Raw genomic sequence first — 57,671 nt, 5'->3', positions numbered from 1 at the left:
ATACGGCTTCAATCGAGTATGTGGATAAGGCCTTTGAATGGGCAGAGGCATCAGATATTAAAATCCTTATCACTATTGTGCTGGCTCCCGGTGCCGAGAAAACCGGTAACGCGCTTCGTATGAAGACAGACTTTACTCCTGCTCGTCGTAAGGCATTGCTTGAAATTGTGGGCATGCTTGCTGCGCGCTATGTTGGTCGTAGCTCCTTTTTGGGCATTGAGCCTTTAGATGAGGTGGTGACCATGCGCCGCCGTGGCTTAAACGTGGAGCCAGGTATGCCTTTATCGCATCTTCGTAATCTTTATCGTGATGCGTATGCAGAAATTCGTAGATGTGCTGGTAATGGGCCCGTTATTGTTTTTTCTGATGCCGGACGTCATAGCAACTGGAAGCATTTTATGGCATCCAGTCGTTACGAGAATGTTTGGCTAGATACCCATCTGTATCGTCCAACCTCCATGCCTCTCTCGGCAGGTGGAACAAATGCCCAGCAGCTTTTGAGCGCTAGCAGGGAGGCACTTGCGCAAGCACGTACGAGCGGCTTGCCCGTTATGGTAGGTGAGTGGTCCGCCGCTCTTTCTATGCCAGGTAAAACAACTACTATTGAGGGGCGCATTGCGCGTGAGCGCCTCTTTGTTGCCCAGCAAATGAGCTTGTTATCTGTTTGTCCTGCATGGTTTTTCCAAACATGGAAGACATCCAATAGATTGCCCGGTTGGGATGCGCGCATTGCACTATCCAACTTTGAGCGTGACATGCTTCGTTAGGGTTGCGGCATGACAGGTCAATCCATGCTTCAAGCAGAGCACAACAAGCAGCAGCCTCATCACTCTGACAGAGGTATCTTATCTATTGTAGGGACGCCCATTGGCAATTTGTCGGACGCCTCGCCGCGTGTCATTCAGACGCTTAAAGATGCCGATGTAGTACTGTGTGAAGATACGCGTGTTACCGCCAAGCTTATGAGCCGCTTTGATATTCATGTGCCGCTGGAACGGTGCGATGATAACGTCATGGTTTCTCGTACGCAGTCGGTTCTTGAGCGTTTGTATGCAGGTCAACGCATCGCTTTTGTTTCTGATGCCGGCATGCCTGGTGTCTCTGATCCGGGTCAGTATTTGGTAGATGCTGCCCTGGATGCTCAGCTTAAAGTTGAAGTAATTCCAGGTCCCTCTGCTGTTATTTGTGCTTTGGTAGCCTCGGGCTTTGCCATGGACCACTTCTTTTTTGAAGGGTTTCTCGCTCGGAAAGCACGTGAACAATCCAGGCGTCTTACCGCATTGTCATCTATTCCGGGTGCTTTGGTGCTGTATGAATCTCCGCATCGTGTGGCAGCTACCCTTGCGGTTATTGCAGAGGTGTTTCCCCAGCGTCAGGTAGCTTTAGTACGCGAGCTTACTAAGGTGCACGAAGAGGTGGTTCGTGCTCCAGCGCCTGAGCTTGCTCAATGTATTGCTCGGCGAGAAAATCTGCGTGGGGAGTGCGTTATTGTGATTGCACAACCCTCGGCACAAGAGCTTTCTCAGCTGCAAGCAGAGTCTGCAGGAGCCTCAGATGCTCCTGTCACGCTCCAAGAGGCACTTGCACAAGGTGTGGAAGCAGGCCAGACAAAATCCGCGCTTGCAAAGAGCCTTTCCAAACAATTTGGTGTTCCACGTTCTGAAGCGTATGACCTCATCGTGCAGTACAATCAGAACTTGCAATAATTACCTTGCGTCTATCCATGCCAAATCCGTCATTAGGAGACTTACGTTATGGCAGATAAAAAGCCTTTTTACATCACTACGCCCATCTACTATGTAAATGCTGCGCCTCATCTAGGGACTGCATACTGCACGCTTCTTGCAGATGTGCAAGCGCGCTATCGTCGTGCAATGGGGTATGACGTTAAGTTTTTGACGGGTATGGACGAGCATGGTCAAAAGGTTGCAGAAGCGGCGGCTAACCATGGCCTGTCGCCTCAGGAATGGTGTGACAGCCAAGTTCCCCTGTTTCAGGGTTTATGGGAACAGTTAGAGGTTTCCAATGATGACTTTATCCGTACTACGGATAGCCGTCAGTTCAAAGCAGTTCAGCATCTTTGGAATAAGATGCAGGAGTCGGGCTATCTGTATAAAGGTAGCTATGATGGTTGGTATTGTGTTCCTGATGAGACCTATTTTACCGAGAATCAAGTCCGTAAATCTGATGAAGAACACAACACCATAGGCCAGCATCTTTGTCCAGATTGTGGTCGTCCCTTGGAGCGAGTGCAGGAGGAGTCCTACTTCTTTAAGCTCTCTGCATTTCAAAAGCCTTTACTTGCGTTGTTTGAGGAGCATCCTGATTTTATACAGCCCGCATTTCGCATGAACGAGGTTCGTAGTTTTGTAGAGGGTGGTCTGCAGGACCTTTCCGTTTCTCGCACGAGTTTTGACTGGGGTATTCCTGTTCCCTTTGATACCAAACATGTTACCTACGTCTGGTTTGACGCGCTGCTTAACTACATGACTGCGGTTGGTTATGGCACAAAGGACGATGAAGCTCATGCTCAGTTGGCACGCTTTTGGCCTGCTCAATACCATCTGGTAGGCAAGGATATTATTCGTTTTCATTGCGTCATTTGGCCTGCTATGCTCATGGCAATTGGTGTCTCTTTGCCAGAGCATGTATTTGCCCACGGTTTTCTTACCGTGCGCAACCCTCAGACTGGTGCGGCAGAAAAGATGTCCAAGAGCCGTGGCAATGCCATTGCTCCTTCCGATGTGATTGACCTGTTGGGTATTGAGGGGTATCGCTACTACTTCATGACTGATGTTTCTCATGGTGAAGACTGTGCCATTAGCTTTGAGCGTATGGAGCAGGTATATAACGCTGACTTGGCAAATAGCTGGGGTAATTTGGTGTCTCGCACCCTTAACATGAGCGCAAAATATTTTGGTGGCGCTACTCCCAATCTTGATGGATGGCTGGACCATACAGGTACGTTGCGCACAACAGCAACTGGTTTGGTGGATCAGTACTGCGCTTGTATGGAACAGCTGGATTACGTTGGGGCAAAGGACGTTGTCATGAAGCTTATTCATGCAGCTAATCACTTTATTGAAGATAGTGCTCCCTGGAATGTTGCTAAGGATGCAGCGCGTGCAGAGGAACTGCGCAACATCATTGCTGATCTTTTGGAAGCTATTCGTATAAGCGCCCTGCTGTTTACGCCGTTTATGCCTACTACCTCGGCAGAGGTTCTGCGTCGCATGAGTCTTGAAGACCAGATTGCGTGTGACAATCTTTCTCAAGCATGTGTGTGGGGTGGTATTGCAGCTCATGTTGCAGTAACCAAGGGTGATGCGCTCTTCCCTCGGCTTGCTGCCAAAAAGGAGTAGCTTGTGTATTCGCCTCTTGCAACACCAAGTGCAACACGTGCTGTTTTGGAAGAGTTTGGCCTTGCCACAAAGAAGCGCCTTGGTCAGAACTTTCTTGTAAATGACCACGTCATTGGCCACATTTGTGAACTGGCGGAGCTGGATGCAAGCTCAAGCATTGTACTTGAGGTTGGCCCTGGCATTGGTACGCTTACCGCAGCGCTGCTTCCTCGTGCTCAAGCTGTGTGTTCCATAGAGGCAGATCCAGAGCTTCCGCAGGTATATGCGTCCACACTTGCACAGCATCAAGAGAGGTTTGCCTTGGTACAAGGTGATGCTCTTAAGGTAGAGCAACCCATGCTTGCAGAAGCCTTGGCACCCATACTGGGCAACCAGGCAAATGCTTTATCCATCATGCCCAATATATTTGTGGCAAACTTGCCGTATCAAGTTGCTGCAACGGTGCTGCTTAAGTTTTTCCAGCAGATTCCTACTCTTGCTCGTGCTGTGGTTATGGTGCAAGCGGAAGTAGCAGATCGCATAGCTGCTGTTCCTGGCACCAAAGCCTATGGTGCCTATACAGCAAAACTGTCATTGTATGGCGCAGTTACAGGTAGATTTGAGGTTGGCCCTAGTAACTTCTTTCCACCACCTCATGTTACTTCTGCGGTTGTGCGTATAGACCGCACGCCAGCACTCCACCCAGAAACGCAAGCACCGCTTACGCAAAAAGAACTTGAACAAGTAGCTCAGGTTATTGATGGTGCCTTTGCACAACGCCGTAAGACTTTGCGCAATTCATTGAGCTCATCGGGTTTCTTAAAGGATGACATTGATGCGGCTTGTGCAGCTTGTGGCATTAATCCTGCAGCTCGTGCGGAAACGCTTTCTACCACTGACTTTATTGCTTTTGCTTTTGCGCTGGCACAGTATCAGCACAGCGCGTAAAGGAGCTTTATGACAACGCAGATTCAAGAACGCTGGGCTTCTCAAAAAGAGGTCTTGCATACTGCTATTCGTACGCAGGGTGTTGCAGCTGCTTTAGGCATTCAAGAGGGAACGCTATTCTTTGACAAGAAGCAGCATCCTGCTCCTGCTGCTTGTCCTTTGGCTCCTGTGGCAGATACGCATGGACATATAACAAGCTATCGAGAAACCACTGCTGCTGCAGCACTTGCACGTGCCGCTTTGGCAGGAGTACGCCTGTTGGTTGTTCCGCTAGACCACGTGGATGAAATCCCACGCAAGTTTGTTACGGTAGCGGATTGCAGCGCTTGGATTGATGCGCAGATAGAAGAGGCACATGAGCTTTTGGACCTATGTGCGCAAGAAGGCCTTGTTATCCCAGAGGTGAAAGGGTATGAAAACACGCCACCCTTGTTGGAGAGCATCTATATGGTTGCGGGTGCTCATCCGTACTCTGCGCAGGCATATATGGATGCACCAAAACAAGCACGCTCCAAACTTGAGGCGTTTCTCAGCAGTCCCCGCTGCGTGGGTGTGGGAGAGATTGGTATTGATTTTGGCCCTTACAACAAGCTTTCTGCCCAACTTCAAAAACAGGTTTTGCTTGATCAATTGTGTATCGCCCACGAGTACGAACGTTGTGTAGAGCTGCATGTACGTAATGCTCATGAGCCACATACGAGTGCTGCACATGAGCTTGTATTGGAAGCATTGGAAGAGGTGGGCGTACCCAAACAAGGTGTTGAGCTGCATTGCTATACGGATGGACCTGACGTGTTGCAGCCCTTTATTGCCAAGGGTGTGTATGCGGCGTTTGGTGGCGCATGTACCTTTAAGCGCTCGAATGATATTCGTGAGGCCCTTGCAATGATGCCCTTGCACCTCATACTATCCGAGACAGACTCTCCGTATATGGCACCTGTTCCTTTGCGTGGGCAGGAATGTGAGACGTCCATGATTATGCATACGGTGGATTGCATTGCTCAGGTTAAGCAGGATACGTGCAAGGCAACGCGTGAGCAAACATACCAGGCTTTGTGGGATAACGCTCATAGATTTTTTGCGGTGCCATAAAAGCTAGGGTATTTTAATAAGAATTACCATGAGCAATCGATAAGGACAACGGCTTATGACTTATTTTGTAAAACCGCATCGCCGTTTTATGCTCACGCTTTGTACACTTGTCTTTGTGCTGTTGCAAGCTTTGAGTTTTGGCGTTGTTGTTGTATATACGATAGCTGTAATACTAGCTACAAGAAGCGTGCCTGATATCGGCGATAGTGTCGATACGATTTCTATGTTACTTGTTGGCGTGTCGTCTTTTGCGAGTGTGCTTCTTCTCATGTTACTGGGGGGCAAGCGTGCTGTTGCTTTTTGCAAAGAGGATATCCTCTACACCCTGAGCAAAAGTAAGTACTTTATTGTTTTGGCCCTTCTTCAGCTGCTGCTCTCTCTTATCGCTGTCTTTACTGGAGAACAGACAATCATTAGCACCTGGCCTGCTTCTGTAGCACGTACATTCATCTTTTGTGTCTTTGTGGGTATTTCCGAAGAAGCAACGTATCGCGGCATTGTGTTAGGTGGGCTTCTTGCGCGTTTTGGCAAAACGCGTAAAGGGTTTTATGCGGGCATTTTTATTGCGGCACTCATCTTTGGCATTATGCACGTAACACCTAATACGCAGCTTACCGCCATTAATGTTGCCCAGCTTGTGCTTAAGGTAATACAAACGGGTATCTTAGGTTTGTTTTTCTCGGCATTGGCAATCCGTCGTGTTAGTTTTTGGGGTTCTGCATTCATTCACTTTTTATGGGATTTCATCTTGTTGTCCGGTGGGGCCTTGGTGAGCAAGTCGGTTGAAATAAGTTATGTTGCCAGCGGTGAAGAGGGCGTAATGGTTGCCATATATTATCTGGTTATCATCGTGCTGCAAATCCCGCTCGTTGTGAGCGCATTCCGTATATTTAAGAGCACCTCAACACCGTATTGTGGCTGGCTTTCTGATGTAGTAACGCTCGATCAGAATGGCAATGAGTTGGTAATAACCAGCCCAGAACTTGTAGCTGCAGTTAATAGTGCTGAACAGGCAACAGAAGCAGTGCTTGCTCAGTTCGATTCTTCTCTGCCGCAGGTGGCAGGTATGGCTCGCTCTGTTGGAACTGGTGCACCCGCGCCTTCTCAGGCACGTTCGGTCCCTGTGCCGCCAACAGGGTTTTATGATCTTTCAAGCCTTGAAGACCCTGCGCCTCGTGCTCAAAACACATCAGACGCTACGTCTGCTGTACCTACTGACCCACCCATCCAACAGCAGGATAACCGCCCACCTAGACCTATGGGTTTGTAAAGTATATACGCACCGCAAATACGTATACTAAGCATACGACTCCTTTGCATAGTAGCAGGGAGTCGTATGTCGTTTATAGCAACTCAAGCACCAGTTCAAACATCAGGGCAACGAGCATCGCTTTTCTCGTCATGTATGGCAGCCACGAGTGAGCTTCTGTGGCCAACTCGCTGTATTGGCTGCAATGCTCAAGGCGAACTTCTTTGCGCGCATTGTCGAGAAACCCTTGCGTGGATAAATCAGAGATGGGCGTGTTTAGATTGTGGCGCGCCTTTTGGCTGGCTTACTTGTTCTTCGTGTAATCATAATTGGGAAGCGCTGGACGGCGTGGTTTGTGCTACTTCATTTATGGGAACGTGTGCGCATATGGTAACTGCGCTTAAGGATGAGCACGAGACACGGCTAGCGGCCGTTATGGCTGCAGCAATGGCAACTGCGTTGGATGAAGCGCAGGGGTGGAAACATATCAATCTAGCAGCGCTTGATGCGGTGATGTTTGTGCCGGCTACCCATACAGCCTTTGTGCGGCGTGGCTTTGATCATATGGAGCTTGTCGCCCGCGCATTGAGTTCTTTTATAGATATTCCGCTGGTAGATGTGTTAGTTCGTCATGAGGCAGACGACCAAAGAAAGCTTAACAAAACTCAGCGTGCCGCAAACCTTGCAGGTACCATAGAGCTTATTGGTGATGTACGTGCCGCCAATGTGTTGCTTGTGGATGATGTTGTAACTACCGGCTCAAGTATGTGTGCGTGTGCGCAGGCACTCAAATCTGCAGGAATTAATCAGGTTATTGGATGCGGCTTTTCAAGAGTATGGTAGCTGCTGGTATAATGTGCTGGTCTTTCACCAGGCTGTGGTTGCGGGTGCCATAGGGCACCTTAGTCCAAGGCAGACGAGGTCAAAAGGATCCACGTAAGTTTGGGTGTGCGCACTCAAGCGAGCATGGCTCGTCCTAGAAGTAAGTCGTACCGTCCGTACTATGTAAGAGGCATACCGTCTCGCGGGCGAGAGAGTTAGTAGTAACCATGCTGTGGCATGCGCGCAAACGCTCCAGTATGCGAGTGTGGGGTCAAATACCAGGTCAGCTGGTGGGAGACAACTGATTAAACGAATACGTAAGGATTTTTGCAATGTATACAAAGCTGCGCTCCGTGTTTGCTGCATCGCTTGTTGCTCTCTGTGCAACTGGTTTAACTGGTTGTTCCATTCCTCTTGTAGGTCAGGTTACGCAAACATCCGTAACCGATGCCTACCAAGCGCAGGTTAGTGCATTGACTCCTCGCGTGTCAGATACGTCTTTGGTAACTCCAAAAACGCTTACTGTTGGATTAACTGCAGCAAGCACCACGGCTCCCTATGCTACTGCTACGGGGGATGCGGCATATCAAGGTATTGATATTGATTTGGCATCTGCGTTGGCTGAGCACTTGGGCCTGCAAGTCAAATTTGTGAGTGTTGCTAGCACAGATGCGCTTGGTCAAGATTGCGATATTGTCATGAACGTAGGTGCCCATGATACCTCTTCAGATGTGAGTGTAGTGGGTGCGTATACCGCTTCTGCAACGGGTTTCTTTACCAAGGGTGAGGGTACTGTAGCAAAAGCAACAGACATCTCTGGTAAAAAAGTTGGTGTACAAAGTGGCTCGGCTACTCAAACCATGCTTGAGGAATCTTCTCTTAAAGTGATAACACAAGAGTATCAGAGCCTTAACGAGGCTTTTGAAGGTCTCCAAAAGGATGAAGTAGCGTACGTTTTGTGCGATGTTCGTCCAGGCTCAGCATTAGCTCACAAGTATTCCAATGTAGCGTTTGCAGGCACTATTGATAGCCCCTCCTTCATGGGCGTTGCGGTTCTTAGCTCTAACACTGAGCTTATGGGTGCCTTGGATACAGCTTACAAAACGGTTGCCGATAAGGGCTTGCAAAAGCTCATACATACGCGTTGGGTTGGCAGCATGCCTTCGCTTTCTGACCAAACCAAAATCAGCGATATTTTTCTTAACGTAAATAAAACAACTACCAGCACAAATACAAATACTTCACCTACGGATACCATTACAAACTCTGGTGAGAATAACGGTTCAAGTGCTGGTTCCAATGCGGCAATTCTGTAGCATGTTGGTTTAACAAAAATAGCGCCTTGTGCCGTTTTAGGAACTTGCTTTTGCGCTCGCGCGGGTATGTCTTGTTTTAGTCGTGCCAGAAGATTTTCTCGCGAATGTACTCGTCCAGTAAAGGTACGGCAAAGCGCACCAGCCCATAGCCTGCCGGCTCAATGACGCGTTCGCGTATTAAGCTGGCGCGGTATTTGCTTGCCCAGCTTTGTGTATGCTTGCAGCGTTTGACGATGTCTGCCATTTGAGATGGCTTTTGTCCGTCGTGTGCCATTGCCTCAATAAATAGGCGTTGAGGGCTGCGTAAGCTGTAGTAAAGCGGTGCGTCAACAGCCTCAAAAAACTCTGACACTGCATCTTTATAACCAAGTTCAACATCGCTGAATGTAATTGCTGAGGCTTTGCGCCGTGCTGCTGCGCGCCACATGTAGTATCCCACTAGCTGAACCATGTAGGGATGTCCCATGCTTTTTTGAGCTGCATACTCGGCAACCTCATATGCAATTTCCAAACCAGATGCTTTGATGGTTTGGCGATACGCATCGCGCACCTCTGGTTGCGGCACCATGCCAAGTGTTCGCTGCTGAGCACGGCGTAAAAACGTTATGCTGTTCTCTTCAAGTAGGTCGTCCACCATGCTGGGTAGAGCAGCAAACACAAGGGCGAGGCCCCGCTGTTTATCGTCAGGAAGGCCCGTTGCTTCTTGGTCGCCAAGAATCTGCTGATAGAGTACGGCAAGTGTTGCAAGTTCCTCGATAGAGGATGCCTGTGCCTCATCAATCGTGATAAGCAATCCTTTGCCCGAAGCCATGGAGGCAAGTCGGGTGTTTACCAACTCACGTAACGTTTCGCCTTTGGCTCGTGCCGCCTCAACCGAGAGGCGACCAAAACTCGGACCAATCTCCATTGCGGTGACACGTGGTTTGCTGCTCCTGAGCGCTTCCGCTAAGCGGTTACAGAGGCCAGGTGAGGCCGTATCAGAAATCACCTTCCATCCTCGTTCCAGTGCAATATGCTGCAGTTCACGAAGGAGCACCGTCTTGCCACAACCACGGTTGCCAGTGAGCAGCATCAGCCGGCCGGGTGCACCAGCGCCGTTATCGAGCCCTTCTTCAAAATCTTCAATCATGGCATCGCGGCCAATTAGCACAGGAGGTCGTTTGCCAGCAGTAGGTTTAAAAGGATTGGGTACCATAAGAGCTTTTCCTAACAAGACGGTGTAAAAACTGCGCTATAAAAACGGTACGTGTGTCAATGTATACTAACGTATACTAAATTGTACCAAATATGCCTGTCGCATACCGATAGGGTCCGTAGGCGTATTTATGCCAAAATAGGTGAAACATCAACACATATTTAGGGTACGTCTCAAGTAAGAAGATGCTTACATCCGAGTAAGCATTTTTTACAAGCAAGGAGGTACATTATGGTCGATATCAAGGTATCTGGGCGTAAGACCACGGTTACTGATGCTTTACATGAAGCAGTAGTAGAAAAGATTGGTGATGCCCTTAAGGTTTTTGATATTTCTCCAATGTCTTGTGACGTTGTTTTGCGTGTAGATAAAAATCCTTCTAATCCCAATTCCCAATCGGTAGAAGTAACAGTTTTTGTTCGTGATAACGTCGTGCGCGTGGTAGCTTCATCTACCGATATGTATGTTGCAGTTGATGAGGCTGCAAATAAGGTTGCCCGTCAACTTCGCAAGTATAAGACGCGCGTCATTGATCGTCGTCAGCGCACTGCTGCTCCTAATGTAGAGCCTCAGGTTTCTGATTTATCGGAGCTGCTGGAACCTGAGGATGATGAGCTAGTTCGCGAGAAGGTCATTGATTTGTCTCCTATGACTGAAGAAGAGGCATTGGTGCAAACTGACCTTATCGGTCATGATTTCTATGTTTTTGAGAATGCAACTACAGGTCTTATCAACGTGGTGTATCGTCGTCATAATGGCGGATACGGCATTATTAAGCCTAAGATTGAGGATGTAAATGAGTAGTTCTTCCGAGGCATCGTCCGGCTCCATTATGGACTTGGCGGGTGATGATATTGAGCGTTTCCATGCGCATAGGACCTGTCACATCATTGTAGATTCGTGTGCAGACTTTGATCCTGATGTAGTCAACCAATTGGGTGTAGAGGTTATTGAGTTTCCCTACGTTATAGATGGTGTCGAGCACTTTGACGGTAGCTGGAAGTCTATGACGGCCCATGAGTTTTATGACCGCATGCGTAAAGGAGCTCGCGCAACAACTTCGGCCGTAACGCCTGGACGCTACTTGGAAGTGTTTACTAAGGCAGCTCAAAATGGTCTGCCAACGCTGTATATGGGACTAACTGGTGGTCTGTCGTCCAGCATTGATGCTGCGCGGCAGGCCGCCGCTATGGTTAAAGAGAACTATCCAGACTTTGAGCTATACGTGTTGGATAACTTGTGTCCATCTGCTGCAGCAGAGCTCTTGTCTATTGAGGTAGTGCGTCTGGCAGGCAATGGTCTTTCTGCTCGTGAGTTGTATGACTGGGCTTGTGACGCTCGCTATTTTATTCAAGGCTATTTTACGCTGGATAGTTTTAGTGCCTTGGCTGCTGGTGGTCGTATTCCTCCGGCTGCAGCTCAGGTGGGTGGCAAGCTGGATATTAAGCCTGAGCTTTCTTATGACCTCAACGGTTCTTTGACGCTACGCGGCATGTGTCGTGGTCGTAAAAAAGCCTTGCGCGCCATCATTAAGGATTTTAAAGAAAACTACTCACATGATTCTTCACTCCCCATTGCTATTGCTACCTCGGATTCCGAGAAGGACGGCGATTGGCTCGAGAAGGAAATCCGCAAGGAGCCTGGCTGCGAAGATGTAGTAATTATTCGTAGTCAAATTGGCCCTGTTATTGGTTCTCATGTGGGGCCAGGCATGGTGGCACTTGTTTTTTGGGGTGGGGATCGCCGCGAGAAGATCTCACTGACAGATCGTATTGCGCGCAAGATTAAGAACTCAAAGTAACGTTGGTTGGTAGATACTCGCAACCAGTCATTGTGGAGTAAGCATTGCTCATACTGTTGGCGGAGTAGCTACGAGCATGCATTGGTAGAGAAGAGCAGGTATATGGCACATTCAAAGATTGAGCATGTTGCTTTTATTGGTACTGGAATTATGGGCGCGCCTATTGCAGGTCATATTCTGGATGCAGGGTATAGCCTGACTGTGTATAACCGTAGTAAGGACAAAGCACAAGGTCTGATCGACCGTGGTGCTACGTGGGCATCTTCTTTTGCAGAAGCTGCTGCTAAGGCGGATGTAGTCTTTACCATGCTTGGGTATCCCACTGACGTAGAAGATGTGTATCTAGCAAATGATGGTTTGCTCAAAGTTGCTCAACAAGGCGCATGGTTGGTGGATCTTACCACCTCTGCTCCTGGCTTGGCTCGCGATATTCATGATGCAGCAGAAGTGTTAGGTATGCATGCTTTTGACTGTCCTGTTACTGGTGGCCAGGCTGGTGCAGAAGCTGGTACGCTTACTGCTATTGCAGGTATTTCTGAGGCAGATGCTGCTTTTGTAGCACCCGTTCTAAAAACCTTTACCAATAAGATTTTTTATTTTGGCGGTGCTGGCAAGGGTCAAGCTGCAAAGCTATGTAATCAGGTGTCCCTTGCTTCGTGCATGGTTGGTATGGCAGATGCTTTGGCACTGGCTCAGCAGAGCGGCTTAGATGCATCTCAAGTGCTACAAATGGTTGGCAGCGGCATGGGTTCTTCTCGTGCGCTTACTGAGCTTGGTCCTAAGGCCGCCAAGGGTGATTATCGTCCTGGGTTCTTTAATGAGCACATGCGTAAAGATCTTTCTTTGGCTTTGGCAGAAGGTCAGGATATGGACCTTGCTCTTCCTGGGGTAGAGACTGCCTACACCTTGTATGATCTTCTTTGTCAGATTAACGGTGCTCGTTTGGGCACACAGGCACTTGCCTTACTGTATGCAGAAGAAGCACAAGCCGCTGCCGCTGGCTTGGATTGGTCTGTCTTAGATATAGTGGATGAAGATAATCCCCATGAGGAATGTGGCTGTGGTCATGCCCATGAGCATAATCACGATGCAGGTCATGAATGTGGCTGTAATCACGAGCATGCACAGGGGACACACTGTCATCACCACCATCACTAGGAGTTTGTAACGTGGGCGATTCTTTACAGCAGGCCGCAGGTAGCAATATCAGTTTTGGTGTTGCCATAGTTGCCTTAGTGCTCTTTGTTTTTGGCACGGTTTTAGGTGAGCACCTTGCTGAGTCATATGGCTACAAGCTGGTTACTCGCCGGGATTACCTCTTGGCAAACATTGCATGGTTTGTGGCGGGCATTGCGCTGTCTGGTATTGTATGGGCAACGGGATGGACTACCTTGGCTGCTTTTACTTTTGGCATGATTGCTGGAGGTATGGCTGGTTTTAAGATTGCCTTTGGGGAGTCCATCGGTCCCTGGAAATTTGTGGACAAGTTTTTTAATACTAATAAGCGTCATGTAGCTGCAGCACAGGATGCTCATGCGGATGCTCGCAGAAAAGCACGGCGTGAGTGGAAAGAGGGTAAGGGCCCCGAGCCTGAACTTATGAGCGTGCAGCAACCTACTCATAGCAATGCTCATGACGCTCAAACCTCTAAGAAAGGATAAGCCTTTTTGTGAATGATGTAACTCAAAGCTCTATGGCTGTGTTTATTGATTATGAAAACCTAGCGCTTGGTACAGGTAAACGTAAGCGTAACGGCCATCAGGAACCCGGTCCTGCTCCCGAGGTTAAGCGTATTTTCGAGCGCTTGGTTGATAAGGGCAGGATTGTGGTGAAGCGCGCCTACTGTGATTGGCAGCGCTTTGATACTGCCATAACACCCTTGCATGAACTCGGCATTGAACTTATCGAGATTCCTGATCGTGCGTATACCGGCAAAAACTCTGCAGATATTCGTTTGGCTGTGGATGCCGTAGAGATGTGCCTAAACCGTGAGCATATTGACACGTTTGCTATTTTATCGGGCGACTCGGACTTTTCTCCATTGGTGTCTAAACTTAAAGAGTTTGGCAAGCAGGTAATTGGCGTAGGTATGAAGGCTTCTACCAGCTCATTATTGGCAGAAAACTGCGATGAGTTCATATACTACGAGGATATTATGAGTGCAGGGCGCATTCCTGATTTTACCGCTAAGGTTCCTGCCGAGAAACACGAGTGCTATCAGCTGTTATTTGAGACTATTGATGCCGTGCAGTCAGAAAGTGATTCTGCTATTTTTGCATCGCAACTTAAGAGCACTATGCGTCGTAAGCGCCCGCAATTCTCGGAGCGCAGTTATGGATATCGTAGTTTTACCAAACTTCTTAATGAGGCAAGCTCTTATGGTTTTATTAAAATTCATACCGACCAAAAGAGTGGGACAGCTGTCATAGACGGTTTTTGCGAGTAGGACGCGTGCACGTAGGGCAGCCTACCCATGGTGATGCTGGATATAAGCTTGTAAGGGGATTTGTATGTCTAATGTTTCGTCCGAGCAGATTGAGCAGCTTGTTGCTACGCTTTCTGGTTCTGTGCGCCGCGAGCGTCAGGAAGCAGCTCATGCATTGGCTACAGCTACAAGGCAGGATAGCTCTGCTGTGTCTAGGCACGTGGACGTGCTCGTAGAAGCCTTACACGTTCCAGAGGCGCAAACCCGCTGGGAGGTGTTGGATGCCTTATCCATCCTATGTGCTCAGAATCCTGATGAGGTAGCCGGTGCTTTTGCTGGTGCCGAGGAGTCTTTATTTGACGAAGCATCTTCTACCGTGCGTCTTTCCGCTTTTCGTATGCTTACGCGTGTGGGTGCAACTTCTGCAGAGCGCTCTCAGAAAGCATGGCCCTTGTTGGATGAGGCCATTCAGTGTTTTCATGGAGACGCAGAGTATCGTGACATGTTGACCTGCTTGCTTGAGTTTGCTCAGGGAGAGCTTGCAGATGATGTGCGCAGCGCTCTTATAGACCGCGTGTCATTTGATGCACAATCTGCTCGTGGCTACATCCAGTCCTTCTCGGAAAATATTATTGATGCTGCAAAGCGAACGCCCGCAAAAGCTGCTAAAACTACCAAGTCTGCAGCTGCCTCAGGTAAATCTACCGGCAAAAATGCAAAATCTCCTAAGGCTGATACAAAGAAAAAGACAGGTAAGCTTAAGCCTAAAGAGGATTAAATAGAGGTTATTCTCGATAGATAGATGTTCATTGGAGCTACACAACACAGTGTAGCTATCGTGTTAGGCTTATGCACTGAGTAACATCTCTATGCACGAGTTCTAATGAAAGGTATGTGTATGACAGAGCTTGAAAAGAAGACTCCTGCACTTGCAAAGAAATCTGTTTCTATGCCAGTGTGCGTCATTGCAATTGTAATTGCTCTTGTACTTGGTGGCGTAGTTGGTCACTTTGCTTTTGGTTCTATCGGTTCTGCCAGTGGTAAGACTACGTTGACCGAGAAGGACTTGGATACCACCGTAGGTACCATGACCTATGAGGGTAAGACTGAGAAGATTACTGCTCGTGATGCAATTGAGGCAACTACCTCCCTTACTGCTGCCAAGAATGATAAGGGCGAGTATAATGCTCCTTCCGCAGATAGCGTGCTTTCTGTTGCTCGTAATAAGGTGCTTGCACAGGCGGTAGAAAAAGAGGGCATCAAGGTTACCGATGATGATGTCAAGGCTTTTGCAGAGTCCACTTTGAAAAGCAGTGACTTTAAGACCTTGGCAACTCAGTATTCTATGACCGAGGATCAGGTAAAGAAGCTTGTTAAGCAATCTGCAGGCGTAAAGAAGCTTCGCGCGAAGGTTATAGGTGCAAACAATCTCACCGCCCCTACTGCTCCCACTGCTCCTAAGGATGGCAATACGGCAACTGCTTCTGCAGAGTATGCTAAGTACATCATTGATTTGTTGGGCGACGAATGGGATGCCAACAAGGGCGATTGGGCCAAGACAGATGGCGCATACTACGCTGCTCTTAAAAACGAGAAGTTCAGTGCAGATTCTGCAACCTACGCGCAGGCACAAGCTGCTTACTATGTTGCTTACCAGAAGTACTCTACCGAGTCTTCCAACATTAATGCTAAGTGGACCAAGTATGTAAACGAGCGTCTTTCTAAGGCTTCCATCCAGGTAAATTCGCTCGCTTCCTAAGTGCAGGTTTTATCATACTAAGCGTTTTGCGCGGCACGCATTATGTGCACAACAGAGACGGGAACCTTGGTTTCCGTCTCTTTTTTATGTCCTGCTCATATTGTCTGTAGTACCATTTGAGCATCAAAAGGCATTTGTGTATCAAAGGGCGAGAAGTTCAAGGAGCAGGACATGCGTGCGCTTATTAGCAAGTGTTTATTGGGCGTGGCTTGCCGGTATGATGGGGGAGCAAAGTACTGTAACGCGGTAGTAGACTTTGCTAACAAGCTCGATAAACTTACCGTCTGTCCAGAGATTGCTGCACAGTTACCCGTGCCACGTCCTCCAGCAGAACAACAAGGAACTTGCGTGGTATACAAGGATGGTACCGATGTTACCCAAGAGTTTGTAGATGGCGCACAGCAGGAACTTTTACGCACAAAGGATTTTGAGCCTACCATTGCTGTCCTTAAAGCAAAAAGTCCCTCTTGCGGAGTAGATAGGGTCTTTGACGGAAGTTTTACGGGCAATTTGGTTTTAGGTGATGGAATATTTACTCAACTACTAAAACGGGAGGGGATGTGCGTGGTTACAGAAGAAATGCTGGAAGATGTTAAGCCTTCGGTCGAGCACCCAGTTGCCATTGTTTTAGGTACGGGCCTTGGCCATCTGGCGAGTTTGGTAGCACCTGTTCGTCGTATTGATTATCACGATATTGACGGCTTTCCTATGTCGGCAGAGCCAGTAAGTGGCCATAAGTTTGAGGCAACTGTTGGCACTGTGGATGGTGTGCCCGTTGTGGTTTATCCTGGCAGAATCCATCTATATCAGGGATATAGTGCAGCTGAGGTTGTATCGCTCGTACGTCATGCACACCGTTTGGGCTGCAAGGATATTATCTTTGCTTGTGCTACAGGCGTGATTGATGGTAATGCTACTCCCGGTTTGGGCGTTTTGACAGACCACATCAATCTTACTGGTGCAAATCCTCTTGCCGATAAGGACATGTTGCGTGACCTCGATACCCCTTTTGTAGGTGTGCAAGACGCGTATTCTTTCTATTTGCGTTCCTTGGCTCAAGGCGTTGCAAAAGATTTGGGTATCAAGCTGCAAGAAGGTGTTTACGCAGGTACGCTTGGTCCTAGTTTTGAAACTGCAGCAGAAGTAGCCATGCTGCGTAGTTTTGGCGTAAGCTACGTGGGCATGTCTACTGTGTGTGAGGTTATTATGGCTCATGCACTGGGCATGAACGTGCTTGGCCTCACCCTTGCTACCAATGACGCAGGTGACCCCACCGTTAATCATGAGACCATTCGTATTCAAGCCGAGAAACACGCGGATGATTTTGAACGTTTGGTACGCGGTGTGCTTCACTTGTTGTAGTTTGTGATAAGACCTTGCATGAAAAGCGATTTATACGTATAGTTATCAGTCGCACGCCAGCTTAGCTCAGTTGGTAGAGCACCGCTCTCGTAAAGCGGGGGTCACCAGTTCAAGTCTGGTAGCTGGCTCCATGAAGAATAGCAGTTCAAAGCCTATTTTTGGCTTTGTGCTGCTTTTTCTTTACGTAGATTTTTGCCTTTTAGTCTACGGTTAGTCTACGGCACTGCATAAAAACTTGTTTTTTTGGTACCGTTGACAATGAGAAGGGTACTCACTGAACGAGTACCCTTGGCGGTGAAAGGGTCTCCACTAAACGTAGACCCTTCTGCGCGGTTAAAAGGTGGTGTCGCTTCAAACTACACCCTTGTAATGTGGCTTACATACATAAAAATGGGGTCGCGTTTCACGACCCCATTTGTTCATGTATGCACCATCCAGATACAACAGCAAAGAAATAATATCAAACTGTATCCAACACAGCGTTCACAGCGTCAATATACGAGCTTATTTCATTAAGTCCCTTAGCTACCAGCACCCTGTGCATGTCACTCTCATTTTTCAACCTACAAACAATAGACTGCGCATCATCTAGCAATAGGCGGCATGTATCTACAATACTGTTAATACGTGTATTAACGTCTATAAGTTCTAATTCATTATTCGTTCTCATTGTTACCACCGTTTGAAAAGTTTTCAATAATTTCGCTTAGTTCGTTAATTGCCTTGTTAATCTGCTTTGTTACGCCATCCATTACAGTTCCATGCTTGCAAACCATGTAAATACCTGCTGCGCATCCGCTAGAAGTGAAAGAGGGCTTTACCTGCAACATCTTTTCATCAACTTTCATCACAAAGATGGTTAACTTATTACTTACAAAAAGTGCGCGCAAATAATCAAGCTGGCAGGGGGATTGTGCACTATCGATTAAGGCATCAAGGATAGAATGTGGCGTGCTCTTTCCTGTAGCTGCAATAATTTGCGTCGCACTTGTGATTAGTTGGTCGTTTACGTCTGCCTGGTTGTTCCAAGTGTTTATACACGTCTCAAAATCAGAACTTGACTTGCTAACCTTATCATCAAGCCCGTTTATTGCATGTTGAAATGCTGCTTTTGCCCTATTGGTGATGTTGTCAGATTCACCAAAATTGTTAGTTGCCCTTGCTTTGTCTGCTGCCTTTAGCTCTGCTTTTAAAGCATTTTCAGCGTTAACATAGATTTTTAGGGCATCTGATAGCGCAATGGCTTTGGTTACTACATCCTTCTTTGTTACTTGCATCTTTTCTCCTTTTTATATGACAAGTTTGTAAACATTAACGGTTTAACCTTATTGGTTTGAGCTCGTCTAGTATCCGTCAAATGTTAGTCTTTGGTTGCTTACTTCTAAGTCAATAACGTGTGCTTTTACGTTGCTTTTTGAGTGTGTCCAACCGCTTAATGCGTCTGCTATCCTAGAAGCAAGCCTGTGAGCTTCGTGCGGGTCTTCATGGTTGTATTTCTTGACCCAGCTAGCGCCTGAATATGGGCATGTAATGACGGTAGGTAGTTTCTCACTTTGCCTGCCGTCTAATACTCTTGATATAGTATCCCAGCTGGTAGAAGTGTGTCTTTCCAGTCCTAAATCATCGACGATAAGCAAATCAGCATTAAGCCATTGCCTGCGTACTTCGTGTTTAGTTAGTTTACTGTCCCTGCCGCTATAGTTGCCGCTGCCGTCTACAATTTCCGTCATATCGCGTGCGGTAACAAAAACAAAGTTTGTAGCTTTTTCCTTTGCTTTGTCAACTTTCTGAGCCGCTAGGATAGTTGCAATAGCGGCGCTGCATGTCTTGCCTGCCCCCGTGCCGCCTGTTATCCATAGCCACGGCGTACCTATACCGTTAAACTCAACCCCCCAGCTAGTAACCTTTTCAGATACGGGATTAGTCAACTTCGGGACTGCATCGACTACCACGCGCGGGAAACGCGCACTAACCAAAATCTCGCTAGGTTCTCTGATTGTTGCTGTTTGGTTGTCTAGGAATAGTTCACAATACTTTTTAGGGGCGTACTGTGGCTCATGGTCGTACATGTATGCAAGGTTTTCTGGATATACAACAGTAGTATTTACCTCGCGGTATCTTAGCTCATTGCAAATGTAAGGACTATTGATTTTATCCCCATATACATTTTTAAGAATATACTCTGCTTTTTCCTGCAATTTATGAATACTCATTTTTTTCACCTCCGCTCTATGGTCGGTCAGTTTTTCGTTCCGTAAATGTCATGAATGCGTCTGCCATATCACTGTTGTTGGTGGTGTTAGGTACAGGCTTTTGGTTATTGGTTAATGGATGCGCGGTTATTTGTGGTACACAGGATGTACCTAAGGATGTACCTAAGGATGTACCTAAATCATTATTACTATTACCTTTTAACTGCTTATACTGTGCTAAAACATAGTTTCTAGAGCGTTCTATAGAATATTTCAACGGTATCCAGTACGGGCGTGCTTTGAGTGGCAGTACAGGTTCTGTTCCAGTGCTGTAGAAGTCCGCTACAGCACCTGTAAGAGCGTTGTACAGGCGCTGTGATAGTTCTTTACGTGCTTGTAAAAGTATTTCTAATTGCTCTGTGTGAATTGTCAAATAGGTAATACCTTCGGTTGCTCCGAGACTTTCTAAGTATTCATTTCGTTCAAGTTTTTTCTTGCGTGGCATGGTTAACCTACAAGGTTTTTACCATCGGCAGAAAAGCCCATAACCTTAAGAGCGGCGTTGGTGTCAATACGCCAAGTCTTGCCAAGCTTAACGGCAGGGATAGCGCCGTTGCGGCATAGGCGCATAACATAACCCTTGCTAAGTCCTAGCATTGCTGCAAAATCGCTTGTGTTTGCGAACATTGGCGCTTTATCATCCGTGTTGTAGCGTTTCATATATCCTCCCTAGATACAATGAAGTTCATTTCATACTATAACTATATACAACATGGCATAGCAATACAAATAATAAAGTATAGCTGCACTAGAGATTTTCAAGAATTGCTTATTACTGTTAAAATTAGGCTGTTTTAATCAGGTTAAATAGACTAGATGGTGTTATATGACTACCAACAATGATGAAAAATATATATTGCCTTATGGTAAGTTAATCCGTGTAATGGTTGATTTAGCAGGTAAAACAGCGCGACAAGTATCGCGCGAAATAGGTCGTAGCGATAGTTATATAACATCTGTAATTTATAACAGTGCACCGCCAAATACTGAACTATTGGTTGAAATTGCCCGCGCCTGTGGCTTTGAACTAACCCTTACAGGCCATGGCCATACATTCGAGATACCTACGGCAGATGAGCTAAAACAGCTTTATGACGGCTCTAGGTTGGCTATAACAACAATCACAGACCCAGATGGGACTAAATCTATAGAGGTTGAGTGGAAAAAGCTAGAAGACATAAAAAAAGAAATTGCAGAACGTAAAAAGCACGCAACGGATCGCGACAAGCGTCTACAAGAACTCAAATCAAAAAAAAGATAACCGAGACAAATAGGGTGTGTTTAGTAAACACGCCCCTTGAATTGAGATTTAAAGAGTAGGCATACCGTGCCCACCCTTGGGATGAGGTAACGATTAGTTAGTCCATCTCTTAAAAGGGGACGCACCAGGTGCGTCCCCTTTTACACAACCTTTAGTTCTGTGCGGGTTGCCCCCAGTTCAAGTAGGGGAGCAGCGTTTTTAGCTGCGTCCTTTACCGCCTCAGGGTCAGCCGCTGCGTAAACTCTTAGCGTCATTGCTGCGTCTGCATGGCCAAGAAGTGCGCTAGCTGCTTTCACGTCCGCGCCTGCCTTAATTAACCCTGTGGCGTATGTGTGGCGTAGCCCGTGAAATGTAACAATATCTCCTGTTATTCCCGTAATTGGCTCGTATCCTTCTTCATAGCCTTCTTGTAGCCGTCTGCGCTTGTCTGTAGGGTCTTTAGGATGTTTTCCTTTAGCAAGCTTGCCCCATAGGCGTTCAAGGCTGTGGGGAGTGTAAAAACTACCATCTACATAACCTATAACATAGCATTGTTCAAAGTGTTTTTTGCTGCCGTGGTTAACCTTATTATATTCGTTTTGTTGTGCTTTCTTCCATTCTGTAAGCTCTTTTATTAGCGTTTTTGTTAGCGGTATATACCTATCACCAGCGTTGCTCTTAGTACGTTTCACGTATGAGGTAGCGCCCTGCACCGAGGAACCGCGATTACCTATAGCGGTATGCACGTGAATTAACTCTGCCTTAAAGTCAACATCACACCATTTAAGCCCGCAAACCTCACTAGCGCGTAATCCGCAATGTAGGGCAATTCTAGCCCCTATTTTTAATCGAACGTTATTAGCATCATTTAGTAGTGAGTTCACCCGTCTAACACCTATAGAATCAAGCGCGTTTGGTATTGGTGACCCTATGCGCGGCAAATCTTCACGCCGTATCTTTTCTGTACAAGGATTTGTATGCAAGTCGTTGTTCTCTACGGCTCTGTCACAGATGTTAGAAAGTAGGTTAAAAGCCTTTCTAACAGTTCTAGGGGCTTTGTTTTGTGAGATTAGTCCTTGCACCCATAAGCGAACGTCTTTAGGGCTTAAATCTCGCATGGATACCCGAGAAAGTCCGTTTTCAAATACGGGCATATAGGTTAAATAGCCCCTTAAAGTTGAATCTTCTATTGTGCCCTTACGCCCTTCAAGGTCGTTTTTTACATAATCAGGCACAGACTGGGCACCGTCCATGATGGCACCGCCAAGTGCAATCCTAGCACGATTTAAAGCCGCCGTCGCTGCTCTTTTATTGCGTGTCATTGCTGCATCTGCTGGCACTTTTTGTCCTTTTTCATCCGTGAGGATGACTAGGCGCGTTTTCCACTTACTACCCAGCTGGTAACGGAACTGTGCGGCGTAAAAACGCCCGTCGGTCTTATTGGCTCTAGTTGTTAGTGAACCTTTGGAGTACGAAACCCTCATTGTTTCCCCCGTAATTCGTAGACTAGTCTACGGTTAGTCTACGGCACTGTAACGTAATTGCAGTATCGTACAAATACGCTTACGATTGTATAACAACGTATAACAACTATACAAGCAGGGGAAATACTATTTATTAGTTCCGTATAGATATGTATAAAATCATATATGTATAAACGCCTACACTCTCGTAAAGCGGGGGTCACCAGTTCAAGTCTGGTAGCTGGCTCCATGTTTGTGCAGGTAGATGGCTTATGGTCATCTACCTTTTTTGTTTTGACAAGAAGTTGCCAATAAATGGGCAATAAATCTATTCAGCATAACCAGCAAAATGGCATGAGTTTAATTATGATTCTTTGTAAGCAACTAACATAGAAGAGCCAATCCATGCTAGGCAGCTTATTCCAGTAACACCTAAGGCTAGGTATGTAAGACCGATAGCAAAGATGGCTGCATTTTGCGCATTTTCAATTTTTCTATCTTCATCAAACGATGTGTAGTGCGATGTACTAATAGAAGATTCATATATCGTTTCACGTGCTGCTTTTTCTACTCCGCCTTGTGCTACCAGAGCAAATATCAGACAAAGAACCGCCGCAACAAGTGAGCCAATAAAGACTTTTTTCGCTGTTTCAGCGTATTGTTTAATTGGGGATATTTGTGGCTCTTGCTGTGTGGGTGTGGTGCTTGGGGTACTTTCTTCCATTTTTCTCTCCTTTATTACAATAGTGCTTATTCTGACGACATATCTATCTTACCTCTATGTATATCAAAGAAACTTTAGTGACTACTGTGGAACTATTGCACAAAAAACCTGTAATACCAGCAGAGTTTTGAACTATTGAATAGCGCATTTAACAAGAGCGTGCTGTTTTGGGTATAACAGCAGTACTGTATAGTAAGCGCGCTTATGCCACCTCTGCGGATAAGCGCTTTAGATTGGAGATACTATGGCCACGCCTGACCTGCAACTTTATATCAAAACCGCTTGTCCTTTCTGCCACAAAGTTACCTCTTTTATGGAAGCTCACAACATCGTACTTCCTGTGCATAATATTTCTGAATCAGATGAAGACCGTGATTTTCTCATAGAGCATGGTGGTAAGCGTCAGGTTCCTTGCCTGTTTATTGATGGTGAGGCTTTGTATGAGTCTAGTGACATCATTGCGTACCTTAGTAAGACAGGTAACGTGGCTGATGCTACAGAAGCTGCCGACACGCCCCAAGAGGACGTAAGTGCTATACCTGAGGGTGGGAGCTGCACTATTGGTGGTGGCTGTAGCTTTTAAGGAATAGCAACAAAACGCATACCACGTTGTCAATAAATCCATTGAGTTGCTCGAGCTGCCAAGTAGGGGCTTGTCTCAACAATGGAGATAGCAAGTAGTTCTTCTCAATCTTACAAAAATTGAACTTTCTTGAACTTTTAACCACATGGTAGTGGTATTCTCACTTCAAAGTTGAACTTATGTACACAAACTTGAACTTTTTGGTAATCATAGCCTATGAGTTTGTATCATAAGTTGAACTTGTGCTTAGTTTGAACTTGTGTTTGAAGCATTGGTGCAAGTACATGAACAACGTTGGAGTGACATGCAAACAACTTTTGCAACGCGCCTTAAACAGGCCATGGTAAACAAATCGCTCAAACAAGTGGACCTTATTCGCATTGCTGCAGATAAAGGCATTAAACTTGGAAAGAGCCAACTTTCTCAATATGTAAGTGGCAAAACATCTCCCCGTCAAGAAACGCTTGAGTTTTTGGCACGTGAGCTTGAGGTAAGTTCAAGTTGGCTTGAGCATGGTACACCCATGGGTATCACTTCGCTGGCCTCTCAGCCTGCTGCTGTAGTAAAAGCTAGTGCTAGCTCATCAAATGCACCTACGTACAGCAATTCACAAAAGACCCTGCAGCAACCCAGCTCTTCGGAGGCGCCAATCATGCGTGAATACAAAAAGTCTAGCAAGCTCGATAATGTCTTGTACGACGTTCGTGGTCCGGTAGTAGATGAAGCAAATCGTATGGAGGACCAGGGTATTCACGTCCTCAAGCTCAATATTGGCAACCCTGCCCCCTTTGGCTTTCGCGCGCCTGATGAGGTTGTGGCAGATATGCGTGACCAGCTTACGGATACAGAAGGCTACTCTGCAAGTCGTGGGCTTTTCTCGGCACGTAAAGCCATCATGCAGTATAACCAGCTCAAGCATATTCCCAATGTGCAGATGGAAGATATTTATACAGGCAATGGTGTTTCTGAACTTATTAACCTGACTATGTCTGCGCTGCTCGATACTGGCGATGAGATTCTTATCCCAAGCCCTGATTATCCTTTGTGGACTGCCTGCGCCACGCTTGCTGGTGGTACTGTTGTGCACTATGTCTGTGATGAGCAGGCGCAGTGGTATCCAGATTTGGATGACATTCGTTCCAAGATTACGCCTCGTACCAAGGCTCTTGTTATCATTAACCCCAATAATCCTACGGGTGCCTTGTATCCTCGTGAGTTGCTTGAAGAGCTTGTTCAGATTGCTCGTGAGCACCAGCTTATTATCTTGTCGGATGAGATATACGATCGTCTTGTTATGGATGGGGAAGAGCACGTCTCCATTGCAGCTCTTGCTCCTGATTTGTTTTGCATTACCTATAACGGCCTTTCCAAGTCTCACATGGTAGCTGGTTATCGCATTGGGTGGATGACGCTTTCGGGTAACAAACGCATGGCACATGACCTTATGCTGGGTATTAACATGCTGTCCAACATGCGTTTATGCTCTAATGTTCCTGCTCAGTCCATCGTGCAAACTGCCCTTGGTGGGCACCAAAGTGTTAATGACTATTTGGTGCCTGGCGGTCGTGTGTACGAGCAGCGCGAATATGTATATAACGCACTTAAAGAAATCCCTGGCGTTAGTGTAGTTAAGCCCAAGGCGGCGTTCTACACCTTCCCAAGGCTTGACCCTAAGCGTTTTAACATCACTGATGATGAGCAATTTGCGCTTGATTTACTTCGCGAGAAAAAAGTCCTCATCGTGCACGGTAAAGGGTTTAACTGGGAGACCCCTGGCTATTTTCGTATTGTATATTTGCCTCGCTTGCAAACTCTGGAAGATGCTATGGGTAAACTTGCTGATTTTCTTAGTTACTACCACCAGTAAGCAACACGTTACATGCGATAATACAAAAAGTGTCAAGAAGTGAGCTGTGCTCTTGTTAAGTAGGTTTTCTTACCGTACACTTGCACAGCGGCTCTTTTTGCCTGCCGCTGTCCAACCCTTGGAGAGGTAGTATATGATTGATTTTGGGCAATTTATTGGCATGCTCCAGACCAATCCCTTTTTGGCACTTGTTATGTTTTTGGTATTGGGCACCATTTTTGTTAACGGTGCAACTGATGCCGCAAACGCAATTGCCGAGCCTGTTGGAACCCGCGCAATCAATGTAGACTCTGCAATTACCATGAGTGTTGTGTGCAACTTCGTGGGTCTTATCGGCATGTCGTTTATCTCTACTGCTGTTGCAAATACCATGAGCGGTATGGTGGATTTTGGTGGAGATACGCACGCGGCATTAATTGCGCTCGCTGCTGCAACAGTGGGTATTGTAACGTGGGCATCTATCGCTTGGGTGTTTGGTATTCCTACATCGGAAAGCCATGCGCTCATTGCTGGTTTAACAGGTGCTGCTCTGGCAGTTCATGGTGGTTTTGGCGGAGTAAACGGCCACGAGTGGATCAAGGTTGTATACGGCCTTTTGCTCTCTACTCTGTTGGGCTTTTTTTCTGGCTGGGCACTTTCCAAGATTATTCCCCCCATATGTCGCAATATGGATCGCATAAAAGCAAACGAATGGTTCCGTAAGATGCAGGTAGTTGGTGCTGCCGGCATGGCAACCATGCATGGCGCACAGGATGGACAAAAGTTCATGTCCACCGCTATGCTTGCTGTGCTTTTCTCGCAAGGCATGAGTCCTGATGGCGCAAAGTTCCCACTTTGGCTCATGGTTTTGTGCGCTGCCATTATGGCAATTGGTACCGCAATTGGCGGTAAGCGTATTATTAAAAAAGTTGGTATGGACATGGTAAAGCTTGAGCAATACCAAGGCTTTGCAGCGTCCTTAAGCGCAACAGGCGCGTTGCTTTTGGCCACGCTTACCGGCTTGCCTGTTTCTACTACGCATACATCATCTGCCGCTATGATGGGCGCAGGTGCAGCAAAAAATCCTCGCTCGGTTAATTGGGGCGTTGCAAAGGAAATGGTCTTTGCATGGCTCTTTACATTTCCCGGATGCGGTTTAATTGGCTTTGCCCTTGCTAAGGTATTCCTCATTTTGTTCTAAGGAGAACACATGCCTCGCATGAAGAAAGAAGATCAGTTTTACACCATGCTCAAGGACCTTGCTCAGACCTTATCTGATGCTGCAACTGAGTACGTAGCCATCTTTGAGGATTACCCTGAGTCAGAGTCTCATATGCCTCAGATGAAGGTATACGAGAACCAGTGTGACCAAAAGGTTTCTCATATTCTTAAGGCGCTGTACTCTTCCTTTATTACGCCCTTTGAGCGAGAGGACATTTCTGCTTTAGCTTTTGCCATGGACGATATTATCGATAGCATGAATGCTGCAACTCAGCGCTTTGATTTGTTTAGCATTGGCGATATGCGCAAAGAAGCACCGCAAATGGCTCGTCTTACCAAGCGTGCGGTAGATGAGGTTAAAACCATGATTGACCATTTGCCTAACTACAAGACTGATGCGCTGGTAATGGAGATGTCTATTGCAATTGGTAGCGTAGAAGATGAAGGCGATGTCATTTATCAAAACGCTATGCGCCGCTTGTTTACTGATGAAGAGGCAGGTAGGTACACGCTGGCTTGGGTGAGAATGTTTGAGACTATGGAGAAGTGCATGGATGCGTGCGATCACACCGCTGGCGTTGTTCGCTCCATTGTTATGAAGAGTGCCTAAGCTTGAACCCTCATGCCCAACTGGTAGATTGTCGTAAAAGTAAGTGACATGCTCTGGGCTTGAGTCACATAAAGTCTGAGCCACACAAGGCGTTCAAACTAAACTGTAAAACCCGACTGCTTAGAGTAAGCGGTCGGGTTTTTGTTTAGGCAATTCTGCTGTAAGTGGCTAAGTTTTTTTGCTTAGACAGCTTGCTTAGGCAGCCATACTCTCGTTAACCAAACGAATATCATCGTAGCGTTTAAGACCCATAAGTTGGGCGCTCTTAGACTCTACAAACTCAGGATGATACCGTTCATAGACGGAAAGCACGACGGTCCAAGCTGGAATAAACGCTGCATATAGTGCAAATAAGATGCTGGTAGAAGGAGCGCCAACAAAGGCAAGGATGCCAATGGCGGAGGTTGACCAAGGAACTAAAGCAGGAATGACGGCACTGCTATTCTCAATATCAAGGGCAAGCGCACTACCAGAACCCTCGCAGCCATCGCAGAGTTGAGCAGTAAGCATAATGCAAACTACCTGATCGCAGGCAATGATGGCAGTAATAATTGAGGTGAGTAACACACCAATAAAGGGCGTGGTACGCTCGGCAATCTTCTTAACCATGCAGCGCAGATTATCCAGAAGGCCCGTTCCGTTAAAGATGCCAGAGTAGGTGGAAGCAACACTTACAATGCATGCTAAGTGGAACATGCTTAAGATGCCACCGCCATTAACCATGGGAGCAATGCTTTGATTGGTGGTTTTAAAACCAAACAGCAGCAGACTCGGAATCTCTAGAATACTCATGCGCTGTATGAGTACGCAAATGACAAGTGCGCTCAAAAGACTTATTACCATGGTTTTCTTGACATTTACGTGGGCAAACGAGAAAACCAACACAATGGCAATGGGAATCAATACAACAGGAGACAAGGTAAAGATAGAGCTAAATGCTTGGCTAAAGTCAGGTGTTACAGAAGAGCCGCTGCCGTTCATACCCAGTATCGTAAAGGCAATGCAGCTCAAAACAAGGGGGATAGTGGCAGTACGCATCATACGGCCAATATTTTCTTGCACATTTGTACGAGTAAGATTGCCCACTAAGGCAGCTGAAGAACTCATAGGAGAGCAGCGGTCACCAAAGAAGCAGCCACTTAAAATGGCGCCACCCAAAATGGAGGGGTTGGCACCCATAATCTCGCCAATGGTAAAGCACGCAACACCAGCGGTTGCAGCAGCGCCAAAAGAACTACCGCACAAAAAGCTCATGCCGCAGCAAATCAAAAATGAGGTCACCACAATGGTGGAAGGTTTAACCAACACAGCAGACCAGCTAGTAATAAAGGGAATGGTTCCAGCGGCGCGCCATGTAGCGGTAAGCATGCCAATGATGGCAAACAAAATTAGTACATGGGAAACGGTCTTTACGCCAGACAAAGCCATATGCGCAAGCTCACCTGCGGAATATCCGCGCCAGAGACCATAGCCCACAAATAAAGCGAGGCCAATAAAAAGTGAGGTAAGAAGGGGGGTGCCAATAATGATTCCAGAAATCAAAATAGACGCGAATGCGATAAGAACTATGGTTTCTACCATAAAGCTGTTGCATCTCCCAAGTGCTCGTTTTTTCTCTGCATTAGATAAGATACGAGCGGCGATATAATGAGTCCAACTGTTAATATTGATATGAGTTACAAAATGCACTTGTAACCCGTAGTCAACGGGAAATGAATGCATAAAATACTACAAATCAATATTTGAACGGTTGGATATAGTCCATAAACGGTTTGCAAAAGGGTGGCACGTATGAATTTCCAAAGTATGAATTACTTTGTAGCTATTGCTGAAGAGCAGAGCTTCACAAAGGCTGCAAAGCGTTTGCACATCACCCAACAGACGCTGTCTGCTCACATTGCTGCGCTCGAGAAAGAACTACGTGTCAAGCTCATCAATCGTAGGGTTCCTCTTTCCCTTACAGCTTCTGGCCAAGAGTTTTTGAACTTTGCTCGTCGTTTTAGAAATCAGGAGCGCGATCTGCGCCATGTCTTTGATGACATTGCAGGAGATAAGCGCGGTATGTTAGGCGTAGGTATTGCCTCCACGCGTGGTCACATTATTATGCCTGATGCTATTACGCGCTATCGCAACAAGTATCCAGACATTCGCGTACGCATATATGAGGGCGAGAATACCGAGCTTTTGGAGCTTGTAAAAGAGGGTCGCATAGACATGGCAGTAAGTACCATCAGTACTATGCAACCCCAGTTGGTCGTACGAGACCTCTATGAAGAGAATATCGCACTGGTAGTATCGGACCAGTTGCTGCGCTCATTATATGGTTACGATACCGAGGCAAAAATAGCAGAGGTAGAGCGCACTGGTAGTTTAAAGACTCTTAAAGATTTGCCGTATTTGCTCTTGGGCGAGAAAGACGTACCAGGAAAGATTGCTCGTTTAGAGTTTGAACTTGCTGGTTTTAGGCCTAACGTTGCGGTGTATTCCACCAATTCAGAAACGTTATTTGCTTTAGCCCAGCGTGGTGTAGGTGCAGCATTTTGCCCTAAAGAAATGGTCAACGTAAAGTTGCGCTCCAATCCTAATCCAGATTTGCGCACCATTGAGCTGTCTAATCGTGCACGCTTTAAAGTTTCTGCCGCATGGCTCAAAACAGATCATGTATGGAGCGTTATCGAGAGCTTTTATAAGACGCTCGTGGAACTCACAAACGACCGTCGTAAAAACGACCTTTAGGGGTATACTTCATCCTCAATCAACAGGGAAGGCATAAGAACATTTGCTCGCATGTTTGTGGCCGTGTTACAAGTTGCTTATGAAGGCGCAGGAGAGGGGCTATGATGGCTCAGAAAGTTCAGGGTACTGAGGATTTGTATGGCGGCTATATGCGCGCCTGGCAACACATGCAGGCAGTTGCACATGAGCTGTTTGATACCTATGGGTTTGACATGATAGAGACCCCCGCGCTCGAGCAGATAGATACCTTCGTACATGGCATTGGTGAATCCACAGATGTTGTCCGCAAGGAAATGTTCCGTGTTGTATCGGGAGCTTTGTTTGAAAGGCTGCTGGAAGAGGGTACCGAGAAGGGCCTCAAGCCACGTCAGCGCCTTGCCATGCGTCCTGAAGGGACCGCTGGTGTTGTGCGTGCTGTGGTAGAGAATAACCTTGTGCCTCAGGGTTCTACTCCAGCAAAACTGTGGTATGCAGAGTCTATGTTCCGCGGCGAGCGTCCCCAGAAGGGTCGTTTGCGTCAGTTCCACCAAATCGGCCTTGAGTGGTTAGGTGCTCCTGATCCTGCAGCAGATGCAGAGTGCATTATTATCCTTATGGAGTTGTATCGTCGTTTGGGCTTTGATATGTCTAAGCTGCGTCTTTATATCAATTCCATGGGGGATTCCGCTTGTCGTCCCGCATATCGCAAAAAGGTCAAGCAGTTCATTTATGACCACAAAGATGAGATGTGTGAGGATTGCCTAGAGCGCGCCGAGATTAATCCACTTCGCAGCTTTGACTGCAAGAATGAGCACTGCCAGCAGATTATGCAGTCCGCCCCCTTGGTAACAGATAGTCTATGCGAGGAGTGTGCTCAGCATTATGCACAGGTAAAGGCCTACCTGGACGCTGCTGGTATTGAGTATGTAGAAGATCCTACGCTGGTGCGTGGTCTGGACTACTACACCCGCACGGTCTTTGAGGTAGAAGTGCTTGATGCGGGCGTTGGCGCTATTGGTGGCGGTGGGCGCTACGATGGTTTAGTGGAGCTTGAGGGCGGTAAACCCACCCCTGGCATTGGCTTTGCTGTTGGGTTTGAGCGTATCGCCTTAGCTTTGGCAACACAAGGCGTGGATATGGAAGGCGCCGAGCCTACCTGTGTATACGTTGCCTGCGCAGCACCCGAGCAACGCTCTGCCGTTTTTGAGGCAACACTTACTTTGCGCGATGCTGGCTTGCGTGTGGAGGCAGACTATCAAGGTCGTTCACTTAAAAGCCAGTTCAAGCAAGCCGATAAACTCAATGCGCTTGTCTGCGTGATTATTGGCGCAGATGAGGTTGCCAATAATACCTACACGCTGCGCGACATGAATACGCATGAGCAAGTATCTATTGCCCAGGCTGACCTCGTAGATGAGGTTATTGAGCTTATGTATGGCGCTGAGTTTGAGGATGATGTAGAGCTTTAAAACGCCTTTACGCTTACGCAGCAGGTTATATCCGTCTAACTGTAACAAGCCTTGCTATGATGTAATTTCATATGACTCATGGATCTAAAGGGGAGGAGAGATACATGAGTAATACCATGCGAGGTGTGTATACAAATCTGACGGAAATTCGCCGTAAGGTCTTTAAGGAAGTTGCGGCGATTGCATACGGTAATACGGCCGATGATGCTGCTAAGTTGGAAGAGCTACCCTATAAAATCATTCCTGGCGAAATTGCTACATATAGAGAGAGCGTGTTTTTAGAGCGTGCCATTGTTGCGGAGCGCATTCGTTTGGTGTTGGGTTTGCCCTTACAAGGTGTTGATAAGCCCGCTCCACTTACAGCTGGTATCGAAGATGCACTGAAGCCAGAAACATACTATGAGCCACCTCTTATTAACATCATCAAGTTTGCGTGTAATGCGTGCGCGGATAATGTGTATCGCGTAACCGATGGCTGCCAAGGTTGCTTGGCTCATCCTTGCCGAGAGATTTGTCCCAAAGGTGCTATTAGCTTTGTGGATAAAAAAGCCTACATTGACCAGGAAAAATGCATCAAGTGCGGCCGCTGTTTCGAGGTATGCCCCTACCATGCCATTGCTCATCATGAGCGTCCGTGTAGTGCAGCCTGTGGTATGCATGCTATTTCTTCCGATAAGAACGGTCATGCAGATATTGACTATGACAAGTGTGTATCCTGCGGTCAGTGCTTAGTTAACTGTCCGTTTGGTGCTATTGCCGATAAAAGCCAGATCTTCCAGGTTATTCAAGCTATGCACTGTGGTGAGGAAGTGATTGCTGCCGTGGCACCCTCCTTTGTGGGCCAGTTTGGCGGCAAAGGCAATGTAGGCAAACTACGTGAAGCATTTAAACAGTTGGGCTTTAGCGGGGTGGAAGAAGTTGCACTGGGTGCAGATTTGTGTTCCGTAGAAGAAGCCCATATGTTTTTGGAAGAAGTGCCTGACAAGCATGCTTTTATGGCAACTTCATGCTGCCCTGCTTGGTCTGTTATGGCAAAAAAAGAATTTCCTGAGCATGCAAGTAATGTAAGTATGGCGCTTACCCCAATGACGCTTACCGCACGTATGATTCGTCGCGAGCATCCCCATGCAAAGATTGTTTTTATTGGCCCTTGTTCTGCCAAGAAGCTCGAAGCTATGAGAAAATCCGTGCGCTCAGAAGTTGATTTTGTTCTGACCTTTGAAGAGGTAGCAGGCATGATGGAGGCCAAACAAATTGATTACACCAGTCTAGAAGATGACAACAAGTCTGACTTTAATGTGGCTTCTCATGATGGTCGTGCCTTTGCTGTTTCTGGAGGTGTGGCAACAGCGGTTAAGAACGTTATTCTCTCCGAGCATCCAGAAAGAGAAGTTAATGTTCAAACAGCGGATGGCTTAGAAGCGTGTCGCTCACTTATGAAGGCGGCCATCAAGGGTACGTATGATGGGTATTTGCTTGAAGGTATGGCTTGTCCTGGTGGTTGCGTTGCTGGTGCAGGCACCATTAATGCCATTAAGAAATCTACTGCTTTAGTAAGTGCATATTCACGTAAATCTCCTCATAAGATTGCTTCTGAGTCTGGGTTAGAGCACTACTTGTCAGAGCTTGAGCGTGATAATGACTACATCACGATGGGTCAAAATGAGGTTGCAGAATCTGATGAGGCAACGCGTCCTGTTTAATAGCAGCTACGCGCATAAAAAATTGAAAGTCAATAAAAGCAGCTGTCCTCAATAAAGGGCAGCTGCGAGGACAATGATAAGTATACAGTCGTAAATACGTCCTTATTTTTGCACATATTTACAAAAATAAGGACGTAAAAATGTTAATTGCAGTAATGCAAAGTTTATAAAAGAAATGTCATCCTTCGCTAACAATTGCAGTGATGCCTCTATCTATCAAATATAATAGTGTTTAATTTATTAGAGATAGGTCGTTAGTTCTACAACGGCGGTGTTATATGAAAAAGGTATGGTTTCTCGCTAGTTTTTTCATCATCGTGCTCTTAGGTATTACCTCTGTAATTTGTGCCAAGGGTGTTGCAGAAAGTCTTTTCTCGCGACACATAGATGCATGGCTGTCTGATCAACCAAAAATATTTACCTCACAGCTTACTAACGAGCAAAAAGAAAATCTTATCTCTGCACTTAAAGAACGTGTGGATGAACAAAGATTTATGGTAGTAAGTCAAACACATAAACCCCTGCAATCTGGTGCAATACTGTATACGTCTAGTGTGCTTTGTCCATCGGATGGGGGCAACGTGTCCATTAATCCGTTGGTTTTTCTCGATACTCCTGTAATAGATCAGGCGCTTTTACAATCTGTGGCTTCTGCCAAGCCAGATAGCTATGCTGGATATGGAAACGACGTGTCTTCTCGGGTGGCGGATCTTCCGAGTATCAGATCAGGGTTGTACCTTCGTGTAGATAAGCTTAATGCAGCAGATAAACTCGATGATGCTTGTTCGTTTGTTGGCTTGAGCGATAGTGAATTTAAAAATCTCGTAAACGACCTATCGTCTGATATTGGTGTGAGCGCCGAGAAACTAACTACCAAGATGTCAGGCTCATCTTCAGTGTTTGGATTATTGTATCTGTTTTGCGCTGGCGCCTTTGATGTGCTTTCTTTGATACTTTGCTTGCTTTTGGTAACCCATACGCTGCTCGAACTTAAAACACTGGCTATTCATATGATGCTTGGGTGGAGCAAGACCGACTTTGTATGTGAGTTACTCTCTAAGCAGGCATTGCAGATTCTTGTTCTTATGCCGATTGCTGCGTTTGGTGCATTTGCTATTTTTGATGGGTTTACAGTACACGCTGCTTTTGTGGGCTTTGCGTTAGCATCTGTGCTGCCAGCGGTACTCGCGTCTCTTATTTCTATGGTACTTGCGGCTATGCCGCTGTTGTGGATAAAGCCAGTAGACGCTATTCATGGTCGTTACTCACGCCAAGGCTTTTATGCATTAACGTTATCGGTTTATGTCATATGTCTTGTCTCCATTTTTGCGGGCTGTCTGTATATTGATCAGCCACTTGCTTTGTATACCAATCTTGCTCGCACTCGTGCTGCTTGGAATACGTATGAAGGGTGGCGTGTGATACAAGATTTTGGACTTGGTGAAGATCACTTTACAGGCAATCCAATGAAGTTTTCTGAAGACCTATATGCGTGGTATGCCAAGCATGAGCATGATGAGGGAGTATACCTAGCAAAGTCAAGGTATTACAACGAGACAGCAATCCAAACAAATACTAGCGGTGAGGCTTCGCTTAAGCCCTTCTGGTACCTTGCGGCATCTCCGTCCTATCTTAAGAAGATAGGTATGCCTGTTTCTGATGAACTCATCCAAAAAGCAGAGATGGGAACACGTGTCTATCTTTTGCCAAAATCGTTGAATACTTCTGAAATAAAGATGATGCAAAACCTTCTGATTGCTTCTCGGAAGTCTTTTGATTCAAGCATTGTGACAGCGTTTATGAAAAATCCTACATATGAGTTTGCGAGCTATGATGATAGCAAAGAGCTCTTTACTTGGAATACTAATTCAGAGTTACCAGCTGCATCAAACGGATTTGTTATAGCCATAGTGACTGCAAATAATATGGTGCCCTTTGAATCTGAGAGCCTTGTCGCTTCGGGTTTAGAAAACTCATATATAAAGCTTGATGAGCAAGCAGCGTCAAGACTACTCAATGAGAAGGGTAGTGCGCCGCTCGGAGGATCTGTAAGTGCTCGTTTTGCAACCGTAGGAAATTATATTGATGGCATACAAAAGATGCTCAAGGATCTCTTTGTGCTTTTCTCGGTTGTTCTAGCGGTCTTGTTGGCAACTGCCGTCATCATGATTGCGTGTTTGGTTGACGTGGTTAATCGGGTAAACGCCCGGGAAATGTCAGTGAAGTACACCTTGGGATTTGGGACATGGGAGCTGTATAGGCGAGAAGTTTTGTTTGTAACTCTTACCACATTGGCAGGTATCTGCGTAAGTTTATTCTTTAGGTGTAATGCAGGCATACTCATTGGCAGCGTTTTGCTTGTTATTTCAAACCTTGTTATTGGCATCGCCTCACGCGTAATGTCTGCGGCTGTTGTACTAGAAACCGTCTCTAAGGAGTAGTGATGCACGCATATATTCAGACTGAGTCTCTCTCTAAGTCCTATGGAAAGCATCATGTGCTTTCTGGACTCAATCTTTCCATAGGTAAGGGAGAAACAGTTGCAATTACTGGGCCATCTGGATGTGGCAAGACTACGTTATTAAATATGTTAGGTCTGCTTGAGAAGCCCGACTCAGGTACTATTTTTCTATCAGGTAAAAGTTATCCTAAGATAAGTTCCAAACAAGCAATGCTTTTGCGTCGCAATGAAATCAGTTACCTGTTTCAGTCCTTTGCACTTATCGATTCAAGGACGGTGCGTGATAACCTCATGCTGGCGCTTTACTATACAAAGCTTGGTAAAGCCGAGAAGCTCGCTCGTAGTAAGCGGGCACTCGAAAGATTTGCTCTTGGAGACAAGTTGGATGCTATGGTCAATGAGCTCTCTGGTGGCGAGAAACAACGTGTAGCAATAAGTCGTGCAATGCTCAAGCCTGGCGGACTCATTCTTGCTGATGAGCCAACGGGTTCTTTGGATGCAAACATGGCAGCTATTGTTATGGACTCGCTGGTTTTGGCTGCACGTGATACAAAAAAGACACTCGTAGTGGTAACGCATGATATGAACATGGCTGCAAAGTGTGATCGCATCTTAACTATGGTTGAAGGAAAGCTCGGCTGTATGTAAGTTTGGGGTGTAATGGCAAAAAGAGACCACTTCTCTTACGTGCCATGGCTCATAGCCTAAAAGTAAGATGCCCTTGTCTAAGCACAAGGGCATCTTTTTGTGCGAGAAGTGCGCTGTGTATGAAGTTAGTCGCATACGTGCGAAAGTCGAGGTGCGCTATTCCTTCTCGCCCTTAATCGAAGCGTAAAACTTGGCAGAATCGAATACATCCTTAATGGTATTGCCGCCAACAAAGGGGATAACAAGAAATTCATCTACGGTAGGTACAAGGTCACTGCAATCAATATAGTGATTCTTCTCATTGCGTTTACTGGTATCTTGAGCCCTCCATGCCTGGAAGTTTGCATCGGTAAGGTAATACATCGCACCGCCAACCTTCATGTAAATGGAGTGTTTGGCATGGAGGTAATCTACCAGTGCATCGTAATCCAAATCCAGAGTCTCGCTTGCCCTCTTTCCCATGGTTGGTCCTTTCCTAGTAGGGACAACTTCCATTACCCAAATCCTACCGCTCTATACGTGTATCTTTCACGGCTCTATGACCTTCTCGGGAAACGGGATTTTAGTTAGGTGGAAGGTAGTGCAATGCGTAAAGGTTTCGTTTCTTTTTTGCTATATACATGTAGACCCTCGTATGCTGATACCATAGGAAAAATGTGCGCAACCAACGCAGTCTACGCTTGTTGCGCCGTCTGAAGGCACAGGTCACCTGGACCGACACGGGGTGATCCAGACGAAAGGAATAGTATGCATTCTATGCACACACATGATTGTGGTCAGCTTCGCGTATCTGATATTGGAGCTACCGTAACGCTTACTGGTTGGGTATGGCGTCGTCGTGACCACGGTGGTCTTATTTTTATTGATTTGCGTGATCGTGCAGGCGTAACCCAGATTTCTTTTGACCCAGATCACTCTGGCGGCTTGGCATTTCATCAGGCCGAGAAGGTCCGTTCCGAGTGGCCCATTAAGGTGGTTGGTACTGTTCGGAGTCGTCCTGAGGGTATGAACAATCCTAAGCTGCAAACAGGTGATATTGAGGTCTTGGTTTCAGAAATCGTGGTACTCAACACCTCAAAGACACCTCCATTTCCTATTGAAGATCGCATAGACAGCTCTGAGGATGTTCGCTTGCGTTATCGTTATTTAGATTTGCGCCGTCCCCATATGATGAGCAACTTGCAACTGCGTTCGGACTTTACCTTCGCTTTGCGCCAAGCCTTGCATAATCAGGCTTTTATGGAGGTAGAGACTCCCGCGCTGTTTAAGTCAACTCCCGAGGGCGCTCGTGACTTCTTGGTTCCTAGTCGCGTACAGCCTGGTCATTTTTATGCGTTGCCTCAATCTCCTCAACTACTCAAACAGATGCTTATGGTTGGTGGCATTGAGCGCTATTACCAGGTAGCAAAGTGCTTCCGCGATGAGGATTTGCGTGCAGATCGTCAGCCTGAGTTTACGCAGGTAGATATTGAGATGAGCTTTGTATCTGAGGATGATGTTATGTCGTCCTTGGAAGAGGTATTGTCCAGCGCATTTGCTCAGGTAGGCGTTGACATGCCTACGCCTTTACGTCGTATTTCTTACTGGGACGCTATGGACACCTATGGTGTAGATAAACCCGATACACGTTTTGGTATGACGCTGCATGATGTGAGCGATGTGTTTGCTCATTCTCAATTTAAACTGTTTGGTAGTGCGGCCACAACGGAAGGCCAGTACGTAAAGGCAATTAATGCTAAGGGTGCTGGCAAGTGGCCTCGTGCTCAGATTGATAAGCTCGCGGATGTTGCTGCTGGTTTTGGCGCCAAGGGTTTGGCATACATTGCGTTTCGTGAAGATGGTTCTGTTACCAGCCCAATTGTTAAGTTTTTCTCGGATGAAGAGATGACAAACCTGCGTACCACTATGGATGTAGAGCCGGGCGACTTAGTTATGTTTGCTGTAGGTAATCGTCTGGATACGGATGTCATTTTAGGTGGCATGCGTACGCATATGGCCAATGCCTTGGACATTAAGCGAGAAGGTCATGACTTCTTGTGGGTTGTTAACTTCCCTCTGTTCCATTGGGATGAGGACCGCAAGGCGTATGCTGCCGAGCATCAGCCCTTTACGCAGCCCCTTGAGGATCAAATTGAGCTTTTGGACAGCGACCCTCTGGCTCTTGGGTCTCATACCTATGACTTTGTCATGGATGGATATGAGGCGGGCGGCGGTGGCATGCGTATCCATGACGCTGCACTTCAAATGCGAATTTTGGAGAAGCTTGGCTTTGATGAACAGTCTGCTTGCGAGCAGTTTGGCTTCCTTATGGAGGCTTTGGAGTTTGGTGCTCCTCCTATGGGTGGTTTTGCATTGGGCTTAGATCGCGTATGCATGCTGCTTACTGGTTCTGATTCTATTCGTGATGTTATGGCATTCCCTAAGACAAGCTCTGGCTCTGACCTTATGAGTGCTGCACCCAGTGAGGTTTCCACAAAGCAACTTAAGGAAGTGTCGCTTCGTACGTTGTAACGTGGTACGGCTTTAACTCTACAAAGTAGTATTACTTAAAGAACCTGCGGCCATCTCATTGTGTGGCTGACAGGTTCTTTTTAGATTACAAAGACTGCTAAAGATTGCAGTTTTATTCCAAGTGCTTTTGGAATGAGCTTTGCGGTTGCTATGTTTTCTTTCACTATTATCTTAGGGATTTTAGAATGGAAAGAGCAGCAAGGTATCGGCAATGATTAAGAACAAAATGAAGGAATATCGCGCGAAATTTAATATGAAACAGGAAGAACTTGCCGAGAAGGTCGGCGTGCGGCGCGAGACTATAGGAAATCTTGAGAGAGGTCGATATAATCCATCACTTGTTCTTGCTTGGAAAATTGCCAAAGCTTTTAATGCTTCCATTGAAGATATTTTTACAGTAGAAGAATCGTATATAGACCCATAACGATAAAAATGAGCCATAGCTCAGATTAATCCCAAGCAAGTTGATAAGAAAAACATCATAAGAAGTGTACTCAAATATCAGTAACTATAGAAAATACTGATACGTATGCTTGATACTTCTCTATGTAAACATCGTACTTGTCAGGCAAAACTTGACAAGTACGGCTCCAATACATGCTACTAGTTATTACTAAAGTATTGAGGGAATTGTTCCATTACGGTATCAAGCTTTTGGACTGAACTGTTAATCTCTGCCTGAATGGCCTGATTAATACCAATGGTGTCGTTAATGCCCAAATGAAGATACGTATAGAGCTGCTGACAGTATTGTGTGTTAGGTTCTATCAGTTTATTCAAGAGCAAAATGTAACGAAGGCGCTCAAGAGGTACTGTTGCTTGATAGAGCAATTCCCACAAATAACCTTTGTGGGCTGCTACATAAAGTAACTCCCAAAACTCACTGGTTACTTGTGTGTATAAATAGACATCAGCAGAGCTCTCTACCAGCTGCTTTTGTACACGAATATTGGCTTCGAGCTTTTGTAGGAGCTCGCCTGATACATTACCTACCAATTGAGAAACAACTATGGGCTCAACAACAGAACGCAAAAAGATGCCCTGGCGTAAGGTGTCAATATCAATGAGTGAAACATGCGTGGCGCTTTGAGGTGCTACATCAACCAAACGACGATCACGCAACAAACCAATTGCTTCATGGACGGGCGTGCGTGATACAGCGAGCTTATCGGCAATAAGACGCTCACGAATCCATGCACCAGGAGCCATGTGTAGCATGAGGATGTTATATTCCAGCACACGGTAGGCATATGCCGAGCCAGTCTCGCCCTCCATACGGGGCAGTACCACCAAAGAATCAGCAATAGATTTGGGCTTTTGGCCTTCCATAATGACTGTTGCACTCATAGTATACCTAGCTTCTCTGCAGGTTGGTTCTGTAGATGTAGCGCAAATATATCAGTTGCGTACAGAAATGAGCAATGGAGGAGGGATTTTTTCGATTATTGGAGGTAGACGGTTCGTAAGCGTTGCTTTTTAGCTGCTGTATGTAATTGCGAGCGCGCAACACGAGTACGTGTGCACAAACAGACTTGAACAGTAATTTAAATTGTGTGTGAAAACACACATAAAAATAGTTAACCACGGTTGCCATTAATGTTTAATCGGGTTAACATCAGTCGTTAGACTGAGTTAACAAAATATCAACATCTCTGTAGGTTAGCTATAGAGTACCTGTTTGGAGCAGATATGAGTAACAATTCCACTGATACCGTACAAACGTCTGCTTCTCCTACACCACAGTTGCCTTTATCACTTATTGATGATGGAGAGGCCGTGCATATTGCGCGGGTGAAAGGCTCAGCAGCTATGCGTCAGCACCTTTCGGAACTCGGCTTTGTAGAGGGAGCCGAGGTCACAATCGTGTCGCGCATTAATGGCGATGTAGTGGTGGGTGTTAAAGGGTCTACTTTTGGCCTTGATCGCAAAATGGCTTCTCATATTTACGTGAGCTAATTTTTAATTTGTGTGTATAAGTGACGCGATGGAAGGAAGGAATATGCCAACACTTCGCGACATTAACGTTGGTGAAGCTTGTACTGTTGTCAAGCTTACAGGCACGGGCGCCGTTAAGCGCCGCATCATGGACATGGGACTTACCAAGGGAACTAAGGTTTTGGTGCATAAAGTTGCGCCGCTTGGTGACCCAATTGAGGTAACCGTCCGTGGTTATGAGCTGACCCTGCGCAAAGATGAAGCTCAGGTAATTGAAGTAACCGACATTGTTACAGAAGCGTAGGTAGGCAATCATGGCAGATACGATTAACATTGCACTTGCTGGTAACCCTAACTGCGGTAAAACTACGCTGTTTAATGAACTAACGGGTTCCAACGGTTATGTAGGCAACTGGCCTGGCGTTACGGTCGAGAAAAAAGAGGCCACCTGGAAAAAGGACAAAAACGTTCTGTTTACTGACCTTCCTGGTATCTACTCAATGAGTCCCTACTCTCCGGAAGAAGTAGTTTCTCGTGACTTTGTTATTAACGAGAAGCCCGACGCGGTTATCAATCTTATTGATGTAACCAATATTGAGCGTAACCTGTATTTAGCAACTCAGATACTTGAGGCTGGCCGCCCTGTGGTTATTGGCCTTAACATGTGTGATTTGCTCAAGGAGCGCGGTGATGTTATTAACACCACGCTGCTGTCTGAGCGTTTGGGTGTAGACGTTCTTGAGGTGTCTGCCCTGCGCAACACCAACATTACTGAGCTGGTAAACGCTGCAATTGCTGTTGGTAAGCAAAACAAGGTCAGCCAGGGCATCAAGTTGTTTAGTCCTGAGGTTGAGTCTGCATTGGAGGCTATTGCTTCTGAAATTGAAGCTGACGTAGAGCCTCAAACTTTGCGTTGGTATTCCATCAAGTTGTTTGAGCGTGATGCAGAGGCAATTAAGCCGCTTAACCTTTCTGAAGAGCGTCTTGCCAAGATTGAAGCACATATTGCTCGCGTGGAAGAGGCACGTGATGATGACTCTGAGTCCATCATTACCTCTGATCGCTATGAGTGGATTACCACTATCATGAAAGAGTGTGTGACCAAGGCTCCTGCCAAGCTCACTATCTCTCAAAAGATTGATAAGGTTGTTACCTCTCGTTTGTTGGGTATTCCCATCTTTATTGCAGTCATGTCTTTCATGTACTGGTTTGCTTTGGTGGCTGTGGGTACTCCTGCAACTGACTGGGTTAACGATAAGCTTTTTGATGAGGGCTTCTTTGTCTCTGCTGCCGGCTCCAATGCCTACACTGAGGCTAAGGATGCTTGGGACGCTGAGCACTATGGCGATAAGGTAGATGGCTTTATTGCTGCTGCAGAAGAGGCTGGTGTTGACACCGAGGGTGTTGCAGACGCTGTTGCCGCAAAGGATACCGAGGCAATTAACAAGTTTGCCGCTGCTGCTAAGGAAGCTGGCGTTGTTGCTAAGGATGTGCCCATCCATGATGGGGATGGCAACCTCGTAGACGCTAATGATGAGCCTGTAACTAAGCTTGATGCTGAAGGCATGCCTGCCGATAAGAGCGTCCAGCTCCAAACCATTGAAAAGATTGATGCAGATGATTTTGTAACGGCTGCTGCAGCTTCTGCAGAAGAGCCTGCTGCTGAGGACTTTGAGGGCTATGTTCCTTCTATTCCTGCTGCCGTAGAAACCTGGCTTAATGGTGCTGGTGCATCTCCTATGGTTGTCTCTTTGGTTAAGGACGGCATTGTTGGTGGTGTAGGTGCTGTTTTGGGCTTTATTCCTCAGATGTTTGTCCTGTTTGTTTTGTTGTGCTTCCTTGAGGATTGCGGTTACATGAGCCGTGTTGCTTTTGTTATGGACCGTGTATTCCGTCGCTTTGGTTTGTCTGGTAAGTCCTTCATTCCTATGTTGGTTTCTTCCGGTTGTGGCGTTCCTGGTGTTTTGGCAACCAAGACCATCGAGAACGAGAATGACCGTCGCATGACTGCCATGCTTACTACCATGATTCCTTGTGGTGCAAAGCAGCCAATCATCGCTTTGGTTATGGGCGTTTTGCTAGGCGGCTCTAAGGCCTGGTGGATTGCTCCTATGTTCTACTTCTTAGGTCTTTTGTCCATTATTGTGTCTGCAATCATGCTCAAGAAGACCAAGCCCTTTGCGGGCGAGCCTGCTCCTTTTGTTATGGAGCTTCCTGATTACCACTTCCCAGCACTTAAGTCTTGGTGGCTGCATGTATGGGAGCGCGTAAGCGCTTACATCAAGAAGGCTGGTACCATCATCTTCTTGGCTGCTGTTGGTATTTGGGTTCTGTCTCGTTTTGGTTGGGCCAATTGGGATGGCGGAAGCGGCGCCTTTGGTTTCCTTGAGAGCATGGAGGGCGCTCCTAAGGAGTACATGGATCACTCCTTGCTGGCTGCTGTTGGTAGCTGGGTTGGTACTATTTTCATTCCTTTGGGCAACAATTCTTGGCAGGCTGCCTCTGCATCCATCTCTGCACTTATCGCTAAGGAGAACTTGGTTTCTACCTTTGGTGCTCTGTATGGTTTGGGCGATGCGGGCGAGAACTCCGTATCCATGTGGAATGGCTTTGCCAATATGTTTACCTTTGGTGGCACGCTGCATCTGGGCGCTATGCTGGCATTTGTTGCCTTCAATATGCTTAACGCTCCTTGCTTTGCTGCTATGGGTACCATCCGTAAGCAAATGGATGACCCCAAGTGGTTCTGGTTTGCCATTGGCTACGAGTGCGGCTTTGGTTGGGTAGTTGGTATGATTATTTACCAGCTGTATGATTGGTTTACCTTTGGTCATTTTGGCCTTTGGACCGTCATTGCCCTTATCGCTTTGGGTGGCATGCTATTCCAGCTGTTCCGCCCTATGCCAAAATGGGATAAGGCTGACGAGAAAATCTTGGACAAGCTTGCGTAACCTTACAACCTCTAGTTAGTCCCGTTCTAACTACGAGGGTGTGTGCAAGCACCTGGTCAAACTGAATATTCCTCGCATCATGACATTGCTGTTATGATGCGAGGTTTTTGTATAGGTAAAGACCGTGTTTTGAGTTGTTTGCGTCAGGTCTTTTTTGTGGGTAGAGATGGACTATACTATACGAACATATGTACGAAAATAAGACAACATATTCGCATGGCTATCTTAAATCCGACGAGGAGTGTATGTCTCGAGCGGTGAGTATTGCGCGAGAAATCTTGGCCAAAATTGCTGCTGGAGAGGTTAGTGCGTTTAGCAAGAAGGAGTATTGCGATAAGCCCCTTATACGTACGGGCAGGCAGTTGTTACAGGATAAGGAGCGGGACAAACCGCAGCCAACACCTCAGCGTATTTTAGAGATGCGTGGTTTAGCCAAACGAGCTGGATGGCATAGCTATCATTATGGGGGCTCTCAACTGTTTTATGAACAGGCGTCCTTTATGGCAGATTTTGAGGATGATTGTGACTACATCAGTCATTTTTCCTGCTATTACCCCACGTATGAAGATATGAGTAACTTGGATGCGCGCGCATATTTTAGCTGGCGTACCAAATTGAGAAACCATACCATTACTCATGCTCCACTCTCTTTTTTGTTTGTGTATGCCTATGAGCTGCTGTGTAAAGTAGGCGTGGCATCTGCTCAGCAAGCAATGGCTATGCTTGGCGTTTTGCGCGACAGCTTTTGCAAGGATGGAGCCAATAAGGTTCTTGATGCCTATCTGCAGGCCTGGATGTTGGATTTTGCCGTATGGCATGACTTGCCCTTAGAGTATGCCCATGCTTCTTTTATGCACTTCAACGCAGTATACGAGTTACGAGAGCTGGAACAAAAGCTTGTACAGGCGCAGCTTGCTCCCTCACAGGCCTCACAGATTAATGAGGCGCAGTTGTTTGAGCTATTGTGTAATGTGAGTTCATATCATTTAGAAAAATCAAAACTCTATGCCCTGTATCCCACATTGGTACAACAAGCGTGTGCACGTGTGTTTATCAAGATGGTTGATCACTGTAAAACGCGCAGGAAAACGGGGTATATCGACGGTCTGTTTGGGCCGGCTGTGCGTGAACCCTACACTATGTTTTCTGGCGCTGTTTTTTATACACCACAGACACATGCAGATCAAGTGCGAGCAACTCCTTGGCATGTGGTATATAGCTGTCATGATGGACGCTGGACTATTTCCAAGCCCTGCAAGGCCCAGAAGAAAAGCGCTGAGCTTGGTAATCTCTTGCATGAAATAGATGTAGCCTTGCGTCAGACCTTACAAGAGGTAACAGCGCTTAAGCCGCGCGAGATTCCAAAGTATCAACGCTCGTATGTTACTGAGGCAGTTCAGCAGGTAGTGGAAGAGAAAAACCGTATTGAGGCTGCTCAAGTAAGCATTAATCTAGACTCTTTAGCTGCTATTCGTAGCGATGCCGCTCAAATATGTGAGGTATTGTTAGTAGAGGAAGAACGCGCGCTTGAGCCTGAGTGTGAACCTGAGCTTGGGTCTGAGCGTGAACCTAAGATTGAGCTCGCGTTTGCAGCTCAAGCCTCAGAAGAGCCTCAGCAAATGGATTTATTGGTAGATGAAGCAGGTATGCCCTTAGAATCCAAAAAAAATAGTGCAGCAAACACAGAGCTTCTCGGCAATTACCAAAAGCGGCTGCTGCAAGCTGTCTTAGAAGGCAAACCTCTTCCAAAAGCAGATGTGGGTAGCATGCTCTCGGTTGAGGTTGACCATATCAATGAGCTACTCTATGAGCTGGTGGATGATGCCGTTTTAGAGTTTGATGGGCAGCAGGTAAGCTTGGTAGAGGACTATCGCAAAGACGTAGAGGAGTTTTTACGTGCCAACTAATTCAGTTCGTGTGCCTAAGCGCATTGCCGGCGTTCTTATCAATTCCCTTAAAGGTGGCGTAGTGCCGCGCGTGGGGTTGCCCTACATTACGGTTGGACGTAAGGATGAGATTGCTGCGCTGCTTCGTGATTTGTCTATGGTGGCGGATGGCGGTGCGTCATGCAGGTTTGTTGTTGGTCGCTACGGGAGTGGCAAGAGTTTTTTGCTGCAAACCATGCGTAATCATGCAATGGGAAACAATTTTGTAGTTGCCGATGCAGATCTTTCGCCCGAGCGTCGTCTTCAGGGAACGCGTGGTCAGGGGCTTGCTACCTACCGCGAGCTCATTTCAAACTTATCTACCAAAACGCGCCCAGAAGGTGGTGCACTTACGCTTATTTTGGATCGTTGGGTTACGACGGCTCAGTCCAAAGTGATTGCTACAGGAGTCTTGCCTGAAGACGCCCGTTTTGTAGATGAGGTTCAAAAGGAAATATATGCCTCATTGGCTGATTTGCAAGAGCTGGTACATGGTTTTGATTTTGCCAAGCTTTTATCGTCATATTTTCGTGCGTATATGGAGGGCAATGATGAGCTTAAAGCGCACGTTATCCGTTGGTTTAGGGGTGAGTATCGTACCAAGTCTGAAGCACGTGCCGAGCTTGGCGTAACAGCAATTATTACGGATGATGATTGGTATGACTATCTCAAGTTGTTTGCACGCTTCTTGCGTGGCGCCGGTTATGAAGGCCTGCTCATTCTCATAGATGAGCTGGTTAATCTGTATAAGATTCCTCATGCTGTCTCGAGGCAATACAATTATGAGAAGCTCTTAACCATATATAACGATGCTCTACAGGGCCGTGCTCAGTACCTTGGCATTATTATGGGTGGAACACCTCAGACAGTAGAGGATAGGCGTCGTGGTTTGTACTCGTATGAAGCGCTGCGCTCACGCTTGACGCAAGGGCGCTTTGGCCGTGAAGGAATGTCTGACCTGCTGGCTCCTGTTATTCGTTTAACAGCACTAACGCCTGAGGAGCTTCTGGTTCTTATCGAGAAACTCGCGGATATTCATGCGGGATTATTTGAATATGACCGCCGTCTTAATGAGGCTCAGTTAGCAAGATTTTTAGAGGTAGAACTATCCCGTGTAGGCGCACAAACACACATTACGCCTCGTGAAGTTATTCGCGATTTCATCGAGTTGCTAGACATCATGTTTCAAGACCCAACTGTGACGGTAGAGTCTCTTTTGGCAGATGGGTCTTTTGGACAGCACGGTTTTCTGGAAGCTACAACAAGTGGTGATTCTGGCAGTTCTGATTCTGGCGGCTCTTGTGGCACTTCAGATGAGGCATCGGGATTTGCCGAGTTCACCATCTAGGGTTTTTGCATAACATTTTGCCTACAAAACTGTAAAAAAGATAAATTAGTCTAACTTTTAGCAATATACTAGAGCAAGAGGTTTACTTAAGGTAACTTTTGCAACGGTATAGGGGCAAAGCATGGACGTGCAAAAAACAGTACAGACAGGTCAAAAAGATTTTATTTGCGTATCTGATGTATGTAAGAGCTACGGTCAGGCAGATGCCAAGGTAAGTGTTCTTACTGGTATTACCACCACCATACATCAGGGTGAGATGTGCGTTTTATTTGGGCCATCTGGCTCGGGTAAGTCCACCTTCCTTAACTTGCTTGGCGGTTTGGAATCGGCTGACTCTGGTTCTATTGTGGTGGGTGAGCAAGACATCACCCAACTGTCTGCTAAACAGCTGGTGGAGTATCGTCGCAAAGAATTAGGATTCATCTTCCAGTTTTATAACCTCATACCCGACTTAACCATTCGCGAGAATATCGAGGTAGGTGCCTACGTTTCCAAAGCTCCCTTACCCATAGATGAGCTGTTGCATAATTTGGGGCTTTGGGAACATCGAAATAAGTTTCCCAACCAGGTATCTGGTGGCCAACAACAACGCTGTTCCATTGGTCGTGCGCTGGTAAAAAATCCCCGTCTTTTGCTGTGTGACGAACCTACGGGGGCATTGGACTATACAACCTCCAAGGAAATCCTGCAGCTTATGGAACAGGTAAATCGTCAATATGGCTGCACTATGGTCATAGTTACTCATAACGATGCTATTAGGCATATGTCACATCATGTTTTGCGCTTGCATGACGGCCATTTGGTAGAGGATTACCTACAAACACAGCTGGTACCTGCTAAGGATTTGGAATGGTAGGTAGGTATGTCACCGCTTATTAAACGACTTCCGCGTGATTTTGTTCACAATTTAGGTAAGTACTTAGGATTGTTTTTCTTGCTCACCATTACCATTTCTATGGTGTCGAGCTTTCTGACGGGTGCAAGTTCCATTCAAAAACTCATTGCACAAAATAGAGCCATAAGCAATCTTGAAGACTTTTATATCACTACGCAGTTTAAGATTCCTCAAGACGTCATTACAAAGATTCAAAATCAGGGGTCTAACTGTAAGGTGTATGAGAACTTCTACACTGATGTTCAATTTACGGCTCCGGGAGCACACAAACAAACTACGGCGCGCCTGTTCAAAAAGCGTACCGACTTTAATAAGGTTAGCTATGTAGAGGGTAGGGCCCCACAACAAGACACAGAGATTGCTCTTTCGCGTACCTACTGCAATAACAACAATTTGCAGATTGGGGATAAGGTTTCTTTGGATGGGCATACGTTTACGATTACGGGTTTTGTGAGCCTGCCTGATTATCAAGTATTAGAAAAGAAAAATACAGATTTGCTCTTTGATGGAGTGACCTTTACCTTAGCCCAGGTTACCAATGAGGCATATAATCAGTTAGCAAAGATGTCTGTATATAGATACTCAGTCGTGTTGGATGACAAGACCATGAGCTTGAGTGATCGCGTGACGTATGAACGTGATGTGGCTCAATTGCTTACCAACAATCAGGTGTCTTTGATAGAGGTAATAGATAAAGAAGACAACAATGCCTATAGCTATGCCGATAAGGACCTTGTAGGAGACAAAAAAGGTTGGATAGTTGCAGGTGCAATCTTGTTGGTGGTAGTTTCATTTGTCTTTGTGGTGCTTACCAAGGCTACTATTCTATCTGAAAGTGCTGCTATTGGCACCCTTCTTGCTTCAGGCTATCGCAAGCGTGAGCTTATTGCGCACTACATGGTCTTGCCAACGCTTACGGGGCTGCTGGCAGCAGCGGTGGGCAATGGTATTTGCTACAGCGGTTTTGCTGAGTTTATGGCATCAAACTACTATCGGTCATATGACATCGTGTCCTTTACGCCGATTTTCTCGATAGAGATTTTTGTCTTTATGTCTGTTATACCAGTGCTTTTACTGATGAGCGTTAATTTTATTGGTATTGCTGCCAGCCTGAAGGCAACGCCATTGGAGTTTTTGCGCCAAGAAACGCGCCACCATACGCGCAGGAGCAAGCTGGTATTTCCGGACCGTTGGAAGTTTTTGCGCCGTTTTCGTGCGCGTGTTTTAGCAAGAAATGCGCCGCAGTTTCTTATTTTGTTTTTGGGAATTGTGTTTTCCAATATCTTGCTGCTTATGTGTCTGTGTATAGTGCCTTTGGTGGAAGAGTATGCTGCACAGATGACCAAGATGGTACCTGCGCAGCATATATATACGCTTAAGGCGCCGTTGGAGATTGATGTTACGCCTGCTCAGGCAGATGCCGCCTCCGCGCTTAGTATGTTGCATAAATATGAGCACCCAGAAGATGAGTTAAGCGCAGCTCGATACTACAATTTGCTCATGCGAGCATCCGCGTTAGAGTCTGATCCATATACTGCGGCTGGCCATCCTACAAACATGTATTCCAATGCAGCTAAGACTATCGAGAAGTCCGAGAAGTTTGCTGTGACAACGCTTGAAATACCACGTGCAATTTCTGGCAAAGGCGAGGAAGTGAGTGTATACGGAATTGATCTTAACTCTAATTACTGGAAGTATGATGTGTCGGGCGGCAAGATTGTTATTGGTCGCGGATTAGCACAAAAATGTGGCCTTGTACGAGGGGAGCAGTATACCTTTACGGATCGATATACCTCAGATACCTATGTGATTGCGCCTGATGTTATTGCAGGTAGTCAGACAGATATGAATGTGTATATGAGCCGCGCCACATGGTGTGAAATCTTTGGTAAGCCAGCTAATTACTTTAATGGATATGCTTCTAACAAACCACTGCTGTTGGATGAAACCTACCTTGTAGCGCAAACAACGCCTGACCAAATGGCTTCTGCAGGCGAGCAAATGAGCCTTTCTATGGGTGGCGTGCTTTCTATGCTTATGTGGGTTGCTATCCCCGTTTCTGTATTGCTTATTTTCTTGCTTACTAAAACAAGTATCGAGCAGTCTGCACGCTCTATCTCCTATATGAAGGTCTTTGGATATACCGAGAAGGAAATTCGCTCGTTATATTTGCATCCTATAACGCTTGCGGTTCTTGTATCTGAAGTGCTGTCCATTCCAGTAATCATTGCACTTGTGAATGAGCTTATGCGTCAAATGATGGCTGATTATGCGGGTAATTTCCCGCTCAATTATCGCCCAGAACTGCTTGCTCAAGTATTGGCAATTGGCATTGCAACGTATGTAGTGGCAGCTTGTATTCATATGTGGAATATCCACAAGGTCAGTCTAGCTGAGGCACTTAAAGTGTACGAGTAGTATACTACGAACAAGTGTACTATTTTGTTCGTAAGGAGTTGCGTATGTCAGATGTGTTTGAGCAATACGCTCCTTTTGTGCGTGACTTTATCTACGAGCATGAGTGGGAATCCTTGCGGGCGATTCAACTTGCTGCTGCAGATGCCATTTTCAATACTACGAGCAACGTATTACTTACCTCTTCTACCGCTTCTGGTAAAACTGAGGCAGCATTTTTCCCAATCCTTACTGAGTTGTGGGAGAATCCCCCCACTTCAGTGGGTGCTTTGTATATTAGCCCGCTTAAGGCGCTTATAAATGACCAATTCTATAGACTTGAAGATTTGTGTGCTCAGGCAGATATTCCAGTTTGGCATTGGCATGGGGATGTTTCTGCTTCTCATAAAGCAAAGCTGCTTAATCATCCTAGTGGTGTTTTGCAAATTACACCAGAGTCTCTTGAGGCACTACTTTTGCGGCGGCATGCAGCAATTCCAGCACTTTTTTATGATTTGCGGTATGTAGTTATAGATGAAATTCATTCACTGCTGCGCGGGGATCGTGGCATGCAAACACTTTGCTTGATTGAGCGCCTTTCTCGCTTGGCAGATGTTAATCCACGAAGAATTGGACTGTCTGCCACCATTGGTGATCCTCAGTCTATGGCTGCTGTTCTTGCGGCAGGTACAGGGCGTACAACCGTTATCCCCCGTGTGGTTGGACCTCGCCAAACCTGGCATCTTTCTATGGAGCATTTTTATACTTCTGGTCCTCAGGCAACAGAGTTGCACAAAGAGGCAGGTCAGCATCAAGATAGTAGTTCGCAAGCAGAACTATCATCAGAAAAAACAAATGGTGCGCCAGCGCTTGCCGATCCTGGCCTTGGTTATATTTACGAGCATACTCGTGGCAAAAAGTGTCTTGTCTTTTCTAATTCTCGGGAAGAGTGTGAGGCCGTTACGAGTACCTTGCGTTCGTATTGCGAGTATAACCACGAGCCAGATAGGTTTTTAATCCATCATGGCAATTTATCTTCTAGCTTTCGCGAGAGTGCAGAAAATCGTATGCGTGATGATGAAGAAGCGCTTACCACCTGTACTACAGCTACGTTGGAGCTTGGTATTGATATTGGTCGCTTGGAGCGGGCATTTCAAATAGATGCGCCCTTTACGGTTTCCAGCTTTTTGCAGCGTATGGGCCGTACGGGCAGGCGTGGTTTGCCACCAGAGATGTGGTTTGTCATGCGAGAAGATCAGCCAGAACCGCGTAGCTTGCTGCCTGAAACAATACCTTGGAAATTGCTACAGGGCATCGCGTTAGTGCAGTTATATACAGAAGAGCATTGGGTGGAGCCTGTACGAGAAGGGCGTTTACCCTACAGCTTGCTCTATCATCAAACCATGGCAGTATTGGCGTCTTCTGGGGATGTATCGCCAGCTCAATTGGCCCGTCTTGTACTTACGCTTTCTCCCTTTAAAAACGTGAGCACAGATGATTATAAGCTGTTGCTACGTCATCTGTTGCAAACAGAGCATATCCAGCAAACAGAAGAGGGCACCTTACTTCTTGGTTTAGCGGGGGAGCGTATTGTTAATACGTTTAGGTTTTACGGCGTATTTGTAGAAAACGAAGAATATACCGTTCGCAGTGAGAGTCAAGAATTGGGTACGGTAGTACAGCCGCCTCCCGTAGGAGAAAAACTTGCCATTGCTGGACAGGTTTGGTTGGTAGAAGAGCTCAACCATAAGCGTAGACTTGTCTACGTAACCATGGTTAAAGGTAAGGTACCTGCTTACTTTGGCAATGTTGCCGGAGATATTAATACGCGTATTTTGGAGCGTATGAAACAAGTATTGGTAGAGCAAATAGAGTATGCCTATGTGCGTCCACAAGCGCAGGCCCGTCTTGTGCAGGCACGCAATGTGGCGCGCATGGCTCGCCTTACCGATAAACCCTTAATCAATGTGGGTGGGGATACTTGGGCGCTATTTCCTTGGCTGGGAAGTTATGCATTCTTGGCATTAGAGCGCATTATAAAACGTAAACTCCCTGCTCATTTGGGTGTTAAGGGCATAGATGTGTGCCGTCCGTACTATATCCAGTTTAGGATGGACGCAACTCCAGAAGCGTTTATTGCTGCTCTTGCAGAAGTTGCGTCCACAAACTGTAATCCTGAGGAATTGCTCTTTGATTCAGAGGTTCCTGTGTTTGATAAGTACGATGAATATCTACCAAGCGAGCTTGTACGTAAGGGGTTTGCCCACGGCGTGCTTGATGTATCAGGTGCTTGCGCACGCATTATGCAGTGGGCACAAAGTCAGCTCAGGTAGCTAAGGCCTGAGTGCGGCAGGCTCTTATATGCGTGCTTGATTGCTTATTCCTCTTTCTAATCCTGCTTTTGCTGGGTGGCTTCACGGCGTTCATCTGCACCACGGCGATTATCGCCCTCAATTGCTTGGATGGGCGCAATGTCTTGTGTGGTTTCAAGAGCTCCTAGATAGGTACCATCTTGGTCGCGTACAGCAAAATAGCGAATATACAAAAACTTGCCATGTAGATGAATCCAAAACTCGTATGAATCACGCGCACCGCTCTTAAAGTCATCAAATACCTGATGTACCATTGCTTGGCTGCGCGGTGGGTGGCAGTCATATACGTCACGGCCCAAACAACTCATGGGACGAGGAAAGGCACGCGTATCTCCGTGGCTAAAGTAGCGGGTCTTATCGTCTGCATCCACAAAGGTAATGTCAAGTGGGATGGTGTTAAGAACTGCGTCGAGTTGTGCAGCAGTAAACTCACCAGTGGAAAGCTTGATTTTCTCAACAGTCGTGGTGGGTTTTGTTTCAGAGCTTGCAGCTGCTGCGTGCTTCTTTTCCATTTCACGTACGGCAGCATCGGCAAGATCCATTGCGCTGGCACGCCACGTTGGCGGCTGAGGGATAAACGCCCAACCATATTCCTCTTCTTCGCTTGCAATTTGAGTCCAGTCGCGCGCGGTAAGTGTTTCCAAAGACAGAGGAATTAGTACGTTTTCCTCTTTGCTTACCATGGATTCCATACCATCTACGGCTTCGGTTAGGGGGGTAACTACGCGTTCAATAAAGAGCTTGGCAGGAACAAGGAGTGCGCGTTCAGAACTGTGACGTGCAGCGGCAAGAGCTTCACGCACTTCATCATCCTTTGCCCACATCACCTTAGAAGGGCCAGAAATGTCATTCTTTTCTAGATGGGGAAAGAGGAGCTCTTCCTTGCGTTTGTAATGAATGGATACGGGGGCAAGAAACTCAATATCATCGACGATTTTTTTGGCAAGTTGAGGATCACGTACATCTTCACTCATGGCATGTACACGCTCAATATCTGCGCGAACTTGGACAATGCGCTCAATAATCTTTTTATTTTCTGCACGCATGGTATGCACAGGATGACCAGGCTTTTCTTCGGGAGAACCAGAGAGAGGTGCGCAGGTTACTGCTCCTTCAAACAAGGCGGCATGTACATTGCAGAGCTGCTGCACGCGTTCAACGGGAGTGCCAGCGGCAATGAGTTCTTGCTCTGCCTCGGCAATTTCAGAGCCTGTTACTCCAGCAAAAGCTGCCGCAAAGTCTTTCTGTACACGTTCAAGCGCCTCGCCCTTATCGAGACGCTCGAGGTATGAGCTGAGTTGAGCCTTGCGCTGTGCGGCAGAAGCGGGCTTCGCAGCTTGCTTGGATGCGGGTGAGCTGGCGGCTTGAGGAGCTGCCTTAGAAGAGGTGCTTGTAGCAGTAGCATACGGGGTGTCATCTTCACCAAGTACGGTAAAGCCGGCCGCCACAAACGCATCTACTACGTCAGAAAGCTCAAGGTGCTTGTATTCGCAGCCGCGGGGGATGGTCATAAAGCGACCCATAGACTGCAAGCGTCCAGGTTTAGTAATCTCGTCAAAACCAATGCTTGCCATAAGATCTTTAACTTCGGGGTAGTTTTTGCAGAGGTCGTACACGGATGATGTGAGCGAAATAATCTTATCCATAGCTGCTCCTTAGTGCTGATGGGGAATGCTTTGTAACATGGTTTACTCTACGGACAGCAATCCCTTCAAACATTGCGTACACGCAACGTTTGGGCTTCCTCACAAAGTCTCTGTATATCCTACCAAAGTAGGGGTATTTTAAAATCGCACGAGGTACAACGAGTACAAGATTATGGAAGGAATTGTCATGCAAGATACAAGCAATGCTACGACGGTTGTAGGTGGCCAGCCAGAAGGCCCTATAAAGAACATTTCCATTGCGCAGCCAGTGGTTCTTAAAGATCAAGTTGTGTATGCAGACGGCCAGATAGTAAGCAAGACGCTTGCTCAAAATAATCAGGTAAGCATCACGCTTTTCTCGTTTGGTGCAGGGGAGGAAATTGCTTCTCATAAGGCTGGTGGTGATGCCTTTGTAACAGTATTGGATGGACAAGGCGTTATTACCATTGATGATGCCGAGCATTCCCTTACAGAAGGACAGTCCATTGTGATGCCTTTGGGTCATCCGCATGCTGTGCGTGCCGTTAGCAATTTTAAGATGCTTTTAGTAGTTGTGTATCCTTCTGAATCATAAGTTTTCAAGAAATACGTGGATAGAGGCTCTGGCGCTCAGCGTGATATAGAGAGTTTTTCACATTTTTTAAAATTGTACTGTACAAAAGTTAGTCATGGTGTACTATACGGATTATAAAAAGTTAACTAACGGTGACACTTTAACGTGAGCTCCAGCAAAGTGCAGGTAGATTGCGAGTCACCGATTAAAGAGGCGATATAACATGAGTGAAATCATTGATGTTCTTGCACGTGAAGTACTTGATTCTCGTGGCAACCCTACTGTTGAGGTAGAAGTCCTTTTGGAGGATGGCGCTTTTGGTAGGGCAATGGTTCCATCTGGTGCATCTACAGGCGAATTTGAGGCAGTAGAGCTTCGCGATGGCGATAAGAGCCGTTACCTTGGTAAGGGAGTACTGAGCGCGGTTGCTCATGTCAATACTGAACTGCGCAGTGCTATCGTGGGCATGGATGCAAGTGATCAGCGCGCTGTAGACGCAGCACTTATTGCTGCAGACGGCACAAGCAACAAAGCTAACTTTGGTGCTAATGCAATTCTTGGCTGTTCCTTGGCAGTTGCTCGCGCTGCAGCTCAGTCTGCTGGCTTGCCCTTGTATGCTTACTTAGGCGGCGCAAATGGTCACACGTTGCCCATCCCTATGATGAACGTACTTAATGGTGGCGTTCATGCAGATAATAACGTGGACTTCCAAGAGTTTATGATTATGCCCGTTGGCGCTCCAAACTTCCGCGAAGCACTTCGTTGGTGTGCCGAGGTCTATCACACCCTTAAGGATGTGCTTAAGGAATCTGGTCTTTCTACTGGTGTTGGTGATGAGGGTGGCTTTGCTCCCAACTTAGCCAATAATGCCGAGCCTTTTGAGTACCTCATGAAGGCTGTTACGCGCGCTGGCTTTACCCCTGGTAAGGAGTTCATGTTTGCCATGGATCCTGCTACCAGCGAGGTGTATGACAAAGAGCGCGGCGTATACGTGCTCAAGGGTGAGGGTCGCGAGCTTACCAGTTCTCAGTTGGTGGATTACTGGGAGGAGCTTGTTGCTCAATATCCCATCATCTCCATTGAAGATGGCCTAGCAGAAGAAGACTGGAATGGCTGGATTGAGCTTACCCAGCGTTTGGGCAAGCGTGTGCAGCTTGTTGGCGATGACTTGTTTGTAACCAACACTCAGCGTCTCGAGAAGGGCATTGAGGTTGGAGCTGCAAACTCCATTCTGATTAAGGTCAACCAAATTGGCACGCTTACCGAGACTCTTGATGCTATAGAGACTGCTAAGCGCGCTGGGTATACCGCAGTTGTATCTCATCGTTCGGGCGAGACTGAGGATACTACCATTGCAGATTTGGCGGTTGCTGTTAATGCAGGTCAAATCAAGACTGGTGCACCTTGTCGCTCTGATCGTGTAGCTAAGTACAACCAACTTCTCCGCATTGAAGATGCCCTTGAGTCTTCTGCAGAGTTTGGTGGTAGTAAGGCATTTTATAACCTGCGTTAATGTGAGTTCATTCGTTTACCCCTGTCGAATCAAGATTAACTCCTCTCCTAAACGTCTTGAGTTCGACCACTTTAGCGCCGGTGGTGTTCCTCCTTCCTTCACCACCGGCGCTCTTTTTGTATTCATTCGCAGTTCTTGCTAGTTTATGCGGCATCTTGGGTTGGAGGTTTGCTTGAGCGGTACCAGTATTTTGAATGTCCGTGGCGATTCAGAATATGTATCTTCACTTACGCCTTACGAACCTCTGCTCTGTCATGCTTTTATTGCTACCTTTGTTTGCTGTGCTTCTGGTGTTATTGCAGGAGTAAAGCCTGCTGCCTTGTTTAACTTTAGGCCTGAAGCTGCCTGTTGTGCTTGGCAAGGCTCTCGTCTGCGTGCAAAAACGTGCGAGCTTTTTCGGCTGTTTACCAAAGAAATCTCTGCACATGGTGTAAGCCTTATGACAGTGGGCACCTGTCATGGTCGCATGGCTCTTGTGGCATACCGCCCAGAACTCATAGATGAGCTTCTTCAGGATTCTGACATCTGTGCATTTTTGGATAACGCTGGGTATCCCACTACTTCATCTAGGCAGCTTATGCGCGCCTTTAGGCTGCGGTTAGCTCGTTATTATCAAGCAAAAACTCTTAAAACGTATGTTTCCGAGGATGTAGTAAACGGTGCATCTGCCGTGACGCCTTCCGTTGAGTTTCCGCATGAAATGGGTGTGGTGTTTGGCTATCCACTTGAGGACGTGCTTGGGTTTATTCACAAGCAGCCACATACCTGTAGAGGCGCCTGGTGTGCCTATGGAAATGCCGAGCTTGCGCGTCAACGCTTTGAGCGGCTTGCGCAATCGGAAGGTGCTTGCCTCAGACGCTTTAGATCGGGCAGCAGTCTTGTAGAACTTCTCGCCAGTTAACCTGCACTGGATACCTAGAACTAAGCAGGAAGGTCATGTAGTTGTTAGACGGCAAAAAGGAAAGCCGACTACATAAAGAAGGAGGAAGTTATGAGTAAGGTAGCAGTTGTTTTTTGGAGCCAGACCGGCAATACCGAGGCCATGGCTCAGGCTTTGGCTCAGGGTGCCGACACTGATGTAATTGATTACAGTGATTTCTCTGGAGCAAAGGTAGCTGACTACGACGCATTTGCTTTTGGCTGCCCCGCAATGGGTGACGAGGAGCTTGACCCTGACTTTGAGGAGCTTTGGGACGAGTGCGTTGGCGAGTTTGGCGATAAGCCCGTGGTACTGTTTGGTTCGTATGACTGGGGTACGGGCGAGTGGATGGATAGCTGGAAGGAGCGCGCTGAGGCTGCTGGCGTTAATGTTATTGATACGATTATCGCTAACCTTGAGCCTGAGGATGACGCTCTTGACGCTCTTCGTGCTGCTGGCGAGAA

At 46.6% G+C, this 57,671-nt stretch carries 51 protein-coding genes and 1 tRNA gene (1 of these 52 running past the window's edge); 41 read left to right on the top strand and 11 right to left on the bottom strand.

The window, feature by feature from the left end; translation table 11 throughout:
- The 8 genes from SPD80_RS04755 to SPD80_RS04720 form a co-directional block, all read left to right on the top strand.
- On the top strand, window positions 1–767 hold the 3' portion of the coding sequence (locus SPD80_RS04755; RefSeq protein WP_320828718.1) for a glycoside hydrolase family 5 protein. It extends 277 nt beyond the left edge of the window; only the last 767 of its 1,044 coding nucleotides appear in the window; the start codon falls outside the window, past its left edge; the stop codon is at window positions 765–767.
- Window positions 768–776: 9 nt separating this feature from the next.
- The gene (gene rsmI / locus SPD80_RS04750; protein ID WP_414429695.1) at window positions 777–1,706 is read left to right on the top strand and encodes a 16S rRNA (cytidine(1402)-2'-O)-methyltransferase; all 930 of its coding nucleotides are present in this window, start codon (window positions 777–779) and stop codon (window positions 1,704–1,706) included.
- A gap of 48 nt (window positions 1,707–1,754) precedes the next feature.
- Window positions 1,755–3,362 (top strand): methionine--tRNA ligase, encoded by a 1,608-nt coding sequence (gene metG / locus SPD80_RS04745; RefSeq protein ID WP_320828717.1) that lies wholly within the window; start codon window positions 1,755–1,757, stop codon window positions 3,360–3,362.
- A 3-nt stretch (window positions 3,363–3,365) separates the two neighbouring features.
- Window positions 3,366–4,289, top strand: a complete 924-nt coding sequence (gene rsmA, locus SPD80_RS04740) for a 16S rRNA (adenine(1518)-N(6)/adenine(1519)-N(6))-dimethyltransferase RsmA (RefSeq protein ID WP_320828716.1) — start codon at window positions 3,366–3,368, stop codon at window positions 4,287–4,289.
- A 9-nt stretch (window positions 4,290–4,298) separates the two neighbouring features.
- Window positions 4,299–5,381 (top strand): TatD family hydrolase, encoded by a 1,083-nt coding sequence (locus tag SPD80_RS04735; RefSeq protein ID WP_320828715.1) that lies wholly within the window; start codon window positions 4,299–4,301, stop codon window positions 5,379–5,381.
- Between the two features lie 55 nt (window positions 5,382–5,436).
- Window positions 5,437–6,651 carry a CPBP family intramembrane glutamic endopeptidase gene (locus tag SPD80_RS04730; RefSeq protein ID WP_320828714.1) on the top strand — a complete coding sequence of 405 codons (1,215 nt, stop codon included), beginning with the start codon at window positions 5,437–5,439 and terminating at the stop codon, window positions 6,649–6,651.
- Window positions 6,652–6,717: 66 nt separating this feature from the next.
- Window positions 6,718–7,473, top strand: coding sequence for a ComF family protein (locus SPD80_RS04725; RefSeq protein ID WP_320828713.1), 756 nt, complete (start codon window positions 6,718–6,720; stop codon window positions 7,471–7,473).
- A 311-nt stretch (window positions 7,474–7,784) separates the two neighbouring features.
- Window positions 7,785–8,768: a substrate-binding periplasmic protein gene (locus SPD80_RS04720; protein WP_320828712.1), complete on the top strand. Its 984-nt coding sequence runs from the start codon at window positions 7,785–7,787 to the stop codon at window positions 8,766–8,768.
- Between the two features lie 76 nt (window positions 8,769–8,844).
- Here the strand turns inward: SPD80_RS04720 and SPD80_RS04715 are convergent, their stop codons facing one another.
- Window positions 8,845–9,963 (bottom strand): ATP-binding protein, encoded by a 1,119-nt coding sequence (locus SPD80_RS04715; RefSeq protein ID WP_320828711.1) that lies wholly within the window; start codon window positions 9,961–9,963, stop codon window positions 8,845–8,847.
- Between the two features lie 231 nt (window positions 9,964–10,194).
- On the opposite strand from SPD80_RS04715, the gene hpf reads away from it, so the two are divergent.
- The 9 genes from hpf (at window position 10,195) to SPD80_RS04670 (ending at window position 17,441) form a co-directional block, all read left to right on the top strand.
- Window positions 10,195–10,767, top strand: coding sequence for a ribosome hibernation-promoting factor, HPF/YfiA family (gene hpf, locus SPD80_RS04710; protein WP_320828710.1), 573 nt, complete (start codon window positions 10,195–10,197; stop codon window positions 10,765–10,767).
- Window positions 10,760–11,764 (top strand): DegV family protein, encoded by a 1,005-nt coding sequence (locus SPD80_RS04705; RefSeq protein WP_414429694.1) that lies wholly within the window; start codon window positions 10,760–10,762, stop codon window positions 11,762–11,764. The genes hpf and SPD80_RS04705 overlap by 8 nt, the downstream gene beginning before the upstream one ends.
- A gap of 102 nt (window positions 11,765–11,866) precedes the next feature.
- Window positions 11,867–12,922 (top strand): NAD(P)-dependent oxidoreductase, encoded by a 1,056-nt coding sequence (locus SPD80_RS04700; RefSeq protein ID WP_320828708.1) that lies wholly within the window; start codon window positions 11,867–11,869, stop codon window positions 12,920–12,922.
- Between the two features lie 11 nt (window positions 12,923–12,933).
- The gene (locus SPD80_RS04695; RefSeq protein ID WP_320828707.1) at window positions 12,934–13,425 is read left to right on the top strand and encodes a hypothetical protein; all 492 of its coding nucleotides are present in this window, start codon (window positions 12,934–12,936) and stop codon (window positions 13,423–13,425) included.
- Window positions 13,426–13,433: 8 nt separating this feature from the next.
- Window positions 13,434–14,210, top strand: a complete 777-nt coding sequence (locus SPD80_RS04690; RefSeq protein WP_320604162.1) for an NYN domain-containing protein — start codon at window positions 13,434–13,436, stop codon at window positions 14,208–14,210.
- Window positions 14,211–14,274: 64 nt separating this feature from the next.
- Window positions 14,275–14,967 (top strand): hypothetical protein, encoded by a 693-nt coding sequence (locus tag SPD80_RS04685; RefSeq protein WP_320828706.1) that lies wholly within the window; start codon window positions 14,275–14,277, stop codon window positions 14,965–14,967.
- 120 nt (window positions 14,968–15,087) lie between these two features.
- Window positions 15,088–15,948: a hypothetical protein gene (locus tag SPD80_RS04680; RefSeq protein ID WP_320604165.1), complete on the top strand. Its 861-nt coding sequence runs from the start codon at window positions 15,088–15,090 to the stop codon at window positions 15,946–15,948.
- A gap of 171 nt (window positions 15,949–16,119) precedes the next feature.
- Window positions 16,120–17,310, top strand: a complete 1,191-nt coding sequence (locus SPD80_RS04675) for a purine-nucleoside phosphorylase (RefSeq protein ID WP_320828705.1) — start codon at window positions 16,120–16,122, stop codon at window positions 17,308–17,310.
- 55 nt (window positions 17,311–17,365) lie between these two features.
- A tRNA-Thr gene (locus SPD80_RS04670) sits at window positions 17,366–17,441 on the top strand.
- Window positions 17,442–17,966: 525 nt separating this feature from the next.
- Here the strand turns inward: SPD80_RS04670 and SPD80_RS04665 are convergent.
- The 4 genes from SPD80_RS04665 to SPD80_RS04650 form a co-directional block, all read right to left on the bottom strand.
- The gene (locus tag SPD80_RS04665) at window positions 17,967–18,587 is read right to left on the bottom strand and encodes a hypothetical protein (protein WP_320828703.1); all 621 of its coding nucleotides are present in this window, start codon (window positions 18,585–18,587) and stop codon (window positions 17,967–17,969) included.
- A 66-nt stretch (window positions 18,588–18,653) separates the two neighbouring features.
- Window positions 18,654–19,523, bottom strand: coding sequence for an ATP-binding protein (locus SPD80_RS04660; protein WP_320828701.1), 870 nt, complete (start codon window positions 19,521–19,523; stop codon window positions 18,654–18,656).
- Window positions 19,524–19,539: 16 nt separating this feature from the next.
- Window positions 19,540–20,007, bottom strand: a complete 468-nt coding sequence (locus SPD80_RS04655) for a hypothetical protein (RefSeq protein ID WP_320828699.1) — start codon at window positions 20,005–20,007, stop codon at window positions 19,540–19,542.
- Window positions 20,008–20,009: 2 nt separating this feature from the next.
- Window positions 20,010–20,222 (bottom strand): helix-turn-helix domain-containing protein, encoded by a 213-nt coding sequence (locus SPD80_RS04650; RefSeq protein ID WP_320828698.1) that lies wholly within the window; start codon window positions 20,220–20,222, stop codon window positions 20,010–20,012.
- 166 nt (window positions 20,223–20,388) lie between these two features.
- Between SPD80_RS04650 and SPD80_RS04645 the strand changes: the two genes are divergently transcribed.
- Entirely contained in the window at window positions 20,389–20,823 is a 435-nt protein-coding gene (locus SPD80_RS04645; protein ID WP_320828696.1) for a helix-turn-helix transcriptional regulator, read from the top strand.
- A 140-nt stretch (window positions 20,824–20,963) separates the two neighbouring features.
- Here SPD80_RS04645 and SPD80_RS04640 read toward each other — a convergent pair whose 3' ends face one another.
- A complete protein-coding gene (locus SPD80_RS04640; protein WP_320828695.1) occupies window positions 20,964–22,286 on the bottom strand; it encodes a site-specific integrase in 1,323 nt (440 codons plus the stop codon).
- A 343-nt stretch (window positions 22,287–22,629) separates the two neighbouring features.
- The gene (locus SPD80_RS04635) at window positions 22,630–22,989 is read right to left on the bottom strand and encodes a hypothetical protein (RefSeq protein ID WP_320828694.1); all 360 of its coding nucleotides are present in this window, start codon (window positions 22,987–22,989) and stop codon (window positions 22,630–22,632) included.
- Window positions 22,990–23,233: 244 nt separating this feature from the next.
- Here SPD80_RS04635 and SPD80_RS04630 point away from each other — a divergent pair, with 244 nt between their 5' ends.
- The 4 genes from SPD80_RS04630 (at window position 23,234) to SPD80_RS04615 (ending at window position 27,249) form a co-directional block, all read left to right on the top strand.
- Window positions 23,234–23,572, top strand: coding sequence for a glutaredoxin (locus SPD80_RS04630; RefSeq protein WP_320828692.1), 339 nt, complete (start codon window positions 23,234–23,236; stop codon window positions 23,570–23,572).
- Window positions 23,573–23,876: 304 nt separating this feature from the next.
- Window positions 23,877–25,439, top strand: a complete 1,563-nt coding sequence (locus SPD80_RS04625; protein WP_320828690.1) for an aminotransferase class I/II-fold pyridoxal phosphate-dependent enzyme — start codon at window positions 23,877–23,879, stop codon at window positions 25,437–25,439.
- A 133-nt stretch (window positions 25,440–25,572) separates the two neighbouring features.
- Entirely contained in the window at window positions 25,573–26,619 is a 1,047-nt protein-coding gene (locus tag SPD80_RS04620; RefSeq protein ID WP_320604174.1) for an inorganic phosphate transporter, read from the top strand.
- 9 nt (window positions 26,620–26,628) lie between these two features.
- On the top strand, window positions 26,629–27,249 hold the full coding sequence (locus SPD80_RS04615; RefSeq protein ID WP_320604176.1) for a DUF47 domain-containing protein: 621 nt from the start codon (window positions 26,629–26,631) through the stop codon (window positions 27,247–27,249).
- 195 nt (window positions 27,250–27,444) lie between these two features.
- Here the strand turns inward: SPD80_RS04615 and SPD80_RS04610 are convergent, their stop codons facing one another.
- A complete protein-coding gene (locus SPD80_RS04610) occupies window positions 27,445–28,938 on the bottom strand; it encodes a Na+/H+ antiporter NhaC family protein (protein WP_320828688.1) in 1,494 nt (497 codons plus the stop codon).
- A gap of 102 nt (window positions 28,939–29,040) precedes the next feature.
- Between SPD80_RS04610 and SPD80_RS04605 the strand changes: the two genes are divergently transcribed.
- The 5 genes from SPD80_RS04605 (at window position 29,041) to SPD80_RS04585 (ending at window position 36,245) form a co-directional block, all read left to right on the top strand.
- Window positions 29,041–29,985: a LysR family transcriptional regulator gene (locus SPD80_RS04605; protein ID WP_320828687.1), complete on the top strand. Its 945-nt coding sequence runs from the start codon at window positions 29,041–29,043 to the stop codon at window positions 29,983–29,985.
- 104 nt (window positions 29,986–30,089) lie between these two features.
- Entirely contained in the window at window positions 30,090–31,433 is a 1,344-nt protein-coding gene (gene hisS / locus SPD80_RS04600) for a histidine--tRNA ligase (RefSeq protein ID WP_320828768.1), read from the top strand.
- Window positions 31,434–31,537: 104 nt separating this feature from the next.
- Window positions 31,538–33,136: a 4Fe-4S dicluster domain-containing protein gene (locus SPD80_RS04595; RefSeq protein WP_320828685.1), complete on the top strand. Its 1,599-nt coding sequence runs from the start codon at window positions 31,538–31,540 to the stop codon at window positions 33,134–33,136.
- 278 nt (window positions 33,137–33,414) lie between these two features.
- Entirely contained in the window at window positions 33,415–35,577 is a 2,163-nt protein-coding gene (locus tag SPD80_RS04590; protein ID WP_320828683.1) for a hypothetical protein, read from the top strand.
- 2 nt (window positions 35,578–35,579) lie between these two features.
- Window positions 35,580–36,245 (top strand): ABC transporter ATP-binding protein, encoded by a 666-nt coding sequence (locus tag SPD80_RS04585; protein ID WP_320828681.1) that lies wholly within the window; start codon window positions 35,580–35,582, stop codon window positions 36,243–36,245.
- Between the two features lie 156 nt (window positions 36,246–36,401).
- Here the strand turns inward: SPD80_RS04585 and SPD80_RS04580 are convergent, their stop codons facing one another.
- A complete protein-coding gene (locus SPD80_RS04580) occupies window positions 36,402–36,707 on the bottom strand; it encodes a CDP-alcohol phosphatidyltransferase (RefSeq protein WP_320604186.1) in 306 nt (101 codons plus the stop codon).
- A gap of 285 nt (window positions 36,708–36,992) precedes the next feature.
- On the opposite strand from SPD80_RS04580, the gene aspS reads away from it, so the two are divergent.
- Together aspS and SPD80_RS04570 are read left to right on the top strand one after the other, a co-directional pair.
- Window positions 36,993–38,756, top strand: coding sequence for an aspartate--tRNA ligase (gene aspS / locus SPD80_RS04575; RefSeq protein WP_320828679.1), 1,764 nt, complete (start codon window positions 36,993–36,995; stop codon window positions 38,754–38,756).
- 211 nt (window positions 38,757–38,967) lie between these two features.
- Window positions 38,968–39,180, top strand: a complete 213-nt coding sequence (locus tag SPD80_RS04570; RefSeq protein ID WP_320828677.1) for a helix-turn-helix transcriptional regulator — start codon at window positions 38,968–38,970, stop codon at window positions 39,178–39,180.
- A 179-nt stretch (window positions 39,181–39,359) separates the two neighbouring features.
- Here the strand turns inward: SPD80_RS04570 and SPD80_RS04565 are convergent, their stop codons facing one another.
- Window positions 39,360–40,103, bottom strand: coding sequence for a GntR family transcriptional regulator (locus SPD80_RS04565; protein WP_320828675.1), 744 nt, complete (start codon window positions 40,101–40,103; stop codon window positions 39,360–39,362).
- A 342-nt stretch (window positions 40,104–40,445) separates the two neighbouring features.
- Between SPD80_RS04565 and SPD80_RS04560 the strand changes: the two genes are divergently transcribed.
- From SPD80_RS04560 to SPD80_RS04525, 8 genes are all read left to right on the top strand, one after another.
- Window positions 40,446–40,712, top strand: coding sequence for a FeoA family protein (locus tag SPD80_RS04560; RefSeq protein WP_320604196.1), 267 nt, complete (start codon window positions 40,446–40,448; stop codon window positions 40,710–40,712).
- 43 nt (window positions 40,713–40,755) lie between these two features.
- Window positions 40,756–40,995: a ferrous iron transport protein A gene (locus tag SPD80_RS04555; RefSeq protein WP_320604198.1), complete on the top strand. Its 240-nt coding sequence runs from the start codon at window positions 40,756–40,758 to the stop codon at window positions 40,993–40,995.
- Between the two features lie 10 nt (window positions 40,996–41,005).
- A complete protein-coding gene (gene feoB, locus SPD80_RS04550; protein WP_320828674.1) occupies window positions 41,006–43,642 on the top strand; it encodes a ferrous iron transporter B in 2,637 nt (878 codons plus the stop codon).
- Window positions 43,643–43,887: 245 nt separating this feature from the next.
- Window positions 43,888–45,549, top strand: coding sequence for a TerB N-terminal domain-containing protein (locus SPD80_RS04545; RefSeq protein WP_320828673.1), 1,662 nt, complete (start codon window positions 43,888–43,890; stop codon window positions 45,547–45,549).
- Window positions 45,539–46,915 (top strand): ATP-binding protein, encoded by a 1,377-nt coding sequence (locus SPD80_RS04540; RefSeq protein WP_320828672.1) that lies wholly within the window; start codon window positions 45,539–45,541, stop codon window positions 46,913–46,915. The genes SPD80_RS04545 and SPD80_RS04540 overlap by 11 nt, the downstream gene beginning before the upstream one ends.
- 121 nt (window positions 46,916–47,036) lie before the next feature.
- The gene (locus SPD80_RS04535) at window positions 47,037–47,771 is read left to right on the top strand and encodes an ABC transporter ATP-binding protein (protein WP_320604207.1); all 735 of its coding nucleotides are present in this window, start codon (window positions 47,037–47,039) and stop codon (window positions 47,769–47,771) included.
- Window positions 47,772–47,777: 6 nt separating this feature from the next.
- Complete coding sequence (locus SPD80_RS04530; RefSeq protein WP_320828671.1) at window positions 47,778–50,228, top strand: ABC transporter permease; 2,451 nt, start codon at window positions 47,778–47,780, stop codon at window positions 50,226–50,228.
- Between the two features lie 44 nt (window positions 50,229–50,272).
- Window positions 50,273–52,537, top strand: a complete 2,265-nt coding sequence (locus SPD80_RS04525; RefSeq protein WP_320828670.1) for a DEAD/DEAH box helicase — start codon at window positions 50,273–50,275, stop codon at window positions 52,535–52,537.
- 56 nt (window positions 52,538–52,593) lie between these two features.
- Here the strand turns inward: SPD80_RS04525 and SPD80_RS04520 are convergent, their stop codons facing one another.
- The gene (locus SPD80_RS04520; protein ID WP_320828668.1) at window positions 52,594–54,222 is read right to left on the bottom strand and encodes a DUF438 domain-containing protein; all 1,629 of its coding nucleotides are present in this window, start codon (window positions 54,220–54,222) and stop codon (window positions 52,594–52,596) included.
- 187 nt (window positions 54,223–54,409) lie between these two features.
- Between SPD80_RS04520 and SPD80_RS04515 the strand changes: the two genes are divergently transcribed.
- The 4 genes from SPD80_RS04515 to SPD80_RS04500 all read left to right on the top strand — a co-directional run.
- A complete protein-coding gene (locus tag SPD80_RS04515) occupies window positions 54,410–54,796 on the top strand; it encodes a cupin domain-containing protein (RefSeq protein WP_320604215.1) in 387 nt (128 codons plus the stop codon).
- Between the two features lie 202 nt (window positions 54,797–54,998).
- The gene (gene eno, locus SPD80_RS04510; RefSeq protein WP_320604217.1) at window positions 54,999–56,288 is read left to right on the top strand and encodes a phosphopyruvate hydratase; all 1,290 of its coding nucleotides are present in this window, start codon (window positions 54,999–55,001) and stop codon (window positions 56,286–56,288) included.
- 172 nt (window positions 56,289–56,460) lie between these two features.
- Window positions 56,461–57,189, top strand: coding sequence for a DUF3793 family protein (locus tag SPD80_RS04505; protein WP_320604219.1), 729 nt, complete (start codon window positions 56,461–56,463; stop codon window positions 57,187–57,189).
- A gap of 90 nt (window positions 57,190–57,279) precedes the next feature.
- The coding region (locus tag SPD80_RS04500; RefSeq protein ID WP_320828666.1) for a flavodoxin domain-containing protein at window positions 57,280–57,671 on the top strand (392 nt) is incomplete at its 3' end.

The organism is Atopobium sp., from assembly GCF_034113385.1.
GTDB lineage: Bacteria > Actinomycetota > Coriobacteriia > Coriobacteriales > Atopobiaceae > Atopobium.
This window is presented reverse-complemented; position numbering and strand designations above follow the sequence as displayed.

Coding starts and splice junctions, on each gene's coding strand:
- SPD80_RS04720 (WP_320828712.1), top strand. CDS start 7,785: ATGTATACAAAGCTGCGCTCCGTGTTTGCTGCATCGCTTGTTGCTCTC.
- SPD80_RS04625 (WP_320828690.1), top strand. CDS start 23,877: ATGCAAACAACTTTTGCAACGCGCCTTAAACAGGCCATGGTAAACAAA.
- rsmI (WP_414429695.1), top strand. CDS start 777: ATGACAGGTCAATCCATGCTTCAAGCAGAGCACAACAAGCAGCAGCCT.
- SPD80_RS04705 (WP_414429694.1), top strand. CDS start 10,760: ATGAGTAGTTCTTCCGAGGCATCGTCCGGCTCCATTATGGACTTGGCG.
- feoB (WP_320828674.1), top strand. CDS start 41,006: ATGGCAGATACGATTAACATTGCACTTGCTGGTAACCCTAACTGCGGT.
- SPD80_RS04665 (WP_320828703.1), bottom strand. CDS start 18,587: ATGCAAGTAACAAAGAAGGATGTAGTAACCAAAGCCATTGCGCTATCA.
- SPD80_RS04570 (WP_320828677.1), top strand. CDS start 38,968: ATGATTAAGAACAAAATGAAGGAATATCGCGCGAAATTTAATATGAAA.
- SPD80_RS04725 (WP_320828713.1), top strand. CDS start 6,718: ATGTCGTTTATAGCAACTCAAGCACCAGTTCAAACATCAGGGCAACGA.
- metG (WP_320828717.1), top strand. CDS start 1,755: ATGGCAGATAAAAAGCCTTTTTACATCACTACGCCCATCTACTATGTA.
- SPD80_RS04685 (WP_320828706.1), top strand. CDS start 14,275: ATGTCTAATGTTTCGTCCGAGCAGATTGAGCAGCTTGTTGCTACGCTT.
- SPD80_RS04660 (WP_320828701.1), bottom strand. CDS start 19,523: ATGAGTATTCATAAATTGCAGGAAAAAGCAGAGTATATTCTTAAAAAT.
- SPD80_RS04715 (WP_320828711.1), bottom strand. CDS start 9,963: ATGGTACCCAATCCTTTTAAACCTACTGCTGGCAAACGACCTCCTGTG.
- SPD80_RS04545 (WP_320828673.1), top strand. CDS start 43,888: ATGTCTCGAGCGGTGAGTATTGCGCGAGAAATCTTGGCCAAAATTGCT.
- SPD80_RS04525 (WP_320828670.1), top strand. CDS start 50,273: ATGTCAGATGTGTTTGAGCAATACGCTCCTTTTGTGCGTGACTTTATC.
- SPD80_RS04730 (WP_320828714.1), top strand. CDS start 5,437: ATGACTTATTTTGTAAAACCGCATCGCCGTTTTATGCTCACGCTTTGT.
- SPD80_RS04735 (WP_320828715.1), top strand. CDS start 4,299: ATGACAACGCAGATTCAAGAACGCTGGGCTTCTCAAAAAGAGGTCTTG.
- aspS (WP_320828679.1), top strand. CDS start 36,993: ATGCATTCTATGCACACACATGATTGTGGTCAGCTTCGCGTATCTGAT.
- SPD80_RS04635 (WP_320828694.1), bottom strand. CDS start 22,989: ATGGAAGAAAGTACCCCAAGCACCACACCCACACAGCAAGAGCCACAA.
- hisS (WP_320828768.1), top strand. CDS start 30,090: ATGGCTCAGAAAGTTCAGGGTACTGAGGATTTGTATGGCGGCTATATG.
- SPD80_RS04650 (WP_320828698.1), bottom strand. CDS start 20,222: ATGAAACGCTACAACACGGATGATAAAGCGCCAATGTTCGCAAACACA.
- eno (WP_320604217.1), top strand. CDS start 54,999: ATGAGTGAAATCATTGATGTTCTTGCACGTGAAGTACTTGATTCTCGT.
- SPD80_RS04590 (WP_320828683.1), top strand. CDS start 33,415: ATGAAAAAGGTATGGTTTCTCGCTAGTTTTTTCATCATCGTGCTCTTA.
- SPD80_RS04675 (WP_320828705.1), top strand. CDS start 16,120: ATGCGTGCGCTTATTAGCAAGTGTTTATTGGGCGTGGCTTGCCGGTAT.
- SPD80_RS04640 (WP_320828695.1), bottom strand. CDS start 22,286: ATGAGGGTTTCGTACTCCAAAGGTTCACTAACAACTAGAGCCAATAAG.
- SPD80_RS04680 (WP_320604165.1), top strand. CDS start 15,088: ATGACAGAGCTTGAAAAGAAGACTCCTGCACTTGCAAAGAAATCTGTT.
- hpf (WP_320828710.1), top strand. CDS start 10,195: ATGGTCGATATCAAGGTATCTGGGCGTAAGACCACGGTTACTGATGCT.
- SPD80_RS04520 (WP_320828668.1), bottom strand. CDS start 54,222: ATGGATAAGATTATTTCGCTCACATCATCCGTGTACGACCTCTGCAAA.
- SPD80_RS04700 (WP_320828708.1), top strand. CDS start 11,867: ATGGCACATTCAAAGATTGAGCATGTTGCTTTTATTGGTACTGGAATT.
- SPD80_RS04580 (WP_320604186.1), bottom strand. CDS start 36,707: ATGGGAAAGAGGGCAAGCGAGACTCTGGATTTGGATTACGATGCACTG.
- SPD80_RS04515 (WP_320604215.1), top strand. CDS start 54,410: ATGCAAGATACAAGCAATGCTACGACGGTTGTAGGTGGCCAGCCAGAA.
- SPD80_RS04530 (WP_320828671.1), top strand. CDS start 47,778: ATGTCACCGCTTATTAAACGACTTCCGCGTGATTTTGTTCACAATTTA.
- SPD80_RS04645 (WP_320828696.1), top strand. CDS start 20,389: ATGACTACCAACAATGATGAAAAATATATATTGCCTTATGGTAAGTTA.
- SPD80_RS04615 (WP_320604176.1), top strand. CDS start 26,629: ATGCCTCGCATGAAGAAAGAAGATCAGTTTTACACCATGCTCAAGGAC.
- SPD80_RS04605 (WP_320828687.1), top strand. CDS start 29,041: ATGAATTTCCAAAGTATGAATTACTTTGTAGCTATTGCTGAAGAGCAG.
- SPD80_RS04595 (WP_320828685.1), top strand. CDS start 31,538: ATGAGTAATACCATGCGAGGTGTGTATACAAATCTGACGGAAATTCGC.
- SPD80_RS04620 (WP_320604174.1), top strand. CDS start 25,573: ATGATTGATTTTGGGCAATTTATTGGCATGCTCCAGACCAATCCCTTT.
- SPD80_RS04565 (WP_320828675.1), bottom strand. CDS start 40,103: ATGAGTGCAACAGTCATTATGGAAGGCCAAAAGCCCAAATCTATTGCT.
- SPD80_RS04555 (WP_320604198.1), top strand. CDS start 40,756: ATGCCAACACTTCGCGACATTAACGTTGGTGAAGCTTGTACTGTTGTC.
- SPD80_RS04535 (WP_320604207.1), top strand. CDS start 47,037: ATGGACGTGCAAAAAACAGTACAGACAGGTCAAAAAGATTTTATTTGC.
- SPD80_RS04585 (WP_320828681.1), top strand. CDS start 35,580: ATGCACGCATATATTCAGACTGAGTCTCTCTCTAAGTCCTATGGAAAG.
- SPD80_RS04560 (WP_320604196.1), top strand. CDS start 40,446: ATGAGTAACAATTCCACTGATACCGTACAAACGTCTGCTTCTCCTACA.
- SPD80_RS04630 (WP_320828692.1), top strand. CDS start 23,234: ATGGCCACGCCTGACCTGCAACTTTATATCAAAACCGCTTGTCCTTTC.
- SPD80_RS04655 (WP_320828699.1), bottom strand. CDS start 20,007: ATGCCACGCAAGAAAAAACTTGAACGAAATGAATACTTAGAAAGTCTC.